Raw genomic sequence first — 55,183 nt, forward strand, 5'->3', positions numbered from 1 at the left:
ATCGACGCGCGGCCCCAGGCGCAATAGCCTGCCAGCCACACCACGCTGGCCGAACACCAGCGTCAGTGGCTACACGAAATTTATGATCCAGACCGGCTGCGGACGGCGGATGTCATCGATTGCTATACTGATAGCGCAGGCGCGCCCAGCGCGATCGACACGGTGGCGAGCATGTTGAGCAACGTCGGGAACATGGCTGTCATGGCCCGACGTCGATCGGCTCGGCTTTTGCTTTCATATGCGTGCCCTCGCCAAAGCCGAGCGCGGTCGCCACCGCGGGGTTCCAGTCATACGGATCGGTGCGGAAGGCGAGGCCGCCGTGCTGATCGACAAAAACATTGTGATACAGCAGCCGCACGGGAATCTCGTGCGGCAGGGGCACGAAACGGTGCTGGCCCGATGCCTGCGCCGCGCGCCAGCGCTCGCCAATCCCTTCGTCGTCGGCAAGGCGCTCGGCGAAGGCAGGCGCGTCCTCGACGCGGACGCACCCATGGCTTAGATGACGATGGCTGCGCGCGAACAGGGCGTGGTTCGAAGTGTCGTGAAGATAGATCGCCTGGTCGTCCTTCATGTCGAACTTGACCACACCCAGCGCGTTGTGCGGGCCCGGCTGCTGAACGATCCAGCCATTGCGGAGCACCATGTCATGCTGTCGGAGGTATGCTGCGCCGACATGCGCCATCTCACCATTCTGAATCGATTTCGGGATCGTCCAGGTCGGATTGGCCACCAGCCGATAGATCGGCGCGAGGAGCGGCGGCGTTTCCTTGCCCGGTTGCCCCGCGATCACCCTGCGCTCGTCGACGAGCGTTCCATTGCGATAATAAGAGAGCCGTGCCGCCGCCACATTGACATCGATCCTGGTCGGGGGAGGCGTGCGCGACAGCCAGCGACGGCGTTCCATCGCAACCGCAAGCGACCGGGCGCGGTCGCCCGGGCGGAGATTGAGGATTGCGAGCGTTTTCTCCCCGATGATGCCGTCTTCGACGATGCCGTAGTCACGTTGAAGCGCTTTCACCGCAGCCACGAGCGGCTCGCCGTACACTGTCGGGTCGCTGGGCAATGCGCCGTTCGTCGACGGGTCACCGAGATACTCTCCGGCAGTCAGTTGCTGGACGATCGTGTCCATGCGGTCATCATGATCGCCCGGTCGCAGCGCCCCGGACACGGTGATGGCGGGTGTCGCGCGATACTGCGCGTCCTGCCGGAACGTCAGATAGGCCTTCGAGAGCTGGCGGTATTCTTCGTCCTGTGGCGCTAGTCCGGCGAACCATTCTCGCAGTTGACCCTGGCGTAGCGCTGCCGCGAGGCCAGCCGCAAGATCCGCCTGCGGCCTTGGAATATCGTATAAGGCATGCAGACTTTTCGGGTCGACCGCGCCCGATGCCAGTGCGGTGGCGTAGCGCAGCGCGCTTCGGGTGAGCGCGGCATCGCGCCCGGCGGTCGCAGAGTCATCAATCGACGGCGGGAGGAACGCGATATGGTCGAGCCCGTGCGCCGCCCGGTCGCCGAGCACATCGCGGAATGCCGCCAGGTCCGCGTCCGACCACGCCAGCCGTTGCGCGCGGTGCCCGGACGCAGCGCGTCTGCGCGAGTCCGTCTCGGTCGCATCAAACGATTCTGCTGGCTTAGCAACGGGATGCGCCGACTTTCGAACGAGTCGCAATGCAGCTGGGCTTGATGTGCAGGTCGTCAGAAGCAGCACCGCCAATGAAGTGCGCAGCGCGAAACGCGTTTTGGTCAGGGTCATACCAATCGAACGAGTGACACACGTCTTGGCTCCGCTTCGAGCGCGGATCCTGGCCCGATATCCAGCGGAAAAGCTTACGTTAAAAATTATTCATGTGCGCCACAGGCTGATGTTCGGTGTCGTGCATAGACCCTAACACTGTTCTTCAATTTACGGGGTAGGCGATGCCACTTTCGAACCTCTTCGCGCGGCCGGCATTGGCTGCAATTCTGCTTGCCGGTGGGGCAGGCGTCGGCGCGACGGGCGCGCTGGCCTTGACCGAGGCGGCGACGCCCACCCGCGGCGTGGTAGCGCCGGCGGTCGCTCCCTTGCGTGATGGCCAGCCGCACGGTCTGGCCGACATGGTGGCAGCTGTCGGGCCAAGCGTTGTGCAGATCAAGGTCATGAAACATGCCGAGATGCAGCAGATGGCGTATGGCGGCGAAGGGGACGATCAGGATGGTCTGGGAGAACAGCTGCGGCGCTTCTTCGGACCGCAATTCGCGCCCGGTGGTCGGGGTGGTGCACAGCAGGCGCCTTTGCAGGGCGCGCTGGGGTCGGGCTTCATCATCGACAAATCGGGAATCGTGCTGACCAACAACCATGTCGTCGACGGTGCGACGCAGGTGAAGGTCCAGCTCAGCGACGGCAAGGAATATGACGGCCGAGTGCTTGGCAAGGATCCCAAGACCGACGTCGCGGTGGTCAAGATCGAGGGCAGGGGCGACTTTCGTCCAATCGAGTGGGGCGACAGCGACCGAATCCGCGTTGGCGACAGCGTGTTCGCGGTCGGCAGCCCGTTCGGTCTCGGCAACACCGTTACGGCGGGCATCGTCTCTGCGCGAAGCCGCGACATCGGCAATGGCCCGTATGACGATTACCTACAGGTCGATGCCGCCATCAACTCGGGCAATTCCGGCGGACCGCTGTTCGACGGCTATGGCCGGGTGGTGGGCATGAACACCGCGATCTTCTCGCCGTCAGGCGGTAACGTCGGGATCGGCTTTGCCATTCCGGAAATGATGGCCCGGAGGGTGGCCGATCAGATCGTCGCGCACGGCAGCGTCGCGCGGGGCCATATTGGTGTCACCTTGCAGAACGTGACCCCCGACATCGCCGACACGATGCAGATGAAGGGCACCGATGGTGCGCTGGTCGCCGATGTCGGTATCGACAGCCCGGCCGCCCTGTCCGGCATCAAGCAGGGCGATGTCGTGCGCTCGTTCGATGGCAGGTCGGTCAAGGACACGCGCGCATTCTCGCGCATGGTTGCCGATGCCAGGGTCGGCGCGCGCGTGCCGATCACCGTCGTGCGCGACGGACGTCAGGTCGCGCTCGACTTGCGGATCGGCGGCGAGCACAATAGCTGACCGGTTCGTACTCGAGCGGGCCTAGCGGGGGACGGTCGGCGTCCTCCGCATCTCGTTCCCCGGAGGCCTTGCGTGAAGCTGCTGCTCGTCGAAGACGATCGTCAGACCGCTGACTACGTTCGTCGCGGACTGAGCGAACTCGGGCATAGCTGCGACGTCGCCTCGGATGGCGTCGAAGGGCTGACGGCCGCGCTCACACACGACTATGACGCGATCGTTCTAGACCGCAATTTGCCGCAACTCGACGGTATGGCCGTGCTCAAGGCGCTCCGGTCGCAAGGCAACCGTACCCCGGTGCTGCTCTTGTCGGCGCTCGGCGAGGTGAGTGACCGCGTTGCCGGGCTTCGCGCGGGCGGAGACGATTATCTTCCCAAGCCGTTTTCTTTTCAGGAACTCATCGCGAGGCTTGAGGCCATTGTGCGGCGGCGTGATGATCGGCCGGGCGCCGACACCCGGCGTAGGGTCGGCAGCCTGAGCCTAGACCTGCTCGCCCGCAGTGCGCAACGCGGCGACCGTTCGATCGAGCTGCTGAATAAGGAATTCCAGCTGCTCGACTATCTCATGCGACATGCAGGCCAGGTCGTTACGCGGACGATGCTGACCGAGGCCATCTGGGACTATGATTTCAATCCAGGGACGAATGTGATCGACGTGCATATGAGCCGCTTGCGCGCGAAGATCGACGGTGTCGGCGAAGCGCCGATGCTGCGCACCGTGCGCGGCGCGGGATATCGGCTCGATGCGGCCTGACCCGTCTCCGGCGCGCAGTGCCGCATGGCGCGGTGCGTTGTGGATCACGCTGATCGCGCTGGTTACGACCAGCGTCGCGTTGACGCTGCAATATGTCCAGACGACGCAGACCATCGACGCCCGCCGGGCAGCAGTCGTCGATGACGAAGCCAGCGGCTTGGTCGAGCGCTACCGCAGTGATGGCGTTCCCGGCGTCGCGCAAGCGATCCAGCGCCAGGTGTCCGTTCCCCGCATCCACGAATTCTTCTACCTGCTCACCTTGTCCGATGGGACGCCGATTGTCGGCAATCTGCTCGGCTGGCCGGCGGCGATTCAGCAGGGCGGCTTCTATCGGTTCGAAACCGCGGTGACCAACACCCGCGGCATCAGTAGCCGACGTTGGGTGGAAGCGCGCGCGATCGTACTCGACGACGGTGAGCGCCTGCTTGTCGGCGATTTCGCCGACGAGCGAGGTGTGTTGCGCGAACGCTATCTCTCGGGACTGTTGTGGAGTCTGGTCGCCACGGGTGCCCTCGGACTGCTTTTTGGCTGGTGGTACGCAAGGCGCGGCCTTGCGTTCGTCAAGCTCGTGTCTGACGTCGGGCAGCGGTTCCTCGGCGGTTCGATGGGCGAGCGCGTTCCGGTCTCGCAACGCGGTGACGAATATGATCGCCTTGCCGAGACGATCAATCGCACATTCGGCGAGGTTGAACGATTGGTCGATTCCCTTCGCGCGGCAACGGACGGAATGGCGCACGATCTCAAGACACCGCTCACACGAATCCGTGCGCGGCTCGAACTGGCCGAAATGGAAGAGGGCAAAGACGTTACCCTGCGCGACGCCGTCGCCGAAACGCGCTCGGACCTCGACGCGATGCTGCAACTGATCGAAGATATGCTCAGTCTGGCGCGTGCCGAAGCGGCTGGCAGCGCCTCATTCGTGTCTGTACCGCTCGACGCGATCATTACCGAAGCGCTCGAACTCTATGCGCCGGTCGCCGAGGAGAAAGGGCTGAGCGTCACAGCCGCACTTGCCCCCGCGACGGTTTCCGGGTCGCGGCTGCTACTTGGGCGTCTGGTGGCGAATCTGCTCGACAATGCGGTCAAGTTTACGCCCACGGGGGGGCGTATCGAAGTTCGCCTGGACAGCGATGCGGACGGCGTGCGGTTCCAGATCGCCGACAGCGGCAGCGGCATTCCCGTCGAACGGGTTCGGGAGGCGCTAGGACGCTTTCGGCGGCTCGACGAGAGCCGGTCGACGGTTGGCAGCGGACTCGGTCTCAGCATTGTCGCTGCGGTCGCACGTGTCCACCGTGCCGACCTTAGGTTTGCCGATAATCTACCTGGCTTGAGGGTCGAACTTTGCTTCCCACTCGAAGGCGCGGGCATCGCCACCCGCGATCGAGCGGAAAAGCCGCTTATTCGGAAGCGCCCAACCCACACCGGATCATGAAAGGTTGATCTCTAACGTTTCTGGTCGAGCCATCGGGTCATCAGCGCTTCGACCAAACGGCGCTCATCTGGCGCGAATGGCCGAAAGGGGTGGATTACAGCCTGACCGCTTTCGGGCGGTAAATCGGTGTAAGTGGCCCTTCGTTCATGTCCATGCTCTCGATGGCGGCGGGCTCGTTGTGGCGCGTGCTACCGATAGCGCAGTAATCGAATTCTGTAAGAGTGATTGCCTGGAAACAGCGCCATCCAGATCCGCTATGTATGCAAAATGCGGTTCAAAGGTCTCGATCTTAATCTTCTCGCGGCTTTTGCAGTGCTGATCGAGGAGCGTGGCGTCTCGCGGTCGGCCGAACGGCTCAACCTGAGCCAATTAGCGGTCAGCGCTGCACTTGCCCGGCTGAGAATCTATTTCGGCGACGCATTGCTGGTGGCGGAGGGAAAACGGATGTTCCCGACCGCGCTTGCAGGAGCACTCGCACCACAAGTTGCTGCGGTGCTCGACGGGGTCTGGGCGATCGTCGATACGGCGGGAACGTTCGATCCGGCGCGCTCCCCGCGAATTTTCCGGATCGCTGCGTCGGACTATATCGCGCTGGTGGTATTTCCGCGGCTCGTTCAGCGGCTGGAGCACATCGCGCCGGGGGGCCGCATCATGCTCGAACTGCCCGACGAACGGACGCGGGCGCGGCTGGACGAGGGACGGATTGACCTGTTCGTAAGGCCGCACGAATTCGCCTCGCCGCCTCATCCAATCGCGCTGTTATTCACCGAGCGGCACGTCGTCGGGGGGGGGGCGCGGACAATCCCGCGCTTGCCGCGGGGCGCATCAGCGTATCCGATTTCCTGGCGCTCGACCATGTCGCGGTTCTGCTCGGGACCAATGTTCCGGCGGTGTTTGCGGACCGTCAACTCGAGCAGATCGGCAAGGTTCGGCAGATCGGCGTGACGGTCCCGAGTTTCGCCGCGGTCCCGTGGATGGTGGTCGGCACGCGGCGGATCACGTTGATGCATGAGCGGCTGGCGCGCTTGATGCGCACGCGGTTGCCGATCGTGACCGCACCCGTGCCCTTCGCTTTTCCCGAAATGTCCGAAGTGATCCAGCATCACCGTATGCGGGATGCCGATCCGGGCCTGCGGTGGCTGCGCAACCAAGTGCGGGCCGAGGTTGGAGCGGATTAGCCCTCGGGCGCGAAGATCGCGCTGGGGAGCAAGCGGGCGAGCAATGCTACTCCGGCGAGCAGCACGATGGCGAGCACCACGGCGCCAAAGAAGGCGCGCTGCGCGCTGCCATGATCGAGGATCGCGAAGAACAGCGTGCCGACCACCGCTGCGCCGAGCGCACCGCCGATCTGCTGCGCGCCATTGTGCATTCCGCCGGCGACCCCGGCATGCCCGCGGTCGACGCGCGCCAGCGTGACCGGTCCGAGCGGGCCGGTGATGCAGCCCATGCCGATACCGCTGAGCGCGAGCGCTGCGGCGATCAGGCCCGGCACCGGCGCGAATGCCACCGCCGCCGCGGTTCCTGCGAGCCCGAGCGCCATCGTCAGCGCGCCGAAGATCAGCAGCCGGGCGCCGACCCGCGGGAGGACGCGCGGTCCGATCAGCGCGATGCCCGCCATCACGCCCAGTCCGAACGGCAAATGGAGCAAGGCGGTGTCGAGCGGGCTCATGCCGAGGCCGCGTTGCAGCACCATGCTCAGCACCAGCAGGAAGCCGTTGGTCGCGGTGGCGAACAGCACGGTCATCGACAGGCCGAGGCGGAAGGTCGGTGCGGCGAACAGTTCGGGCGGGCTTTGTTGCAAAACTGATGGCGGGGATTCACGCAGGGAATCGAGCGGTATAGATAGGCGTAATGCCCAAACCTGCCGCACCTGTGTATCGTACGACGAACTGGCCTGAGTATAATGCGGCGCTGAAGCGGCGTGGGTCGCTGGAAATATGGTTTGATCCGGAGATGCACTGGCTTTCGAAGCCGTGTGGTCGCCCTGGTCGCCCGATGCGGTTTTCAGACAGCGCGATAGAGCTGTGCCTGACGCTGAAGACGCTGTTCAACCTGCCTTTGCGGCAAGTGACGGGGTTGGTTTCGAGCCTGATCAAAATGGCGGGGCTGGATTGGTCGGTGCCGGATTATACGACGCTGTGCCGACGGCAGAAGACGTTGAAGGTCAACCTCGGCGGGCGGATCAGCTCGGGCGGACTGCACCTGCTGGTCGACAGCACCGGGATCAAAATGACGGGAGAAGGCGAGTGGAAGACGCGCAAACACGGACCGTCCTACCGTCGCCAGTGGCGCAAGGTGCATCTCGGGATTGATGCTGGGACGCTGGATATCCGGGCCATTGAGGTCACGACGAATGCCATTGGTGACGCACCGACGCTGCCCGTTCTCCTGGCGCAAATTCCCGGAGACGAGCGGATACTCAGCGTCGGCGGAGATGGCGCTTATGATACCAGGGACTGCCATGCCGCTATTGCCGGGCGCGGTGCCGATGCGGTCATCCCGGTCCGCCGCAACGGGCAACCATGGGCAGAAGGCGGTCCCGGCGTCGATGCACGCAATGGAGCGCTACGCGCGACAAACCGGCTTGGTCGCGCAATCTGGAAAAAGTGGAGCGGCTATCATCGCCGCAGTCTGGTCGAGACCAAAATGCACTGCTTCAAACTCCTGGGCCAGCGCGTTGTCGCCCGCACCTTCGATCGTCAGATTACCGAGCTCAAAGTCCGTGCTGCAATTCTCAATCGGTTCTCCGAAATAGGAACGCCGGTGACCGTCCGCATCCAATAACATCTTCAAGTAAAACGTCGGTCATGCTCTCGCGTAATTATGCAACAAAGCCATTTGGAGACGAGGTGTCTCAAACATGCCGTCTTATGCTGATATTTGAAACGTCTATCTTGTATCCAGCGACGACAGCGGTCGTCTCGGCGATCAAGGAGATACGACATGACGATCTTGGTAACGGGCAGCACGCGCACGATCGGAACGCAGGTGCTGACCTTTCTCAACGGGCAGGGGGCCGAGGTCAACGCGCTGACGAGGACGCCGGAAAAGGCGCAGTTCCCGGCCGGGGTCACCGCCGTGCAAGGCGACCTTTCCGATATCGACAGCGTTCGCGCCGCGCTTCGCGGCGTAAGCACACTGTTCCTGCTCGCGCCGAACGCGCCCGATGAGCTGACGCAGGCGATGCTGACGTTGGATGCGGCGCGCGCCGTGGGCGTGACGGGCGTCGTCTATCTGTCGGTATTCAAGAGCGAGGCCTATGCCGACGTGCCGCACTTCGCGAGCAAGGTGACGGTCGAGCGCATGATCCATGCCGCAGCGCTGCCCGTCACCATCTTGCGCCCCGCCTATTTCATCCAGAACGACTTGCGGCAGAAGGCCGCGCTGCTCGGCGGCGGCGTGTACGGAATGCCGATCGGCGACAAGGGCATTTCGATGGTCGACATCCGCGACATTGGCGAGGCTGCGGCCAAGGAATTGCTGCGCCGCGAGCAAGCCGACGCAACATTGCCGCGTGAGATCTATGAACTGGTCGGGCCCGACGTGCTCACCGGCGAGACGATCTCAGCGCTGTGGAGCGATGTGCTGGGGCGGCCGATCGGCTATGCTGAAAACAACCTGGAAACGCTGGAGAATCGGCTGAAAGCGTTCGGACCGGCGTGGCTCGCCTATGACATGCGGCTGATGATGCAGCGCTATCAGCAAGATGGTGCGATCGCCACCGATGCCGAGATCGCGCGCCTCACCGCTCTGCTCGGCCATGCGCCTCGCTCGTATCGCGCTTTCGCCGAGAGTGCGGCAGCTGCATGGGCGACAGCCTGAGCTATGAAACAGTCCCTCCGAGGAGATCTCTCATGACCAGCATCCTGTTTGTCGGCCAGAAGCCGGAAACCGTCGACTTTACGGACCCATCGCTGCCACCCGGCCTCAACGCCGACCAGATCAATGCGGGCATCACCATCGCGCTTGAAAGAATCCGAGAGCGCGGGTGGCAGGGGGACACCTGTATGATTACGCCGGACGCCGCGGGCAGCACGATGCTGGCAACCGCGCTGCGCGGTGCCGCTTAGATCGGTGGCGGTCTGCGGCTTCCACCGAAGGGGCTCGGCCTGTTCGAGACCGTGGTGAACCTCGTCCACAAAGCGGCACCCAATGCCGCGATCGCCTTCAATACGCGGCCCGAAGACACGGCCGAGGCCGTCGCCCGCCAACTCTCGACGGACTGACCTCAATCGCTGCGTTCGGTTGGCGTGGGCTAGCCGAACGCGGACGATATTCGACACGGCCCGATATTCGAACCTGAACGAGTGGCGGGTTCTCGGAACCAGGAATGGCGACCGGAGTGTCGGTTATTGTGAAGGAAATCGGATGCCGTGAGGCGTACGATATCCTCCAAAGCAGGAAGCCGCGGGCCACGTGTACTGGCTATGGGGATTTCGAGTTTGGCCCGGCTGTGCGGCGCGTGTGACGGCTGTCGAGGCGCGTATCGGCGGCCGAGATCATGGTCCCGAGGGGCAGTGTCCGGGGTGCATCTTGCCCATGATCGCAGGTTGAAGGTGCCGCTGATGCAGTCGGTGATGTTGCCAGCACGAGCGGCAGCATCGCCGGAACCGCAAGACCTGCGTGGCGGGATGAAGCTGAGCCATGCGGGGTCATGGCGTGGTCGTCCCGGTCGATGCGGTGCTCTGCGGCGGTGCGCGCGGCTGCCGCCAGCGTTCGAAGGTCTCTATGACGACCATGTGCCCGCCGCAGCATGGACATGGCGGTCGAACGTCTTCCGGCCCGGTCGGCGCATCGGTGATGGCCGGCGGTGCAACGCCAAGTAGCTCACGGATCCGCTCGAGCTGCCCCTTGCGGGTGGCACCGGCGAGCAGGCCGTAGTGACGGATGCGGTGGAAGCCTTTTGGCAGGACATGGAGCAGGAAGCGGCGGATGAACTCATCGGCCGCGAGCGTCATGGTCTGCTGGCGGTCGGCTCCGTCTCGGCGGTAATCCTTGTAGCGGAACGTCACGCCGGTCTCGTCGAAGCGCAGCAGCCGGCCGTTCGAGATCGCCACCCGGTGGGTGTAGCGCGACAGATAGGCGAGCACCGCCTCTGGTCCCGCGAACGGTGCTTTGGCGTAGACGACCCAGTTCTTCTTCCGGACCGGCGACAGGTGGCGCAGGAACGCACGCCGGTCGGCGAGATGGCCCATGCTTCCGAAGAAGCCGAGCCGCCCGGTGTCGCGCAGCGCCATCAGTCGGGTGAGGAACAGGCGGCGGAACAGCTTGCCGAGCACGCGCACCGGCAAGAGGAACGCCGGGCGCGACGACACCCAGCGGCTGCCGTCGGGCGACAGCCCGCCGCCCGGCACAATCATGTGGATGTGCGGGTGATGGGTCATCGCCGATCCCCACGTATGAAGGACAGCGGTGATGCCGATGCGTGCGCCAAGATGCTTGGGGTCGGCGGCGATGGTGGTCATCGTCTCGGACGCCGCCTGGAACAGCAGGCCGTATAGCGCGGCCTTGTTCTGGAGGGCGATATCGGCGACCTCGGCCGGCAGCGTGAACACGACATGGAAGTAACCGACCGGGAGCAGGTCGGCCTCACGCTCGGCCAGCCAGGCGCGCGCGGCGGCACCCTGGCACCGCGGGCAGTGTCGGTTGCGGCAGCTGTTATAGGCCACCCGCCAATGCCCGCAGTCGGTGCAGGCTTCGACGTGACCGCCCATGACGGCGGTACGGCAATGTTCGATCGCCGACATGACCTTCAGCTGGTGCAGGCTCAGGTGCCCCGCATGCGCCGTTCGATATGCGGGACCAGCGCCGCGAAAGATGTTGGCGACCTCGAGGGAGGTCCGCACGAGGGCGTCAACCGGGCGGCGTCTTGCCCTCCATGAGCGCCATCAGCCGGTCGAGCGGGCTGGTCACGGCGCGGATCGTGCGCGTTGCGACCTTGGTGTAGAGCGCGGTCGTCTCGAGCTTGCTGTGCCCGAGCAGCACCTGGATCACGCGGATATCGACGTCCTGTTCGAGCAGGTGAGTGGCGAAGCTGTGCCGCAGCGTGTGCGGGCTGACGCGCTTTCGAATCCCCGCCGCCTCGGCCGCCTCGCAGACCGCGCGGTGCAGTTGCCGGGTCGAGATCGGGTCGGTGTAGCTGCGCCCTGGAAAGAGCCAGCCGTGCGGCAGAAGGACACTGCGCCGCTTGCCTTCGCGCCACCACAGCCGCAGCAGCTCGAGCAGCTGCGGCGACAGCATGGCGTTACGATCCTTGCGGCCCTTGCCCTCCTCGATCCGGATCAGCATCCGCTTGCTGTCGATATCGTCGGCCTTGAGGTGCGCGACCTCCGACACGCGCAGGCCAGCGCCATAGGCCACGCCCAGCGCCGCCCGGTACTTGATGCCCGGTGCCGCCTCGAGCAGCCGTCCCACCTCATCGACGCTCAGCACGTCGGGCAGCTTCCTGGGACGACGCGCCAGCACCAGCCGCCGCGACAGGTCGGGTCGCTCGAGCGTCACGTCGAACAGGAAGCGCAGTGCCGATACCGAGCCGTTGATCGTGGACTCTCCGACACCCTGCTCGCGTTGGTGAAGCTGGAAGCGGCGCACATCCTCGGCGGTCGCGGTATCGGGCGAGCGCCCGAGGAAAGCCGCGAAGGCGCGGACGTGGCGGATATAATCATGCTGGGTCCGCGACCGCATCGCGCGCATCGCCATGTCGTCGAGCATCCGCTGACGCAGCGGGGTGACGGGTCGTTCGATCGGTACAATCGCCATGATCAAGTTCCTTTGGTTGAAGGAACTCCATCGTCTGCCGCCGCTGCCGCCGGGCCAAACCTCACCGCAAAGGCGCTACCTCACCACCAACACCAATGCCGCGCAGCGGCTTCGTGCTTTGCAGGCTTGCGGACGTAGCGAAGGCTTAGTCTTCCCAGCTTAACGAAGCTGTGCGCGCTGATCGCCCGTGATGACAATCGCTTGGCGCGCGACTCAACATTTGCTAGCCTCCACGACGCGTTGCGCAAAGGGCAGCGCCGGGACTGGTAATCCCGCACGTGAACTAACTCGGTGACCAGTGGTTTCCGGGGTGCTGCCGCGTATGTCCAGACCTTCGGGTTAAAGGCGGCGGCGCATGTCACGTGTCGACCTTGAGCCGCTTGGTGTTCGATCGCGAAGTTCGGCGCATATCATGCGGGGTCCATCGCTCGATCGGGCGTCCAGCATATTCCGACATCCTCGCGAGGACACGGTTGCGCGATTTGTACCAGCCGCACGACGTCTGCGGACCGTCGGTCCGGGCAGAAGGAAAAACCCAGACGCCGCTTGAGCGGAACAGGGAGAGACCCCAAGGCCCGAGTGCTATGCGATGGGCTCGCGAGTTTTTCACCCTGTTTTCAGGGATTGCCCACACATCTCCGTCCAGCTCGGCTGATCTGGCATGAATGACCTCTTTGAGCCGTGCTGCAGACAGCAGCAAAAGTAACAACCCCCGCTGATACTTCTTCGGTTCCAGCGCCACGGCGCGCAGAAACCATCCTATTTCCTCCATACTCAGTTTGCGGCTTCGCGGCGCCTCCGCGAACTTGAGATCCGTTAATCGAGCAGCTGGATTGGACGTTAGTCCAATTTCGGTGCCGCGTAACGAAGAGGCCCATCCGAAAAAGACCTTGAGTTCCGCCGCTAGCCGGTTCGCGCGAACGGGGGAACGTTTGCCTTTCGCCAGAACCAGCTTGGTCAAATCGGATTCGACGATGTCATAGATAATCTTCTTAGCCAGCTTGGGCGCGATGTCGCACCCATAGATCGCAAGCTTTTCTGTGATCGTGCTGGGTTTGTTAATCCGCTTCGCTCGTGAGGCGCGACCCTCACGAACCGCCGTCATGTACAGCGCGTGCGCGAACTCAACGGTCATCTTTGCGCGTTCGTTCGCGGCTGCCTCGAGAGCGCGTGGATCGATCCCGGCTTCAACTTGCCCATTCAGCTCGGTCGCCCATTGCCTGGCGGCAGCGATGCTGAAAGTGGGGAATGGGCCAAGCGTCATTTTCACGATTGCCCCATCGCCGGCGATCCTACGGCGGAATTGCCACACTTTCTTGCCAGCCGATCGCACCTCGATGGACAGACCCGCGACCGACGGATCGGCGTGTTTGCCGTCCTTCAACGCCTCGATGGCGGCAGGGGTGAATGCTTTCCTTCTTTCCATTTTCCGACTCCAAGTCGGTCCGACGAATCAAAAATCCAGGTCACAAATCGGGACACAAACAGGGCAAAACAGGTCACAAATCGGGACACAAGACCTGGCTAAGTGAGTCTAGCCTGGTCTAAATCAGGCGAAACCAGTGGCCGACTTTAAATTTTCTGGATCAATGAGTTACGGTCCGAATCTCGAGGATTCGAAGTGGTGCCGGCTGCAGGAATCGAACCCGCGACATCCAGTTTACAAAACTGGCGCTCTACCAACTGAGCTAAGCCGGCACTCGCACGCTAAATGCGTCAGGATATGCCGAAGGTCCAGCCCTCGGTGCGGGCAATTTCGGGGGTGAGCGCATTTGGCTGCCACAAATCGGTGCGCGCGGCGTTCGCGCGGAGCCAGGCGGCGGTGAGGATCGCGTCGGTCGCGTGGTCGCTATAGCGCGCCAGCGGACGATGCGCCCGGCTGCCGAGCGCGGTGAGCGCGGCATCGAGCGCGGCGGCGTCGCGAAGCTTGCTGCGCCCCTTGCGCACGCCGGCGGCGCGCGCGGCGATTGTCGTATAGATCTCGACGACGCACGCGCCGCTGTGCGGGGCGGGGTCGATCGGCCAGACGGGGAGGGCGTGGCCGAGATGATGGAGCAGCCGCATCCCGGCAAAGCTCGCTTTGGCGACCTGCGCCGCGCCGATCGCATCGTAGACGGTCGAGGGTTTGCTGAAGCCGGCGGCGGTGTGGTGCGCCTCGCAAGCGCGGAAGTGAAGAAAGTCGGCCTTGATGCCGTCGGCCGCGCCCAGGTAAAAATGCGTGCCGCGGCGTGCTTCCAGGAAAGAAGCGGCACCGAGATCGCCATCGCCGCTCTGCGCATCGACATACGCCCAGAAGGCGCGCGCCGTCGTCGGCGTGGGCTCGCCGGGAAGATAGGCGCCGCGCGCGACGTGCGGTGGCGCGAAGCTGAAGTCGAAACCGACCAGCAGCGGGGTATCCGCCTGATCGCGCAGCCATTCCAAGATTTCGGCGCGTGACCACAGTCCGCGTGGCGGCGGGACCAACACCGGGGCCGCCGTGCCCGTTTCGCACAGCGCCAGCGCGATGCCGGGGTGGCGCGCGCCTTTCGCTCCGGACCAGTCGATCGCGGCGAAGCGGGAGAAATGGGTCGGGATCACGCCTTTTTGCGCGGCTTGCTCGGATTGCGCACGGCTGCCTGGTCGCGCGCGCGCGCGATCGTCTGGGCGACGCGCGTCGGATCTTCGCTGTCGTAGCGAACCAGCAGAGCGGGCCAGCCCTCGTAATGCGGCGTTTGCCAGAAGGTGGCGGGGTCGGTCTCGAGCAGCAGGTTCTTGGTATCGGTGTCGATCGACAGGACGAACGATCCCGCCTCACGACCAGGCGAGACGAACGTCCGGCCGTTCGACGCGACGCTGACCGCCGGGCCGCCATAATAGGTCGCGGCGATCGTGTCGGGTAACGTCAACGCGAAGGCGACGAGCGAGTCCCAATCCTTCATTGCCCGTCCTTCAAGCTCGCCCACCAGGCCATCCGTTCGGCGATGCGCTTTTCGACGCCGCGGTCGGTCGGCACGTAGAAGGTCTGCGGCTCCATCTCGGCGGGCCAATAGTTCGACCCCGAAAAGCCCTCTGCCGTATCATGATCATAGGCATAGCCCTTGCCGTAGCCGATGTCCTTCATCAGCTTGGTCGGCGCGTTGAGGATGTTTTCGGGCGGCATCAGCGAACCGGTTTCGCGCGCCGATTTCCAGGCGGCCTTCTGTGCCTTATAAGCGGCGTTCGATTTGGGGGCGGTCGCGAGATACAGGCAGGCCTGTGCGATCGCCAGCTCGCCCTCGGGGCTGCCGAGGAAATCATAGGCATCCTTGGCGGCGAGGCACTGCGTCAGCGCGCCCGGATCGGCGAGGCCGATATCCTCGACCGCCATCCGGACCATCCGCCGCAGCAGATAGAGCGGTTCCTCGCCCGCGGTGAGCATCCGCGCGAGATAATAGAGCGCCGCCTGCGGGTCCGACCCGCGCACGGCTTTGTGGAGTGCCGAGATGAGGTTGTAATGCCCCTCGCGATCCTTGTCGTAGACCGCGACGCGGCGCTGCAGGAAAGCCGAGAGCCCGGCTGGGTCGAGTGGCTCGGGCAGGTTCACCGCGAACAGCGTCTCGGCCTGGTTGAGCAGGAAGCGGCCGTCGCCATCGGCGCTGGCGATCATCGCATCGCGCGCTTGCGGGGTGAGCGGGAGCGGCTGCTCCTCGATCTGCTCGGCGCGGTCGAGCAATTTGCCGAGGGCTGCAGGATCGAGCCGGTGGAGGATCAGCACCTGCGCGCGGCTGAGCACGGCGGCGTTGAGCTCGAACGACGGGTTTTCGGTGGTCGCGCCGACGAGCGTGACGGTTCCGTCCTCGACATAGGGCAGGAAGCCGTCCTGCTGCGCGCGATTGAAGCGGTGGATCTCGTCGACGAAGAGCAAGGTACGCTTGCCGATCCGGGCATGGTCGCGCGCTTCGGCGAACGCCTTTTTCAGATCGGCCACCCCTGAGAAGACCGCCGAGATCGCCAGGAAGCGCAGGCCCACCGCATCGGCGAGCAGCCGCGCGATCGTCGTCTTGCCGGTGCCGGGCGGGCCCCACAGGATCATCGACGACAGCCGCCCGGCGGCGACCATCCGCCCGATCGCGCCTTCGGGCCCGGTGATGTGCTCTTGACCGACCACTTCGGCGAGGGTGGTGGGGCGGAGGCGGTCGGCAAGTGGCGCCGTGGCGCTCACCGCCTCGGCGGCGGGTGGATCGAAGGCGGCAAAGAGATCGGGCATGTCGGGAAGATAGGGTGTGCGGGGCGGAAGTCACGCGTTGCCCCGACGCCGCTGCGGTTTGAGACGTTGGCAGCTAAGGGGAGCGCGCGGCCCCGGCCTGCGCCGGGGCGACGGATTTTTTTCCAAGATATATCTTGAACGATCAGAACGAAGATATATCTTAGCGCTATCGAATCACTAGAAAGGAACGATATGTTTGAAATGCACAAACGCGCCGGCCACCGGATGGACGGGCATCATCACATGGGCATGCGCGGCGGCTTCGGCGGCGGGCGTGGCCATGGTCGAGGCGAGGGCGAGGGCCGCGGTGGTCCACGTGGCCGGCGCATGTTCGACGGCGGCGAGCTCCGGCTCGTCTTGCTCAAGCTGATCGCCGACGAGCCGCGGCACGGCTATGACCTGATCCGCTCGATCGAGGAACTGACCGGCGGCGCCTATGCGCCGAGCCCGGGGGTGGTCTATCCCACGCTCACCCTGCTCGACGAAATGGAGCTGATCGAGGTCGGCCAGGCCGAGGGCGCCAAGAAGCGCTTCGCGATTACCGCCACCGGCACCGCGCATCTCGCGGACAATGCCGAACTGATCGAGGCGCTGTTCGCCCGGCTTGCCGAGGTCGGCGCCGAGCGGGCGCGCACCGACAGCGCTTCGGTCCGTCGCGCGATGGGCAATCTGCGCGAGGTGCTGATGCACAAGCTGCGCGCCGAGGAGCTCGACAAGGAAACGCTCCACCAGCTCGTCGCGCTGATCGACGACGCCGCGCAGAAGATCGAGCGCCTGTGATGGCGTATGTGGCGACAGCGCGCGTGCCGACCGCGTCGGCGAGCAAATACCTCCAGCAGACGTGCAAGCATTGGGAGCATAATCTGGCGGTGACGTTCACCCCCGACCACGGGACGATCGTCTTCCCCAAGGACGCGCGCGGGGCGGATCATCCCGGCGACGCCACCGTCACCTTCGATGCGCATCCCGCTACGCTCGAGGTGCGGATCGATGCGACTTCGGAGGCGCAGCTCGAGGGGCTGAAGGGCGCGGTCGCGCGCCATGTCGACCGCTTCGCGTTCCGCGAGGCGCCATTGACGTACGACTGGGGCTGATTGCGCCGATCACCAGCGGGTACTGGATGGAGGGAGGCCTGTATCGCCTCCCTCTCTTCATTTCGGGATGAGCAGCCGGGAGCGACCCGGCGAGGTCGTAGACTCTTAAAGCGGTCATTCCGCTTCCGACCAATAGCCGTCATCGCGAGAAACAGCTACGCTCCAGCGATGAGCATCAACGCCCCCTACATCGAACAGATGCGTGCGAAGATCATCGACACCGCACGAAGAATGCTTGCAGGTCAGCTGCCCTACATAGAAGGAGTTCGTGCGATTTGTGAAATGTTGAGCGACGCGCGGCTGTCCAATCTGGAAGAACCGTTTGTTGGCTTCACAGCTGTTGATAGCGAGACTGACGCTGTGCCCATCGGCGATGTTCGTGAGCGTTGGCATCCAGAAGCAAAGATCAAGCTGGCAGCCGAGTGGGAACGGGCAGAACTATACGCCAAGTCGATCTGCGAGCCCGCTTGTAGAGCGGCCATTGAATGGCTTGAGGCCCATCCGACCTTTGTCCGCTAACCACCAATTTGCGCCGTTCAGCCCGGTGCGTCGTGGGCCGCTGTTAAAAGCGCCACCGACCCCCTTCCGTCATCCCCGCGTAGGCGGGGATCCATACTGGCTCACGGCGCAGGACTGGACGGACGGGACTAATGGATTCCCGCCTACGCGGGAATGACGGGCAGGTTGCACGAAATTTCGTGTCCGACCTTCGTTCCGCAACGTCGGCTTCCCCCACTTTTCGCCGTTAAGCCCATGCGTAAGTAGAACGCGTTCTATGGGGTGACGCCCTACGCGGCTTGCGCAACACTGGTCGGCAGCGTCCCAGCGCGCCGCTCGAGCACCTTGAGATAGGTGTCGAGCACGACCTGGTTGATCCGCTCCCACTGGTAGGTCGCCGCTTCGGCATGACCTGCCGCGCCCGCGCTGCGGCGGAAGGCGTCATCCTGGCAGAAGCGCTGCAGCGCGTCGGCATAGCCTTCGATATCGGTCGGCGGTACGATCAGCCCGGTCACGCCATCGGCGATCAGCCCGACCGCGCCCGAGGCGCGCGCCGCGACCACCGGAACCCCCGCCGCCATTGCTTCCAACGTGACGTTGCCGAAGGTCTCGGTCAGACTCGGATTGAAGAACACGTCCATCGACGCGACCGCGCGGCCGAGATCGTCGCCGGTGAGATAGCCCGCGAACACCGCATTGGGCGCCTGCTGCGCGAACCAGTCGCGCGCGGGGCCTTCACCGACGACGAAGGTGCGATACTTGACGCCACGCTGGTCGAGCACGCGCAGCGCCTGCGCGAACACGTCGAGGCCCTTTTCCTTGACCAGCCGGCCGAGGAACCCGACCGCGATCTCGTCATCGGCGATGCCGAGGCTGCGCCGCCAGGCGAGGTCGCGCCGTGCCGGGTTGAAGCGCTCGTGATTGACCCCGCGCGACCAGCGCGTGACCGGCGTCGGCACCCCCCAGTCCTGGAGGATCTCGCCCATCATCTGGCTCGGCGCGAGCACTTCGTCGACGCGGCTGTAGAAGCGCGCCTGCGCGCGGATCATGATGGGGACGAGGAAGCCGAGCCCATAATAGCTCATATAGGTCTCGAACCGCGTATGGTACGAGGCGACGCACGCGATATTGTGCTTCTCGGCATAGTCGAGCGCCTTGTGGCCGAGCCGGTCGGGCGCCGAGAGATGGATCAGATTGGGTGCGAACGCCGCGAGATCGCGTCGGACACGATTGCCCATGCCGCGCGTCAGCTTGTATTCGCCGCGCAGCGGGATCTTGATCGACGGCGCGCTGACCAGATCGCCGGTCGGCGGGAAAGCGGGCTTGCGGCTGGTCGGCGCATAGATGCGCACCTTCACCCCGCGGCTGAGCAGATGGCCGACGAGCAGGTTGAGCGTCTGGTTGGCACCATCACGCGTATAATTATAGTTGCCGCTGAACAGCGCCACACGGAGATCGGAAGCTTGCATCGGATGGCGCCATAGCGAAGCGCGGGGCTCGTGACTATCTCCCGTACCGCATCGCGCCGCGCTCAAGGATTTCCGTATGTCCGATCTCTCCGCCTTCCCGATCACCCAGCGCTGGCTCGCGCAGCATCCCGAGCGGCTGCAACTCTATTCGTTGCCAACGCCGAACGGCGTGAAGGTTTCGATCCTGCTCGAAGAAATTGGGCTGCCCTATGAAGCGCATCTGGTCGATTTCGCGAAGGACGATCAGAAAAGTCCCGAGTTCGAATCGCTCAACCCCAATGGCAAGATCCCGGCGATCCTCGATCCGAACGGCCCCGACGGTCAGCCGCAGGCCTTGTTCGAATCGGGCGCGATCCTGCTGTATCTCGCCGAGAAGACCGGGCAGTTCCTGCCGAGCGATCCGGTCGCGCGGTTGCAGGCGATCCAGTGGGTGATGTTCCAGATGGGCGGGGTCGGCCCGATGTTCGGGCAGGTCGGCTTCTTCGTGAAGTTCGCCGGCAAGGACTTCGAGGACAAGCGCCCGCGCGATCGCTATGTCGCCGAGGCCAAGCGGCTGCTGGGGGTGATGGACGCCGCGCTTGCCGGCAAGACCTGGTTCCTGGGCGACGCTTATACGATCGCCGACATCTCGATGCTCGGCTGGGTCAACGGGCTGGTCAATTTCTACGGCGCGGGGGAGCTTGTCGGGTTCGACGCGTTCGCCAACGTCAAGGCGTGGCTCGCGCGCGGGCTCGCGCGGCCGGCGGTGCAGCGCGGGCTGCATAGTCCCGCGCGGCCATAGCCATCACGCCGCGGCGTGGACCTGCGCGAAGCCCTCGAAATAGCCGCGCAAGCTCGGGTCGATGACCGGCGCGAGCAGTTGCGCGACGGTTTCGGGGAGCGTCGCTTCGCCGCGCACCGACCCGCCGCGCGCATAGCCCATCGACCATTCGCCAAAGCTTGGCGCCGCGATCTCGGTCCGCGACAAGACCACGACGGCGTGATGGCGGGGGTCCTGTTTGATCCGCTGGAATACAGCGTCGATCGCGTCCTCGGCGCCCTCGAGCACCTGGAGGAAGCGTCGGCCGCCGGCGACGAGCAAGCCCGTCACGCCGACCGCGGCATTGTTGCGCCGCGAAACGCGAAGGATCTCTTCCAGGTCACCGGCGGTGAAGGTGGTTCGGGTGCTGCTGATGTAGATGAGGCGACGCATAAGGGAACTCCGGGGAACGTCCCTTCTTCCCGCGCGAATTGCGAAGGGCGGGTTAATATTGCTGTGTGATTGATCTGGATCATCTAAATCGTGGGTCAGCGCGTGCCGCAGCGCCGAGCCAGCGAAAATCTGTTCCCCTCTCGTTCCGAATTGGCTATGGGGTGACGCATGGCCAAACCTCAGAAACGCTATGTCTGCCAGGCGTGCGGATCGGTCTCGCACCGCTGGCAGGGGCAGTGCGCCGATTGCGCCGAATGGAACACGCTGGTCGAGGAAGCCGGCGGCGGCACTGTCACGCCGTTCCAGGCCAAGCATAACCTCCAGTCAGGCGGGCGGACGATGACGCTGGTCGGGCTCGATGCCGACATCGCGCTGCCCGAGCGGATGACGTCGGGGATCGCCGAGCTCGACCGCGCGCTCGGCGGCGGGTTCGTCGAGGGGTCGGCGACGCTGATCGGGGGCGATCCGGGCATCGGCAAGTCGACGCTGCTGCTCCAGGCGGCGGCGAAGATGGCGCTGGCGGGCCTCCGCGTCGCCTATGTCTCGGGCGAGGAAGCGGCCGACCAGGTGCGGCTGCGTGCGCGACGGTTGGGGCTGGGGCACGCGCCGGTGCAGCTCGCCGCGGCGACCTCGACGCGCGATATCCTGACGACGCTGGGGCAGGGGCAGCCGCCCGCTCTGCTCGTGATCGATTCGATCCAGACGATGCATAGCGACCTGATCGAGGGTGCGCCGGGCACCGTCAGCCAGGTGCGTGCCTCGGCGCAGGAGTTGATCCGCTTCGCCAAGGAACGCGGGACGGCGGTGGTGCTGGTCGGCCATGTCACCAAGGACGGCTCGATCGCCGGCCCGCGCGTGCTCGAACATATGGTCGACACCGTGCTGAGCTTCGAGGGCGAGCGCAGCCACCAATATCGGATTCTGCGTGCAATCAAGAACCGCTTCGGCGGCACCGACGAGATCGGCGTGTTCGCGATGGTGGCGGAAGGCTTGTCCGAAGTTGGCAATCCCTCGGCCTTGTTCCTGACGCAGCGCGACGAGGGCGTGACGGGGACGACGGTCTTCCCCGCGCTCGAGGGAACGCGGCCGGTGCTGATCGAAATTCAGGCACTGGTCGTGCGGCTGGCCAGCGGCGCGACACCGCGGCGTGCGGTGGTCGGCTGGGATAGCGGCCGGCTGGCGATGGTGCTCGCGGTGCTCGAGGCGCGCTGCGGGCTCAGTTTCTCGACCAGCGAAGTTTATCTCAACATCGCCGGCGGCTACCGCGTGCAGGATCCCGCGGCCGATCTCGCGGTCGCGGCGGCGTTGATCTCGGCCTTGTCCGAGCGGCCGGTGCCGGCCGATGCGGTGGTGTTCGGCGAGCTTGCGCTGTCGGGAGAGGTGCGGCCGGTCGCGCATGGTGCGCTGCGCTTGAAGGAAGCGGGCAAGCTCGGTTTCGAGCGCGCGTTGCTGCCCGCCGCGGTGCAGGACGACAAGAGCGGGTTGAAGCTGACCGGCTTCCGCACGCTCGGCAGTTTCGTCGAGCATATGCTCGGGCGCTAACAGCCCCTCGACTTCTGCCACCGCTCGCGGATAAGGCGCGAAGATGCATCTTACCGCGCTCGATATCCTTGTCCTGCTTACCGTCGGCGGATCGGCCACGCTCGGGCTCGTGCGCGGGTTCGTGACCGAAGTGCTGTCGCTGTTCGCGTGGGTGGCGATCGTCTTCGCGGTCAAGCTGTTCCATGTGCCGCTGACGCACGCGCTGACGGGCATGGTCGGCACCACGACCGGCGCCGCGGTGCTCGCCTTCGCGATCCTTGGCGGGGTGACCTATTTCGGCGGGCGGATGGTGGCCAATGCGATCGGCGCGCGCACGCGCGATTCGATCCTCGGCCCGGTCGATCGTGCGCTCGGCTTCGGCTTCGGCGCGCTGAAGGGGCTGATCCTGGCGAGCCTCGCTTTCCTGCTCGTCGTGCTGATGACCGACACGATGAGCGGCGGTCCGACGCACCGGCCCGAATGGCTGACCCAGGCCAAGGTCTATCCACTGCTCAACACGACCAGCGCGAGCATCGCCGATTTCGTCGATCGCCGCCGCCGGGGTGAGCCCGTGTTCGGCCCGAACTATGCGGTGCCAAAGCGCGGCGCCGAAACGAACTCCGCCTCCGAGTGAGCGCGGCGGGGTGACGCGCGGGGCGGTCTTGCCTACATAGGCGCCATGACCGCGCCGCTCTACACCACCGAGATCCTCCGCCTCTCGACGACGATCCCGCATCACGTGCGCCTGACCGATCCGATGGGCACGTCCGAGAAGCGTTCGCCGATCTGCGGCAGCCGGGTGACGGTCGACGTCAATATGGATCGCGACGGCCGCATCGCCGAACTCGGGATGCTCGTGCGCGCGTGTGCGCTAGGACAGGCATCGGCGTCGCTGATGGGCGCCGAGGTGATCGGCAAGACCCCCGCCGAGATCGCCGCAGCGCGCGACGCGCTCGCGGCCTGGCTCGCGGGTGACGGCGCGCTCCCGGACTGGCCGGGGTTCGAGCTGTTCACGCCGGCCTTGCCGCACAGTGCGCGGCACGCCTCGATCCGGCTCGCTTTCGAGGCCGCCGCCGAAGCTGCGCAAAGCGCCGCCGCCAAGGCACCGGCATGAACGAGTCGCTGCTGCTCGACGGGGTGATCCTCGGCGGCTTCGCGCTCGTCTTCGTCCTGATCTTTCGCCGCTTCGGGCTCGGTGCAACGCTTGGCTATCTCGTCGCGGGCGCGGTGGTCGGGCCGCAGGTGCTGCATCTCGTCGGCAATGCCGAATCGAAGATGGGCATCGCCGAGCTCGGCATCACCTTGCTGCTGTTCATCGTCGGGCTCGAGCTCAACCCGACGCGGTTGTGGGCGCTCAAGAAGGAGATCTTCGGGCTTGGCCTGATGCAGGTCGTGCTGTGCGGGCTCGCGGTAACGGGCGTGGTGTGGCTCTCGACGCGGCTCGGCGGATCGGCGGCGCACTTTACCTGGGCGGCGGCGCTCGTGCTCGGCCTGCCGCTCGCGCTGTCGTCGACCGCGCAGGTGTTGCCGATGCTGCAATCGGCGGGGCGGCTGCGCACCCCGTTCGGGGAGCGCGCCTTCTCGATCCTGCTGTTCCAGGATCTGTCGATCGTACCGTTGATCACGCTCGTCACCGTCCTGTCGCGCAATCCGGCCGATGCCGGTGGGCCGCCGGGATGGCTGCTGTTCCTCTACACCGTCGGTGCGGTGGCGGGGCTGGTCGCTGCCGGGCGCTTCCTGCTGCGGCCGCTGTTCCGCATCATCGGCAACATGGGCGAGCGCGAGATGTTCGTGTTCGCGGCGCTCTTCACCGTGATCGGCGCGGCGGCGATCATGGAATCGCTCGGCCTGTCGACCGCGCTCGGCGCGTTCGTCGCGGGCGTGATGCTTGCCGACAGCCCGTATCGGCACGAGCTCGAGGCCGATGTCGAGCCGTTCCGCTCGATCCTGCTCGGGCTGTTTTTCCTCGCGGTCGGGATGATGCTCGATCTCCATGCGATCGCCGAGCGGCCGTTCTTCGTGATCGGGATGGCGCTCGCGCTGATCGCGACCAAGGCGCTGATCATCTTCGGCATCGGCATCCTGTTCAAGATGAAGTGGCGTGCGGCGCTCGCGCTCGGCCTGTTGCTGAGCCAGGGCGGCGAGTTCGGCTTCGTGCTGTTCGCGCAGGCGCAGCACGCCTTCCTGATCGCGCCCGAAGCCGCCAGCCTGTTCGGGGCGATCGTCACGCTGTCGATGGCGACGACGCCGTTCCTGATGATGATCACGCAGCGCATCCGCGAGGAGCCGATCATCGCCGGCGAGCGCGACGGGCCCCAGGCGGACGGCGCCAACGCACTGATCGTCGGCTATGGGCGCTTCGGCCAGACGGTTGCGCAGATGCTGATCGCGCAGGGCGTGCCGGTGACGCTGATCGACACCGATATCGAGATGATCGATATCGCCTCCGAGTTCGGCGCGAAGGTCTATTATGGCGACGGGACGCGGATGGACATGCTGCGTCAGGCAGGGGCAGGCGAGGCCGAGCTCATCATGTTCTGCATGGATGGCGACCAGATCTCGGCCGATCTGGTCAAGGGCGTGAAGGAGGCGTTCCCGCACGCCTCGATCTATGTCCGCGCCTATGATCGCCGCGCGGTGATCAAGCTCAAAGGCGCGCCGCTCGACGGGGTGGTGCGCGAGGTGCTCGAATCGGCAGTAAAGATGGGGCGGATGGCGCTGAAGAGCATCGGCGTCGACCAGGCCGAGATCGATCGCACCGAGGAAACCTATCGCCGCAAGGACAAGGAGCGGCTGCGCGCGCAGGTCGCCGCGGGCGACATTCGCGCCGCGCGCGACACGATCATCACACAGGACGAGCGCGAATCGGCGCTGCCCGAGGATGAAGCGTCGGTGGAGGAACCGCGATGAACTGGATTGCGATCATCGCTGCGCTGTCCGGAGCGCTGGCGATCGGTGCCGGGGCGTTCGGCGCGCATGGCGCGGGCAAGGAAGCGGCCGAGTGGCTCAAGACCGGCGCGCATTACCAGTTGATCCATGCGGTCGCGGCGCTAGTCGCACTGCGGATGGAAGCGCGCGGGCCGGCGTGGCTGTTCCTCGTCGGCGGGGCGATCTTCGCGGTGTCGCTCTATCTGATGGCGCTCGGCGCGCCGCGCTGGTTCGGCGCGATCACGCCGATCGGCGGTGCGGCGCTGATTGCCGGCTGGCTGTGGCTGGCATGGGTGGCACGGAGCTGAGCTAAGCGGCGTGCGGGTGATTGACCCGGCCGATCCTCCCGACGTGCGATCGATCCGGAGCGCCTGTTGCCGTTTGTGTAACGATGCCGGACCTTAGGGGGCGGCGATTTCAAGGCGGCGTGATGTCGTTTCGCCGATAGGAATGCGGCCGACATTGACGGTCTGCGGCGAGCCGAGGTCCTTGATGTGGAATCGCCGCGCGTGCCAACGAGCCGCTTTGTAATTTTACGTAGTATCCTCTCAGCAAAGTCTTGAGGCTTTATTGGCCATTGGTTGTCGTTCGCCCAGTGACCCTTCCCTTTGCCAGAGTTGTATCCTGATGCTGCGCACGGTCGGACTCCTGTTCAAGCTCGATACACCTGACCATGAAATTGCGCGCGCCCAGTTCCGTTCGCTCGCCAAGCAAGTTCCGCTACTGTATCTCATTCTGATCTGCAATACCGCGGCGATAACGTCGGAGTTCTTTCGCGCAGAAATGCCGTTTCGCACCTTGGTCATACCGACGATCCTTTGCGTTATCGCATCGGCGCGTGCGATATGGTGGCTGCGGCAGAACGCGGAAAGGGATATTTCGGACGAGGATCTTGTGCGTCTGATCAGACGAACCTGCAACCTCGCCTTAGTGCTGACGATGGCGTTCGAGATATGGAGCGCGTCTATTTATGGTCTTGGCCAATCGAAGTCGCGCGGACAGCTGATATTCTTTCTATCGTTGACCGAAGTCAGTACGATCTTCTGCCTGATGAGTATTCGTGCGGCCGCCATGCGAGTGGCCGCCGTCTCTATGGTTTGGTCGATCGGATATTTCGCGTGGATCGGGGCTGGGGAGAACATGGTCGAATCGATCGTCATGTTTTTCGTCAGCGGCGGGCTGATGGTCATCGCCTTCCGGTACAATTTCGAATTTACCCAGATGATCTACTCGCGACGCGATCTGCGCCTTCGCCAGATGGAATCGGAAATCCTCAGCCGGGAGAACGCGCGCATTGCAGTGACGGACGCGCTGAGCGGACTTCCGAACCGCCGGCATCTGGTTGCGCGCCTGGATACACTGGAAAGCGATCCAGACCGGCCGCTTGACAGCGTGGCCATCGTGTTCGTCGATCTCGATGGATTCAAGGAAATCAACGATGCACACGGGCATCATGCCGGAGATCTGCTGATCGGAAGCCTGAGCGAGCGGCTGCGCGAAACCTGTCCGGCGTATGCGACTCTCGCGCGCATAGGGGGCGACGAGTTCGCCGTTCTGGTCGAGACGTCGGGAGCAACCGCGAAGGCGGTCGCGATAGCGAAGCGCTACCGCGCGGAGATCAACCTCCCGGTGCTGGTCGAACAGCACGTCCTCCAGGTCGGTTCCAGCATCGGGATCGCCGGCAATACGTCTGCCCCGCTGAAGGCGAACGAACTGCTTCGCCGCGCCGATACCGCGATGTATCATGTCAAGACGCACGCGAAGGGCGAGATCGCGGTCTATCAAGAGACGTTCGACGAAGGCAGGCTCCACCGCATCGCCGTACAGGCCCAGATCGGCGCGGGCCTCGCAAAGAATGAGTTCGATGTCGTCTATCAACCGATCGTTGACGCCCAAACCGGTGCGATTGTAGCGGCGGAGGCGCTGATCCGGTGGCCTGGCCGGTCCGAAGGGCCGCTCAGTCCCGATCAATTCATTGGGATCGCCGAAGCGACGAGACAGATCCTCTCGATCGGCGTGTTCGTGCTGGAACGCGCATGCCGCGATTTCCAGAGGCTCACCTCCATCAAGCTCAGCGTGAACGTGTCGCCTGCGCAGTTCCGCGATCCCACCTTCCAGCGGCAGGTCGCGCATATCCTCGAACAGACCCGTTTTCCGGCAAAGCGGCTGCAGTTTGAAATCACCGAGGGCTATCTGCTCGCCGACGCCTACCGCGCGATCGACGGGGTCAAGGCGTTCAGAGCGATGGGAATCTCGGTCGCGCTGGATGATTTTGGAACCGGGTTCACCAGCATCCACTATCTGCAATCCTATGGCTTCAGCCACATCAAGATCGACAAGTCCCTGCTCGAGGATCTGCACCGCGGGAGCAAAGCCTCGATGTTGATCGAGGCGGCCGTCCTGTTGGCGAAGGGACTCGACATGCGAGTCGTTGCAGAAGGCGTCGAGACCGATGAGCAGGCGGGACTGCTGCGCGCCGCGGGGTGCCATGAGCTCCAGGGATATCTGTTCGGGAGACCGATGTCCCTGGAGGCTTTTCGTGCGCTGTGCACGGCGCAAATCCAGGCGTGCGGAAAACCGGGGTCGGCTGAGAAGCGTTTCGCTTGAAGCCGTTCGTGTGACGCGACGGGATGGCCTCCCGGCTTCGTCGATCCCGATATGAATGGATCGTATCTGCCGATCACCCGCTCTTGCCGGCGCGGCGGCAGCGGTCCGAGCAATAGACGACATTGTCCCAGTCGCGCGCCCATTTCTTGCGCCACGCAAAGGGGCGTTGGCAGACCGGGCAGATCTTCTCGGGCAGGTTTGCCTTGGCGATGCCTTGGGGCATGGGGACGCCTCCTTTTCACTTCCCCGGCGGAGCGCTTAGGCGTCGAGGAACGCCCGTACGTCGGCCAGATCCACTGATTTGTCGAGGAAGGTCGCGCCGATTCCGCGCGCGAGCAGGAAGGGGAGGGTGCCGGCGTCCATCTTCTTGTCGTGGAGCATGTGCGCCACCAGCGTTTCACCGTCCGCCGCGAGCCCCGCGGCCGCGACGTCAGCTGGCAGGCCGATCGCGCGCAGATGTGCCGCGACCCGCTCGGCGTCGATCGCCGGCGCGAGGCCGTGCGCGGCCGAATAGCCGAACGCCAGCGCCATCCCGGCAGCGACGCCTTCGCCGTGGAGCAGCCGGTCGGAGAAACCGGCCTCGGCCTCCAGCGCGTGACCAAAGGTGTGGCCCAGATTGAGCAGCGCGCGCTTGCCGGTCGTCTCGCGCTCGTCCTCGGCGACGATCCGCGCCTTGGCGGCGACCGAATGCGCGATGGCATAGGCACGCGCGGCAGGATCGCCGGCGAGCAGTGCCGGCGCGTTGGCCTCGCACCAGTCGAAGAAGGCGGGATCGTCGATCAGCCCGTATTTGACGACCTCGGCATAGCCCGCGCGGACGTGGCGCAGGGGCAGCGTGTCGAGCACTTGCGGGTCGATCAGCACCAAAGCGGGCTGGTGGAACGCGCCGACGAGGTTCTTGCCGGCCTTCGAATTGATCGCGGTCTTGCCGCCGACCGATGAATCGACCTGCGCGAGCAAGGTCGTCGGGATCTGCACGAAGCCGCAGCCGCGCTTGAGGATGCTGCACGCGAAGCCGACGAGATCGCCGATCACGCCACCGCCCAGCGCCACGACATGATCGCCGCGCTCGATCCCGAGGTCGAGCAGCCGGTCGGTGAGCTGTTCGAGCATCGCCCAGCTCTTGGTGCCCTCGCCCGGCGGGAGCACGATCGCCTCGCTTTCGACGCCCGCCGCGCTGAGCGATGCCTGCAGCGTCGCCAGATGGGGGAGCACGTTCTCGTCGGTGACGATCGCCATTCGGCGCCCGCGCGACAGCGGTTTCAGCCACTCGGCGGCGCGTGCCAGCACGCCGGCTTCGATCACTACGTCATAGCTGCGCGAACCGAGCGCCACGGGAATGGTCGTCATATCTTGCCGAGCGCTTTCAGAATGGTGTTGACCGTCGCGTCGTGCGACGCGCGGTGGCTGGAGACGCGTAAATGCGCGGTCGCGTAGAACGGGTTGCGCACGCGCGCCAGTTCTTCGAGCACCGCAAGCGGATCGCGGTTGCGCAGCAGCGGGCGCGTGTCGCGGCGCGAAACACGCTCGACCAGCACCGCGGGCTTGGCATCGAGCCAGATCGCAAAGCCGTTCGACAGGATCGCGGCGCGCGTTTCAGGATCGACAAAGGCGCCGCCGCCGGTGGCGATCACGCGGCGTTCGCCATCCATCAACCGCGCGATGACGCGGCGTTCGCCGTCCCGGAAATGCGCTTCGCCGAATCGCTCGAAAATCTCCGCGACCGCCATCCCAGCAGCGATCTCGATCTCGGTGTCGGCATCGACGAAGGGCAGGCCCAGACGGGTCGCGAGCCTGCGGCCGACGGTCGATTTGCCAGCCCCCATCAATCCGACCAGCACGATCGGCTGGCCGTTCCAGCGGGGCGGTTCGGGCGGGGTGGGGGCGGGGCTTTGCAACATCGAAGCGAGCGCTATACAGCGCACCTGCGTCTCGGGCAAAAGCTTGGTCGTTGCCCATTTTCAGTTTGTTGCAGGTTGTGAGCCCATGCCCCGTTCGATCGTCGCTCTCATCGTCGTCCTCGTGGTGGTGGTCGCTTTGCTGTTCGGCCTGTCGCGCCTGTCGCACGAAAAGCCGCTGAAGCATGTCGAGAAGGCCGTCCCGCTTGCGAATCTCCAGAAGTAAGGTCGCGCTGGCTGCGCTCGCCGCAGCGCTGGCGATCCCGGCCTCAGGCCAGGACAAGCCCGAATCGATTCTCCCGCCCGGCTTCGGTGATCCGACGCCGGCGCCGAGCGCACCGCGTCCGCGCGCCGTCCAGCCGATTCGACCCGACGCGTCCGCCTCGCCGGCGACGCGTCCGGTGGGGCCGCTCGTCGCGCCGCCGCTCCCTGACGCGCCCGATGTCGATCCGACGCCGCTCGAAACACCGACGCCCACCGCAACCCCGCCGGCCGCGACCGATTTCGCCGCATTCGTCCGCGCCGACATGCCGGCCTATGCCCGGCGATCGCTCGCGCAGGTCGGCGTCGTCGGCCCCGCGCAGGGCGCGATGGCGGCCGATGCGTTCGGTCGCGCCGATGGTCGCTATCTCGAGACGCTGATGCGCCGGTTGAACCCGCCGGTCGCGTCGCGCTGGGTCTCGATCGCGCTGCGCCGCGCGCTGCTCGCGCGCGTCGATACCCCGCGCGGCGTCAACGGTGCCGATTTCGCTGCCGAGCGTGCCTGGCTGCTGGTGCGGATGGGCGAGTCCGTCGCTGCCCGCGCGATGGTCCAGGCGGTCGATACCGAAGATTATACGCCCAAGATGTTCGTCGCGGCGATGCAGGCAGCGCTTGCGGCGGGCGATCCCGCGGCGTTGTGCCCGGCGGTCGAAGTCGGTGCGAATCTCGGGGCCGAGCGCGGCTGGATCCTCGCGCGGGCGATGTGCGCGGGGCTGTCGGGGATGCCCGCCAAGGTGCAGCCGCTGCTCGCCCAGGCGCGACGGTCGCGGTTGGCCGGCGGCGTCGACCTGCTGCTTGCCCAGAAGGTCGCGGGTGCGGGGCAGAGCGGTCGCCAGGCGGTGACGATCGAATGGGACGATGTCTCGCAGCTGACGTCGTGGCGCTATGGTCTTGCGATGGCGTCGGGGGTTGAAATCCCCACGACGCTGCTCGCGACGGGGACGCCTGCGGTCGATGGCTGGCGTGCGCTGGCGCCGACGCTCGCGCCCAACGTCCGCGCCGCGGCGGCCGAACTCGCGGCGGCGCGCGGCATCTTGTCGAGCGCGGCACTGATCGATCTGTACAGCGCGATCGACGCAGGCGACGACCAGTCGATCGCCGAGGCGGGCATCGCGCGCGACCTGCGCGCCGGTTACGATGCGAGCGATGTCGCGGCGCGCGCCGATGCGCTCAAGCGGCTGTGGGACGAACCCAAGACCTATGAAGGCCGCTACGCGCGGCTCGTGCTGACCGCGGGTGCGGCGGCGCGGTTGCCGCAGACGCTCGAAAAGCCCGATGTCGACCGGATCGTCGCCTCGATCCTGAGCGCCGGGCTCGACCCGCGCGCGATGCGCTGGCGCGAGAAGGCCGAGCGCGGCAGCAACGCCTGGGCGCTGCTGACGTTGGTCGACCCGTCCGAGCCGGTGACGAGCTATGACGAGGTCAGCGCCTATGCCGGCGCGAACGATTCGGACGGGCTCAAGCGGCGGATGTTCTTTGCCGGGCTTGCGGGGCTCGGCCGGATGTCGGCGAGCGAAGTCGAGCGCGGCGCGCGGACGCTCGGCGTGCGCGTCGGGCGGGAGTACAGCTGGACGCGTGCGCTCAACACGGCAGCGCTCGATCGCGAGCCCGGGACGGTCGCCTTGCTGTCGGCGGTCGGGATGCAGACGCGGCTGTGGCGGGGCGTTTCGCCCGAAGCGCTGTATCACATCGTGCGGGCGCTGCGCGCGGTAGGTTTGCCGGGCGAGGCCAAGATGGTCGCCGTCGAGGCGATGAGCCGGCTTTGACCGACGTCGCCACAGCGGGCGGGGATCGCGCGCTGATCGGGCGGTTTCTCGAGATGATGGCTGCCGAATCGGGCGCGGCGAAGAATACCGTGCTCGCCTATCGCAGCGATCTCGAGCTCGCCTCGCGCTTTCTCGAGGGGCGGTTGTGCGATGCCGGCGCCGACGATCTTGCGCGGCTCGGTGCGGAATGGCTCGCGCTGTCGAAGGCGAGCGTCGCGCGCAAGTCGGCGGCGTTGCGGCGCTTCTTCGCCTTCCTGGCGGACGAGGGGTTTCGCAGCGACGATCCCGGCGCCGCGCTGCCGCGCCCCGGCGCGTCGCGCGGTCTGCCCAAAGTGCTCGACCATGCCGATATCGACCGGCTGTTCGCCGCGATCGCCGCGCGAATCGCGCGCGATCCGCCCGATCCCAACGACCTGCGGCTCGCGGCGCTGGTCGAGCTGCTCTACGGCTCGGGGCTTCGCGCCACCGAGCTGATGTCACTGCCGCGCCGCGCGGTGGCGCCCGACCGGCCATACCTCATCCTGCGCGGCAAGGGCGGCAAGGAGCGGCTCGTCCCGCTGTCCGATCGCGCGCGGGCGGCGGTGGCGGTATGGCGGCTGCATGTTCCCGAGGAAAGCCCGTGGCTCTTCCCCTCGGGCAGAAGCCATCTCAGCCGGATCAGGCTCTATCAACTGCTCAAGGGCCTCGCGGGCGAAGCGGGGATCCCGCCGGACCGGGTCAGCCCGCACGTCCTCCGGCACGCCTTTGCGACCCATCTGCTGGCAGGCGGCGCCGATTTGCGCGCGCTGCAATCGATGCTCGGCCATGCCGATATCGCCACCACCGAAATCTATACCCATGTCGATGCCAGCCGGCTGGTCGAGCTCGTCAATGCGCGGCACCCGCTGGGCGAGGCGCAAGATCGTTTGGCGGCACGCGTTGACGCCAAGCGACGCGGGGCTTAACCGCCGCTGGCTATGGCAAGTTTCCTCGATTTCGAAAAACCGATCGCCGAGCTTCAGGGGCGAATCGACGAGCTGCGCGAGACCGCGTCCGAAGGCACCGTCGATATCGCAGCCGAAGTCGGCAAGCTTCAGGCAAAGTCCGACAAGCTGCTGCGCGACACCTATTCCAAGCTGACCCCGTGGCAGAAGGCGCAAGTCGCGCGTCACGGCGACCGGCCGCATTTCAAGAACTATGTCGCCGGGCTGTTCGAGGACTTCATGCCGCTGGCCGGCGACCGTGCGTTCGGCGACGACCAGGCGATCCTCGGCGGCTTCGCGACGTTCAGAGGGCGCCGCATCCTCGTGATCGGTCACGAGCGCGGCGACGATACCGCCAGCCGGCTCAAGCACAATTTCGGGATGGGCAAGCCCGAAGGCTATCGCAAGGCGATTCGCCTGATGCAGCTCGCCGATCGCTTCGGCCTGCCCGTCGTGACGCTGGTCGACACCAACGGCGCCTTTCCCGGTATCCAGGCCGAGGAGCGCGGCCAGGCCGAGGCGATCGCGCGCTCGACCGAGGCGTGCCTTGCGCTCGGCGTGCCGATGGTCGCGGCCGTGGTCGGAGAGGGCGGTTCCGGGGGCGCGATCGCGCTCGCTGCCGGCAATATCGTGATGATGTTCGAACACGCCATCTATGCCGTGATCACGCCCGAGGGCTGCGCGTCGATCCTGTGGCGCACCGCCGACAAGGCGCCAGAGGCGGCCGAGGCGATGAAGATCACCGCGCAGGACCTCAAGGGTCTCGGCGTGATCGACACGATCGTGCCAGAGCCGCTTGGCGGTGCGCAGCGCGATCCGGCCACGGCGATCGCTGCGCTCGGCGACGCGATCGAGGCGGCGTTGGTCAAGCTCGACGGCAAGACGCCGGCCGAATTGCGCCGCGGCCGGCGCGACAAGTTTCTGGCGATGGGGCGGCTCTAGGCGGCGCGCACGCGACCGCGGCGATGGATTGCATAGCGCCCGATACCTTGGCGAAGGTCAGGGGAAGCCGATTGCCGACGCCCTGCATCGCGGCGATGGCGATCAGCGCGGCGCTAAGACCATTTCCAATTGCGGTCGCGTCTCTTCGTATCATACCCAGGTCCTGCCGCATTCGCATCGAACCCTTCCTGCCCGATCCGAGCCGATCGGACGAGGCGCGAAGCGGCGGCAGCCGTGAACAGGGTCTGCAGCGAACAGCAGCGCGAGACGCACGCGAAAACGGGCGGCAAGACCATCGTCTTGCCGCCCGCCGGTATTCGCATAAGCGATAAAGCTTACGTAGCGCTCGACTTCAGCGTGCCCGACACGTTGTTGAACGTGGTCTTGAGCTGGTTGCCCAGGCCCTGCATCGCGGCAATGGCGGCGACGGCGATCAGCGCTGCGATCAGGCCGTATTCGATGGCGGTCGCGCCCTTCGAGTTCTTGATGAAATTGCGGATGGTCTTCATGATTCCGGTCTCCAAGGATAATGCTTCAGTACCCGGTCGGACCGGCACCCCGGACCAACGCTGACCTTGTAGAAGACCAGAGTTGATAAAAGTTTAAGGCCGGCGAAGGGGACCGCGGCTCATTTTGCAGCGGTCGCGGTGCTGACCTTGGCATTGACGTTGCCCCACATGGCGATGGTGATATTGGCAAGCCCCGAGAGCGACACGATCATCGCAATGACGATGAGCGCGACGATCAGCCCATATTCGATGGCGGTGGCACCCCGTTTGTCGCCAAGCAGAGACTTCAGCAGTCTGACGATCATGGCGATATCCCCCGGGCCTGATACAGACGCAGCGATACCAGAGGATCGTTAACGAATGGCTAAGCTTGTCGAGGCGGATGTCGTAAAGCCGCTGATGCCGGTCGTGGCGGCCGCGTTGTTCGATCGCGACGGGCGTGTGCTGGTACAAATGCGCCCACCGGGGAAGGCGATGGCGGGATTGTGGGAGTTCCCCGGCGGTAAGATCGAGCCGGGCGAGACGCCCGAGGCGGCGCTGGTGCGCGAACTTGCGGAGGAACTCGGCATATTGGTCACCGAAGAGGCGCTGTCGCCGCTGACCTTCGCCAGCGCGGGCTTGCCCGGGCGCCATCTGCTGCTGTTGCTCTATGTCTGTCGCCAATGGGCGGGGGTGCCGCAGGCGCTCGACGCGACCGCGCTCGCCTGGCACGCGCCGACAGAATTGCGCGGTCTGGCGATGCCTCCAGCCGATCTGCCGTTCATCGCCGCGCTCGAGCAGATCATGCTCGAGCGCTGAACGCGCCGCTTCTTTCAAGAAGGTTGTCGATGAGCAACAATACCCGTCGACGTAAGTGCCTCAATAGCCCCGGTTTGTGCAAAAACAACAACTGAGTGGTTGGCAAACGAAAATACTCAGGTCTGCCTTTTGGGCAACAACGAGTGCTCATCGCCCGCGGGGGCGCGCATGACTCGTCGATCGAGATCGCCTGCATCAGCGCAGTAAGCATCTGGTTTAGAGAATTTGGTCGGTTGTCAGCGGTATATACTTGGAAAATAGCGTTCAACCTGCTGTCGGTTCCAGAGACCATCGGCTACGACCTCGATGTTCTCTGCTATGACCAGGTGGTAGGTGGAGGCGGCCTGTTGTCCGGTCCTTGTCGCGATCTCAAGAATCGATACACCCTTATTACCAAGGCTCGTCACAGCGTCGAGCGAGTAGGTTATGGGGTTTCTGCCGGCAGACGCGAGTCCATCAAGTGCTCGGCTTGCGACCTTGGCATTGAGTATCTCCAGCGGGCTTTGTTGCAAAACTGATGGCGGGGATTCACGCAGGGAATCGAGCGGTATAGATAGGCGTAATGCCCAAACCTGCCGCACCTGTGTATCGTACGACGAACTGGCCTGAGTATAATGCGGCGCTGAAGCGGCGTGGGTCGCTGGAAATATGGTTTGATCCGGAGATGCACTGGCTTTCGAAGCCGTGTGGTCGCCCTGGTCGCCCGATGCGGTTTTCAGACAGCGCGATAGAGCTGTGCCTGACGCTGAAGACGCTGTTCAACCTGCCTTTGCGGCAAGTGACGGGGTTGGTTTCGAGCCTGATCAAAATGGCGGGGCTGGATTGGTCGGTGCCGGATTATACGACGCTGTGCCGACGGCAGAAGACGTTGAAGGTCAACCTCGGCGGGCGGATCAGCTCGGGCGGACTGCACCTGCTGGTCGACAGCACCGGGATCAAAATGACGGGAGAAGGCGAGTGGAAGACGCGCAAACACGGACCGTCCTACCGTCGCCAGTGGCGCAAGGTGCATCTCGGGATTGATGCTGGGACGCTGGATATCCGGGCCATTGAGGTCACGACGAATGCCATTGGTGACGCACCGACGCTGCCCGTTCTCCTGGCGCAAATTCCCGGAGACGAGCGGATACTCAGCGTCGGCGGAGATGGCGCTTATGATACCAGGGACTGCCATGCCGCTATTGCCGGGCGCGGTGCCGATGCGGTCATCCCGGTCCGCCGCAACGGGCAACCATGGGCAGAAGGCGGTCCCGGCGTCGATGCACGCAATGGAGCGCTACGCGCGACAAAGCGGCTTGGTCGCGCAATCTGGAAAAAGTGGAGCGGCTATCATCGCCGCAGTCTGGTCGAGACCAAAATGCACTGCTTCAAACTCCTGGGCCAGCGCGTTGTCGCCCGCACCTTCGATCGTCAGATTACCGAGCTCAAAGTCCGTGCTGCAATTCTCAATCGGTTCTCCGAAATAGGAACGCCGGTGACCGTCCGCATCCAATAACATCTTCAAGTAAAACGTCGGTCATGCTCTCGCGTAATTATGCAACAAAGCCCTTTACATCCTCGAACGTCGCCGACGAGCAACACGAACTTCTCCTCCGCGTGCTGACGGGGATTTATGCCGGATGGTCCTCGCCGTCCGAGGACCGGCAGGATCTGTTCCTAGGAAATACGCCGGCTTGGCGCTTCTATATGTGCTGGCTCGCCTCCGTCGGTCTGACCTATGCCTTGGGTCACTTGGGCGCGTTGGACGCGCCGCTCTCCACAAAAGGCCGATCCGTCATGTTGATGCTCCAGGCGACCCGCGACCCCGCCTGGGAGGCACTGCCGATGTCCGAGGTGATCGAGGCGATCGCGCGGGCCGACCGGGGCCCGGAGGGCACCGGTCGGGAGGAGGCGTTGAAGGCGTTCGAGCGCGGCGTCGGCCTTCGCCGATTCGTCTTCGCCCGCGAGCGGGTCGGGAGGGCGTTTCTCATCACGCTCACCGGGATCGCTGCGGACGCCCGCATGCCCACGCGGCGGGTGATTTGGTCGCAACCGTTCACCGACGCCCAAATACGCGACGACCTGTTCGCATGGTTGGCGGCCCGAGTTCACAGGTGGGACGATTGGGGTCAGCTTGCATATCGTACTGGCGGCGAGGCGCTCACCCGCCACATCCTCGCGCTCGTCCTTCACAGCAATGGCTCGCCCTAGGGTTTCCAGCCGTCGGAAGTTGACGATCGAGTTAATCGTCGGCAACGACAATAGTAACCGGCTTATTCGCCAGATAGGCGAGGCCTGCACGACAGATGTAATTCCAATTTTCGTCCGAAGTAGCCACCTGACGTTGTTCAGCCGCTTTTTGTAATCCGTGCGAATCATTCTGACGTCGATCGGCTTTGAAGAACGGGAGAGGCGACGCTCAATTGCGGTGCCGTCGACTACGGCGGCATCAGCCGCACCCACCGCCGGCAAATTTGCATGGCCACGGCTCGATCTTCGGAAATCAACCGCACGCATACGAAACCGCCAGTCCGGCGAGTGCGTACCTACGCGGTGATTCGCGTTGCGAGCCCGTTATTCCTTAACATCATATCCTTGGAACCGGCTAAGCCGGATCCAGTGTTGGTTTGCCATTCATATGCAAACCACTCATTTGCTCACGTCGAGTAGCTCTTGTTGCTAATCGACAAAGGTTTGGAGGCCCGACCGGGAATCGAACCCGGGTGCGAGGATTTGCAGTCCTCTACGTCACCACTCCGCCATCGGGCCACGAGGCACTCGAGAGCGCATCGGGGAGGCGCGCTGATGCAAGGGTGGGGGCGCGCTGTCAACCGCGCGCATGCAAAAATGCCGATACGCGTCGCTTGGCGTAGGCATTCCATCACGATAGAAGCAAGCGCAGCAAACAAGTGTATTGCACAGCTACAACAGCTGTGCAAAGCTGGTGTCCGACAAGGGTGTGGCTCGATGACAGTGATGACGCATGAATCCGAAATGGTGGCGATGCGCCACGCAATGGTCGCCAGCCAGCTGCGCACCAATGCGGTGAGCGACGCGCGCGTGGTGGCGGCGATGGACAGCGTTCCGCGCGAGGCCTTCGTGCCCGCCGATGCAAAGGCGATCGCGTACCGCGACACCGCGGTGCCGCTCGGCCATGGCCGCGCGCAGAACGTGCCGATCGCGACCGGGCGCCTGCTGACCCAGGCCGAACTGCGCGCCACTGACCGCGTGCTGCTCGTCGGGGCCGCAGGCGGATACACCGCGGCGGTCCTGTCGCATCTCGTTGCCTCGGTCGTCGCGCTCGAATCCGAGCCGGCGCTCGCCGCCGCGGCGCGGACCGCTCTCGCCGACATGCCCACCGTCACCGTGGTCGAGGGGCCGCTCGAGGCCGGTCACGCCGCGGGCGCACCGTACGACGTCCTCGTCATCGATGGTGCCGTCGAGGCAGTGTCGGACGCGCTGATCGCGCAACTCGCGATCGGCGGGCGGGTCGTCACCGGGATCGCGGATCGCGGCGTCACGCGGCTGACCTCGGGCCGCAAGACCGCGGGCGGGTTCGCCTTGCTCGACTTTGCCGACATCGATTGCGTTCCGCTGCCGGGCTTCGCGCGGCCGCGCAGCTTCACGTTCTGACCAGAAAGAAACGCCGATCCATGCGTGCACACGTTTTCGTCACCGGTACAGCGCTGCTCGCTTTGGTCGCAACGCCGCTGTCGGCCGAGACGCTGCGCGAGGCACTGGTCAAGGCGTACAATACCAATCCCACGCTTGCGGCGCAGCGTGCCAGCCTGCGCGGGATCGACGAGACCGTGCCGATCGCACGGTCGCAGGGACTCCCGAGCGTCCAGCTGCAAAGCAGTTACACTGAAAATACGGTAAAGGCAGCGAACAGCTTCGTCTCGCCCGACCGTCAGGCGGTAGCGAGCGTGTCGCTCGCGGTGCCGATCTACAGCGGCGGCGCGGTGCGCAACAACGTCCGTGCGGCGCAAACCCGCGTCGAGAGCGGGCAGCTCAGCTTGCGCGGCACCGAAGCGAGCCTGTTCACCACCGTGGTCGGCGCCTATATGGACGTGATCCGCGACGAGGCGATCGTCGGGCTCAATACGCAGAACGTGCGCGTGCTCGAGGTCAACCTGCAGGCCAGCCGCGATCGGTTCCAGGTCGGCGACCTGACGCGCACCGACGTTGCGCAATCCGAGGCGCGGCTCGCGGTTGCGCGCAGCCAGCTGCAATCGTCGCAGGCGCAGCTGATCACCAGCCGTGAGAGCTACATCCGCTATGTCGGCACCGAGCCCGGCCGGCTCGACACGCCACCCGAACTGCCCAATCTGCCCGCCGAACCCGATGCAGCGGTCGATGTCGCGCTCAAGAACAATCCGACCTTGCTCGCCGCGGCGAAGGCGCGCGATGCTGCGGGATACGACATCGGTGTGGCGCGCGCGAACCGCTTGCCGCAGCTCGCCGTCAATGTCGGCGGCAATTATTACAATTATCTCGGCTCGCTCGGCTCGGGAACCGGGGTCGCGGTCGGCCAGAGCGGCAAGTCGGCGACGGTCGGGCTCGGGCTGACGCTACCGCTATACCAGGGCGGGCGTCCCGCCGCGCAAATCCGCCGCGCACAGGACGCGCGGGCTCAGGCGATCGAGCAGGTGACCGAGACCGAACGCGGCGTCATCGCGCAGGCGCGCTCGGCCTATGCGGTGTGGAAATCCTCGCTTGAGACGATCGCGTCGAGTGAGGTCGCGGTCAACGCCAACAAGCTCTCGCTCGAGGGCGTCCGCGCCGAGAACAGCGTCGGCAACCGCACGATTCTCGACATCCTCAATGCCGAGCAGGAATTGCTCAATTCGCAGGTCACGCTCGTGAGTGCGCAGCGCGACGCCTATGTCGCGGGCTTCGCCTTGCTCGCTGCGATGGGCGAGGCGGAGGCGCGCAATCTCGGGCTCGACGGCGGCGCGCTCTACGATCCGGTCGCGCATTACACCAGCGTGCGGCACCGGATCTGGGACTGGTCGTCGGACCCCGACCCCGCGATCACCGGCACGCGTACCAACGCCACGCGCCCACAAAATGCGAAGATGACGCAGCCACTCGACCCAATTCTCGATGCACCAGTTGACAGAAGCGCGCCGATCACTGCAGGTAATGCGACGAAGAACCGTTAACCATCGGATCGACGCACAACTTAGGAAGCGGCAATGGGTGATCTGAGCGCGGAGCCATCGATGGAAGACATCCTTTCGTCGATTAAGCGCATCATCGCCGAGGAAAATGATGCAACCCCGGGTCGCAGCAAGCGCCCGCCGCGTCAGCTTCCGCCGCGCTCCGAATCGGAACCCTTCGACCACGACATCCTCGAGCTGAGCGAGCCCGTCCATGAGCCGGAATATGCACGCGAGCCTGCCTCCCGTCCTGCGCCTCCACCTGAGCCGGAGCCTGTAGCGGTGGCCGCCAAGACTGCGTCGGCGCCTGCCGCGCCCGAACCGAGCCCCGAATCGCTGCTCTCGGCGCGTACTGCCGAAGCCTCGCGCAGCCCGCTCGACGCGCTGTCGCGGCTCGTCGTCAAGCCCGAGGTGACCGGATCGGACACGCTCGAGGGCGTGGTGCGCGAGATGCTGCGGCCGATGCTGCGCGATTGGCTCGACGCCAATCTGCCGACGATGGTCGAGGCGATGGTGGCGCGCGAGATCGATCGGATCACCGGCAAGTAACATCGCCGGCAAGACCGATTGCGGCAGCTTGCGGCTTCTGCTGTAACCTGCGGCCATGAAGATGCTTCTTGCCGCGACCGCCTTGAGCGCCGCTTTCGTCGCTGTTCCCGCAGCTGCCCGCCAACTCACCATCGACGACGTCGTCGCGCTGTCGCGCGTTTCGGCGCCTGCGGTCTCGCCCGACGGGCGCTGGCTCGTGTGGCAGCAGCGCGAGACGGATCTCACGATCGACGGCGGGCGTTTCGACCTGTGGCGGCTCGACCTCGCGCGCAAGGGCGCCGCGCCCGAGCGGCTCGCCGCCGAGGCCGCGGTCAACGAGACCGCGCCGCAATTCTCGAGCGACGGCAAGATGGTGTATTTCCAGTCGGACAAGGGCGGCGACGATGCGGTCTGGTCGATCGGCATCGCGGGCGGCGCAGCGACGCGGCTGACGCAGTTCAAGGGCGGGATGGGCGGCTTCAAGGTCTCGCCGCAGGACGACAAATTGCTCATCTGGGCCGATCGTCGGCCGGGCGCGCCGAGCCTCGAGCCGGCGATGATCAAGAAGGACGCCAATGCCGGCAACGGCCGCACCTTCGACCAGATGTTCGTGCGGCATTGGGCGAGCTGGTCCGACGGGACACGCTCGCAGCTGTTCGTCCTGCCGCTGAGCGCGACGGGCGCGACGGGGAACGGCGTTCCGATCGAAGGCGCGCTCGTCGGCGACGCGCCATCCAAGCCATTTGGCGGTGGCGAGGAAGTGTCGTGGAGCGCCGACGGCAAGACGGTGTTCTTCGCACTGCGCGAGGCGGGGCGAATCGAGCCGCTGTCGACCAATCTCGATATCTTCTCGGCGCCCGCGGATGGTTCGGCCGCGCCGACCAATTTGACCGCGGCGAACAAGGGCACCGACACCTTCCCGACCGTCTCGCCCGACGGGAAGTCGCTCGCCTGGGTCGCGATGAAGCGCGCGGGCTACGAGGCCGATCGGCAAGTGCTGATGTTGCGCGATCTGGCGAGCGGGCAGGTGCGGGCGCTGACCGAGGATTGGGATCGCTCGATCGGCTCGATCGCGTGGGCGCCCGATGGCAAGACGATCCTCGTCACCGCCGAGGACACGCAGGAGAATCCGATCTGGTCGGTTTCCCCGGTCACCGGCAAGGTCACGCGGCTGACGCAGGCGGGCAACGTCACGGCGGTGCTGCCGACCGCCAGCGGCGTGGTGTTCGCGATGAATTCACTGACCGCGCCCGACGACTTCTACCGGCTGAGCGGCACGAAAACGACGCGGCTGACCGCGGTCAACGCGGCCAAGCTTGCCGGGATCGACATGCCGAGCGTGACCAAGTTCAGCTTCACCGGGGCGAACGCCGACACCGTGTGGGGCTATGCGGTGAAACCCGCGGGCAGCACCGGCAAGGTCCCCGTCGCGTTCATGGTGCATGGCGGGCCGCAGGGGTCGAGCAACAACAGCTGGTCGTACCGCTGGAACCCGGCGGTCTTCGCGGGCGCAGGCTACGGCCTCGTCGCGGTCGATTTCCACGGGTCGACGGGCTACGGCCAGGGCTTCACCGATGCGATCCGCAGCAATTGGGGCGGGTGGCCGCTCGACGATCTGAAGGCGGGGCTCAAGGCCGCGACCGATAAATTCGCCTGGCTCGACGCCGACAATGCCTGCGCGCTCGGCGCGTCGTACGGCGGCTATATGATGAACTGGATCGAGGGCAATTGGCGCGATCGCTTCAAGTGCATCGTTCAGCATGACGGCGTGTTCGACGCGCGCGCGATGGCGTACGAGACCGAGGAGCTCTGGTTCGACGAATGGGAGCATGGCGGCAAGGCCTATTTCGAGGACCCCGCCGCGTTCGAGAAATGGAACCCGGTCAATCATGTGACCGCGTGGAAGACGCCGCAGCTCGTCATCACCTCGGAGGGGGATTACCGCATTCCCTACACGCAGGGGATCGCTGCGTTCACCGCGCTGCAGCGGCGCGATATTCCGTCGCGGCTGGTGGTCTATCCGGGCGGCAGCCATTGGGTGCAGAAACCCAATGAAAGCCGCCAATGGTATCGCGAAGTGCTGGGCTGGATGGGGAAATGGACCGGGCGTGACGTGGCGGGGCCGATCGTTGGCGGTTCGGGCCGCAAGGGCGGCTGACCTGGTATCCCCTCTCCCCGCGGGAGAGGGGTGTGGCGCGTAGCTTTCATCTGCCGTCCAGCTTGCCTGCGTAGATTTGTCCGCCTCATCCACTGCCACGAGGAGGAAACCCATGCGTTTGATGTCCAAGATCGCGCTGGCCGGTGTCGCGGCCTGTACGCTTGCCGGGACCGCTTATGCCGCGGATCGCGAATTTCACCGGATGAACGTCGCGCTCCCCGACGGCTCGGTCGCGCACGTGATCTATCAGGGCGATGTCGCGCCCAGGCTCGAGCTCGTGCCGGTCGAGCGCGCGATCCCCGTCGCACTGGTCGATTCGCCGTTCATCGGGTTCGACCAGATATTTGCCGACATGGATCGCCAGGCCGCCGCGATGATGCAGCAGGCCGCCGTGTTGCAGGCGTCGGCGCCTGCAGGCGGCAAGATCGACCAGGCGGCGCTCAAATCGATGCCGGCGGGCAGCAGCTATTCGTACACCTCGTACAGCTCGAGCAACGGCGGCTGCACGCAGAGCTACCAGATGACGGCGTACGGGACTGCCGAACCCAAGGTCGTCTCGCAGACCAGCGGCGATTGCAGCAAGGCGGGGCAGCTTCAGGCCGCGCCGAAGCCGGCCAAGGCGGTCGAAGCCCCCAAGACCGTGCCGCACGACGCGGTCTAACGCGCGCCATCCTGAAGTGGAGAGGGCGGTCCTGCGGGGCTGCCCTTTTCTTTTGCGGCATCGCGGCTAAAGCCTGAAGGCTATGACCGAGCTCTCCAAAACCTTCGACCCCGCCGAACTCGAGCAGCGCTGGTACGCGCATTGGGAAACCAACGGCCTGTTCCGCCCCGACCGCCCCGGCGCCGAGCCGTGGACGATCGTCAACCCGCCGCCCAACGTCACGGGTTCGCTCCATATCGGCCATGCGCTCGACAACACGCTGCAGGACATCCTCGCGCGGCATGCGCGGCTGCAGGGCAAGGATGCCTTGTGGGTGGTCGGCACCGATCATGCCGGCATCGCGACGCAGATGGTGGTCGAGCGCCAGATGGCCGCCTCCCAGCAGAAACGCACCGACTTCACCCGCGAAGCGTTCATCGCGAAGGTGTGGGAGTGGAAGGAAGAGAGCGGCGGCGAGATCACGCAGCAGCTCCGCCGGCTCGGCTGCTCGATGGACTGGGCGAACGAGCGCTTCACGATGGACGAGGGCTTTTCCAAGGCCGTGCTCAAGGTGTTCGTCGACCTGCACAAGGAAGGCCTGCTCTATCGCGACAAGCGGCTGGTGAACTGGGATCCGGGCCTCGGCACCGCGATCAGCGACCTCGAGGTCGAGACGCGCGAGATCAAGGGCAGCTTCTGGCATCTGCGCTATCCGCTGGCGGACGGGTCGGGCTTCATCGAGGTCGCGACGACGCGGCCCGAGACGATGCTCGCCGACATGGCGGTCGCGGTGAACGCGTCGGACGAGCGCTACACGCATCTCGTCGGCAAGCAGATCAAACTGCCGATCACCGGCCGGTTGATCCCGATCGTGACCGACGACCATGCCGATCCCGAGCTGGGGTCGGGCGCGGTCAAGATCACGCCGGGGCATGACTTCAACGATTTCGAGGTCGGCAAGCGCGCCGGGATCGCGGCGAACGCGATGCTCAACATGCTCGATGCCAAGGCGCAGGTCGTCCAGGTGTCGGACGGGCTGATCCCGGCCGAGCTGCTCGGTCTCAGCACGGCGGAGGCGCGCAAGGCGGTCGTCGCGCGGCTGAAGGCCGAGGGCTTCCTCATCGCGCATACCGACAAGGACGGCGTCGAGCATGACGCCGAGCCGCGCACGATCCAGACGCCGTATGGCGATCGCTCGGGCGTGGTGATCGAGCCGTGGCTGACCGACCAATGGTATGTCGATGCGGCGACGCTCGCCAAGCCGGCGATCGAGGCGGTGCGCTCGGGCGCGATTCAGATCGTGCCCAAGACGTGGGAGAAGACCTTCTTCAACTGGATGGAGAATATCCAGCCGTGGTGCGTCTCGCGGCAGCTGTGGTGGGGGCACCGGATCCCGGCATGGTTTGGGCCGAAGAAAGTTACTGAAGACAAGCTAGTCGAAAACCCGAACGACCCTGCTGGACAGGAGATCTTCGTCGCGCCGACCGAGGACGACGCAATCGCGTTGGCTCGGATCTACTATGGTGATAGTTGGACAGTTACGACATCCGAAGCCCTGCCTTGGAAAGCACCTGAGGGTATGACCCATGAGTCCACCTATCATGAGGGTGCGCTCAAGGTTGTAACGCTTAATCGTGATCCCGACGTGCTCGACACCTGGTTCTCCTCCGCGCTGTGGCCGTTCGCGACGATGGGGTGGCCGGATGATCAATCCCCCTCCCCTTCAGGGGAGGGGCTAGGGGTGGGGGACGCCTCGCAGAGCACCGCGCTCGCGGGACGGCCCCACCCCAACCCCTCCCCTGAAGGGGAGGGGCTTAATACGCTGCACGGCCGCTACCCGAACGACGTGCTCATTTCGGGCTTCGACATCCTGTTCTTCTGGGACGCCCGCATGATGATGCAGGGCATCCACTTCATGGGCGATGTGCCCTTCAAGAAGCTCTACCTCCACGGCTTGGTCCGCGCCGCCGATGGCGCGAAGATGTCCAAGTCGAAGGGCAATGTCGTCAACCCGCTCGGGCTGATCGACCAGTACGGCGCCGACGCTTTGCGCTTCTTCATGGCGGCGATGGAGAGCCAGGGCCGCGACATCAAGATGGATGAGAAGCGCGTCGAGGGCTATCGCAACTTCGCCACCAAGCTGTGGAATGCGTGCCGCTTCGCGCAGTCGAACGGCATCGTCGCGAGCACGACGCTCGAGGCGCCGGCGGCCGAGCGCGCGGTCAACAAGTGGATCATCGCCGAGACGATCGCGTGCGTTCAGGCGGTCGACCTGGCGCTTGCCGACCTGCGCTTCGATGGCGCGGCGAATGCGGTCTATCAGTTCGTGTGGAGCCGGTTCTGCGACTGGTATCTCGAGCTGATCAAGCCGGTGTTCGACGGCGACGAAAAGGGCAGCATCGATCCCGAGAGCAAGCGCGTCGCGGGCTGGGTGATCGACCAGATCCTCGTGCTGCTTCACCCGTTCATGCCATTCATCACCGAGGAATTGTGGCACGCGATGGGGCCGCGCGAGACCGATCTGATCGTTGCGAAATGGCCGATGGCCGATGCGCGCTCGCTCGATCCGGCGGCGAGCAAGGAGATCGACTGGCTGATCCGATTGGTGTCGGAAATCCGCGCCGCGCGGACCGAGGTCAATATCGCGCCGGGCACGCGGATGCAGATGCACGTGCGCGATGCCGATGCGGAGACGCTCGCGCGGCTCGATCGGCAGGCGCCGGCGATCGCGCGGCTTGCGCGGGCGAGCGTGGTGCAGGATGCGCCCGGCGGCGGCGCGCTGCAGGTGGTGGTCGATGGCGCGACCTTCGTGCTGCCGCTCGAGGGGATCATCGACCTCGGGGTCGAGCGCGAGCGGCTGACCAAGGGCATTGCCGCCGCCGCCAAGGAGCGCGATGCGCTTGCCGGGCGGCTGGGCAATGCGAGCTTCGTGGAACGCGCCAAGCCCGAGGCGGTTGAGAAGGCGCGAGCCGATCACGCCGAGAAGTCCGCCGAGGCCGAGCGGTTGACGGCGGCGCTGCATCGGCTGGGCTGAGATCGGATAGTCGTCACCCCGGCCTTGTGCCGGGGTCTACCGTGACACACGAGCGGGCAGCGTTGCTCTCGCGGCACGGTGGACCCCGGCACCAGGCCGGGGTGACGAAGGGGAGTAGAGACGACGATGGCAAGCTCCCCGACGCGCCGCGGTCAGCGCGACCTGACCACCGGGCCGATCGCGATGACGCTGCTCGCCTTCGCGCTCCCCACGCTCGGATCGAACATCCTCCAGTCGCTCAACGGGTCGATCAACACGATCTGGGTCGGGCGCTTCCTCGGCGAGGGCGCGGTGGCGGCGACGGCCAACGCCAACACGATCATGTTCCTGATGTTCGCGCTCGTGTTCGGCTTCGGCATGGCCTCGACCATTCTGATCGGCCAGAGCATGGGCCGGCGCGACGTCGAGGCGGCCCGCCGTGCGTTCGGCGCTTCGATCGGGCTGGTGATGGCGGGCGCGGTGGTCGTCGCGGCGCTCGGCTGGGTCTTTTCGCCGGACATCTTGCGCGTGCTCGCCACGCCGCCGACCGCGATGCCGCTCGCGCTGGCCTATCTGCGCGTGATCTTCCTCGGGCTGCCCGCCTCGATGCTGCTTGTCCTGCTCAGCATGGCGCTGCGCGGGATCGGCGATTCGATCACGCCGCTCTGGTTCACCTTGCTCAGCGTATTGCTCGACAGCGGGTTGAACCCGGTGTTCATCCGCGGCTGGTTCGGCATGCCGGCTTTGGGGATCGCCGGTTCGGCGACCGCGACGCTGATCTCGGCACATGTCGCCGCGTTCGGATTGCTCGCCTATGTCTATCTGCGCGACTTGCCGATCCGGCTGCGCGGCAGTGAGCTCAGCTACCTGATGCCGAGCCTCGCGCTGACGCGGACGATCCTGTCGAAGGGCCTGCCGATGGGCGCGCAGATGCTGGTCATGTCGGTCGCTGCGCTGACGATGACCGGGCTCGTCAATCGCTACGGGATCGAGACGACCGCGGCCTATGCCGTGTCGCTTCAGCTCTGGGCCTATATCCAGATGCCTGCGCTCGCGGTCGGCGCGGCGGTGAGCAGCATGGCGGCGCAGAATATCGGCGCAGGCTTCTGGGATCGGGTCGATCGGATCACGCGCGCGGGGCTGATCTTCAGTGCGGTGCTGACCTCGACGATGGTGCTTGCGATCATCGCGTTCGACCGGCCGGTGATGGGGCTGTTTCTTGGCAGTGAAAGCCCGGCGATCCCGATTGCGCGGCATATCCAGGTGCTCGCGAGCTGGAACTTCATCGTCTTCGGCATGACGATGGTCTTGTTCTCGACCGTGCGCGCCAACGGTGCCGTTTGGGCGCCACTGATCATGCTGTTCGTCGCGATGTATCCGGTGCGGATCGGCTTTGCCTTGCTGTTCCAGCCGACATGGGGTGCTGACGCGCTGTGGTGGAGCTTCCCGCTCGGCTCGTGCGCCAATTTCGTGATGGCGCTGTGCTATTATCGCTATGGCGGGTGGCGCAACCAGCGGCTCGTCGTGCCGGCCGAGCGCGCGCAGGAACAGGTGCCGAGCTCGGCCGAACCGGCGGGGCGGCTGCACCCGTCGAGCTAGGGCAGCAACGCGAAGCTCACCACGATTTGCGCGCGCGTCTCGACCGGGGTCGGCGCGATGTCGAGCACGACCGGCGCCTGCGCGATAGCTGCCGGCGCCATGTTGTAAGCATTCGCGGTATCGAACAGCGTGCGCCCGTTGGGATCGGCCCGCATGATCGAAACGACCGGACCGAGTCGCATCCCGCTCGCCGCCGCCAGCGCAGTGGCCTGAGCGCGCGCATTCGCCATCGCATCGGACACTGCGCGCTGCGCTGGCGCACTATCGTCGCGCAAAGCGAAGGCTTCGATCCGCGCACTGCTTGCGCCGAGTCGCCCCGCGAGGCCGACCGCGGTGCCGGCCTGCGCCACCGCTGCCAGCCGCACGCTCGTATCGGTCGTCGCGACATGCCCGACTACCCGGCATGGCCCCTTTTGTGTCCCCGGCGCGCCACCGCTGGCAGACTGTTCGAGCGTGTCGAGCGCGTCGTCCATCATCTCGGCAGCGCTGCCGCCACCGCCGCGATCGGAACAATCCCCGCCCTTCACTTCGCGCATCGCGATCGCGCCGGTGCGGATATCGAGTTTGGGGTCGAGACTGCGCAGGCCGCCGAAGACAGCGCGCTGCTTGGCGGCGAGCGCGGTGGTGGCCGCGTCAGGGGTCTTGCCTTCCCCGCGAATGGACAGCTCCAGGGTCGCGAGATCGGGTGGAGTTTCGATCTTGCCCGACGCGGTGACCAGGATCGTGTTGGGTCGCGCCAGATCCGGGAGCGTCTGCGCGAACGCGGGCGCGGACCACAGTGTGATGAGCGCAAGCGGCATGAGCTTCGACACGGCGCGTCTCCCGGTGCGTGTTATGTTGTAACATCAGCATCGCAGCGATCGAGCAGTCATGCAAGACCGCTTGCGCCCGCCCGCGCGAGGTCGCAGAACGCGCAGCATGACCGCGCAATATCCAGCACTTCGCCTTCGTCGCACTCGTGCATCGGCCTGGAGCCGGCGGCTTTATGCCGAAACGGTGCTCACCCCCGCCGATCTGATCTGGCCGCTGTTCATCGCCGAAGGCTCGGGCGTCGAGGAGCCGATCGCCTCGCTGCCCGGCGTGTCGCGCTGGTCGGTCGACGGGATCGTTGCGCGGGGGCGTGAAGCGCGCGATCTGGGGATTCCGTGCATCGCTTTGTTCCCCAACACGCCGGGGCATCTGCGCAGCGAGACGGGCGCGGAAGCGCTCAATCCCGACAATCTGATGTGCCGCGCGGTGCGCGCGCTCAAGGACGCCGTGCCCGAAGTGGGCGTGCTGACCGACGTCGCGCTCGATCCCTATACCAGCCACGGCCATGACGGGCTGCTCGATGCGGCGGGCTATGTGCTCAACGATGCGACTTCGGATGCCCTGGTCGGGCAGGCACTCAACCAGGCGGCGGCGGGATCGGACATCATCGCGCCGTCGGACATGATGGACGGCCGCATCGGCGCGATCCGCGAGGCGCTTGAGGGGGACTCGCACCACAATGTCCAGATCATGTCCTACGCCGCCAAGTACGCGAGCGCCTTCTACGGCCCGTTCCGCGATGCGGTCGGCTCGCGCGGCCTGCTCAAGAGCGACAAGAAGACGTACCAGATGGACTCGGCCAATGCCGAGGAAGCGCTGCGCGAGGTCGCGCTCGACCTTGCAGAGGGCGCCGACAGCGTGATGGTCAAGCCCGGGCTGCCCTATCTCGACATCGTCGCGCGGGTGAAGGCGGCGTTCGAAGTGCCGGTGTTCGCGTATCAGGTGAGCGGCGAATATGCGATGATCGAGGCGGCGGTTGCAGCGGGCGCCGCCGAGCGCGACCCGATGGTGCTCGAGACGCTGATGGCGTTCAAGCGCGCGGGCTGCTCAGGCGTGCTGACCTATCATGCCGCGCATGCGGCGCGCTTGCTCAACGCGTGATCGAGACGGCGCGCTTGCGGTTGCGACCCTGGCGCGAGGCCGACAAGCCTGCGTTCGCGCGCATCATCAACACGCCGGCCATGATGGCGCATTTCGGCGGCGTCCGCCCCCGCGCCGAGATCGACACGCTGATCGACTCGCAAACGGCGAAACAGGCCGCCGAAGGGCATTGTATTTGGGCGGTCGAGACCCGGTGTGATGCCGAACTCGCCGGGATTTGCGGCCTGCGGATCGGGGGGCATCCGGACACGCCGGTCGACGGGATGTACGAACTCGGCTGGCGAATCGCCGAGCGGCATTGGGGTCGGGGCGTCGCGCGCGAGGCGGCCGAGGCGAGCCGCGACTGGGGTTGGGCGAACACGCCGGCGCGCACGATCGCGGCGTGGACCAACCCCGATAATGCGCCGTCCTGGGGGCTGATGCTGCGGATCGGCATGACGCGCCGGCCCGAGCTCGATTTCCGCCACCCGCGCTTTCTCGACACCGATGATCCCATTGGCGACATGATCGTCTATGCGGTCGATCGTCCATGATCGAGACGCCGCGGCTGATCCTGCGCGGCTGGCGCGAGCGCGACATCGCGCCGTTCCATGCGATGGGACAGGATGCCGAGGTGATGCGCTATCTCAAGCCGCCGCTGAGCCTGGACGCCGCGCGCGCCGCGCATGACCTGATGGTCAGGTGTCTGGCGCAGCACGGCCATTGCTTCTGGGCGCTCGATCGGCGCAGCAACGGCGCCTTTCTCGGATTCTGCGGGCTCAAGCCGGGCGACCGTTTCCTCGAAGGCGAGACCGAGATTGCCTGGCGGCTCGCGCGCGACGCGTGGGGGCAGGGCTATGCGCGGGAGGCGGCCGAGGCGAGCCTTGCCTGGGGCTGGGCAAATCTCGATGTCCCCCGCATCACCGCGATCACCGTGCCCGCCAACACGCGCAGCTGGGGGCTGATGGAGCGCATCGGCATGACGCGTGTGTCCGACGGCGATTTCGACCATCCCGACCTTGCCGCGGGCCACCCGCTGCGGCGCCACATCCTCTATCGTATCGATCGGCCGACTGCATGACGACCCTCCGATCTCCCGCGCGCCTTGCGCGGCCGCTGTTCGTGCTGACCATCCTGGCGAGTTCGTTCTTGCTCTTCCTCGTCCAGCCGATGGTTGCGCGCATGGCGCTGCCGCGGCTCGGCGGTGCGCCGGCGGTGTGGAACTCGGCGATGCTCGTCTATCAGGCGCTGCTCCTCGCCGGTTATGGCTATGCCCATTGGCTCGGCCGGCTGACGCCGCGGGGGCAGGCCATGACACATCTCGGTGTCTTGCTGGTGGCCGGTCTGTGGCTGCCGATCGGCCTGACGTCGCTTCAGCCGAGCCCCACCGCGCAGCCCGCGATCTGGGTGCCGTGGCTGCTCGGCCTGTCGATCGGGCCGCTGTTCTTCGCGATCTCGGCGCAGGCGCCGCTGCTGCAGCGCTGGTTCAGCCTGACGCGCCACGGCGACAACCCGTATGGGCTTTATGCCGCGTCGAACCTCGGGAGCTTTGCCGGGCTGATCGCTTACCCCTTGTTCGTCGAGCCCGGCCTCGCCCTGTACGGCCAACGCGCGCTGTGGAGCAGCGGCTATATCCTGGTCGGCCTGCTGGTGGCGTTGTGCGCGGCGACCCTGCCGCAGCGCGGGCCGAGCGTCGAGGCCGAGCCGCGCGCCACCTCGCCCGCGCCGGGGCGGCGGCGCATCGTGCATTGGATCGCGCTGGCGATGGTGCCGTCGGGGCTGATGCTCGCGACCTCGACGTTGATCACCACCGATATCGTTGCGATGCCGCTGTTGTGGGTCCTCCCGCTCGGGCTGTACCTCCTGAGCTTCACGATCGCCTTCGCCAGCGACCGCACCACCGCCGATCTCCAGACGCGCATCGCGCCCGTTGCGATCCTGCTGTTCGGCGGGTTGCTCGTCGGCGGGATGGCGGGGATGCCCATGCTCGGCGCGATCATGGCGCTGGCGCTGTTGTTCCTCGTCTCGGTCGCGCTCCACACCGCGATGTATCGGCTGCGGCCCGAACCCGACCAGTTGACGGGTTTCTATCTCGCGATGTCGGTCGGCGGGGTGCTTGGCGGCGTGTTCTCGGGCCTGCTGGCGCCGTTGCTGTTCGACTGGACGTATGAATATCCGATCCTGCTGCTCGCGGCCGGGTTGCTCATGCCGCAACGCGCCTTGCTGGGGCTGATCGCCCGGCTGTGGGGCGGCAGCGCGCAGCGGCAGCGGCTGCTGCTCTATGGCGTTGCGATCGTCGTGCTCGGCCTCGCGGCGCTCGTGCTCGCGTATCCCGGGGCGGTCGATGGGCCCGGCCCGATGCAGCAGGTCGCGCTGCTCGTCATGGTCGGGATCGGGATCCTCGCGATCGGATCGCGCCGCGCTTTCGGCATCGCCCTGCTCGGATCGCTCATCGCATTCGGGGGGTATCGCGCGGTCGTGATCTCGCTCGAGCCAGGCGCGCGGACGAGAAGCTATTTTGGCATCTATACCGTTCGCGGCAATCCGCATGAGCGGCAACTCGCACACGGAACGACGGTGCACGGCACGCAGGTGCTGGGTTCCGCCGGGCTCGAGCGGACGCCGACGACCTATTATGTGCCGGGTTCGGGGATCGGCCAGGCGATGCAGGCGGCGCCGGCGCTCTATGGCCCCGGCGCGCGAATCGGCGTGGTCGGGCTGGGGGCGGGGACGCTGGCCTGTTACGCCAAGCGTGGCCAAGACTGGCGCTTCTACGAGATCGACCCGGCAATCGTCCGGCTCGCCCGAACGCGCTTCAGCTTTCTGTCGCGGTGCTTGCCCGACGCGAAGGTCGTCCTGGGCGATGCGCGGCTCAACCTTGCCCGCGCGCCAGAGGGATCGCTCGATCTGCTCGCGCTCGACGCTTTCTCGTCCGACTCGGTGCCGATGCACCTCATGACGCGCGAAGCCTTCGCCAGCTACGCGCGCGTGCTTGCGCCGCGGGGGCTGCTGCTGGTGCACATCTCGAATCGCTTCCTCGACCTCGAGCCGGAGGTTGCAGGGGCCGCGAAAGCCGGCGGGTGGCATGCGGTGCAGCTCTTTTATCACCCGGTCCACAATGACACGCCCGCCGCTACGATGTCGCAATGGGTCGCGCTGTCGCACGATCCGAAAATCATTGCGGCTTTGCAGCGCGGCAATGCGGCGTGGGCGCCCGTCCCGCTACGTGCCGGCTTCATGCCCTGGACCGACGATTATTCGACGATCCTGCCGCTGCTCAAAGGGCTGCGCTAGTTCAGCGGGCTAGGCGCCAGGCAGCGTTGCGGAGATCGCGGTGATGCGCGCGCTCTGCGCTTCGAAGGCCGCCTGTGCCGCGCTCTGCAGCGTCGTGATCGCCGGATAGTCGGGCTGGCCGCCAGTGATGCGGTCCGAGGCCATCGTATCGATCGCGGAAAGCGTCGCCGACGTCGTTGCGCGATAGCCGTCGAGTTCGGCGAGCGCGGTCTGCGCTGCGATCCAGCGCTCGGCGCCGGGCGCGTCGCCCCTGGCGGCGGCGGCGAGCCGCTCGGCGCGTGCCGCGGCAGGCGTGAAATCGGCGGCGGTGCGGTCGAGGGTCTTGTGGAGCTCGGCCAGCGCCGAATCGGTCGATGGTTCGGGATCGGCGAGCGCGACCGGCGTTTCGGGCTCGGCATCGCTGCGCGTTTCGATCGCGCGTGGCAGCAGCGAGGGGTAGCGCATCGAGGTCTGCGCGGCGCACCCGCCGAGGATCATGGTCAGGGCCAGCGCTAAAGCGGCGGGGCGGGCGGGCAAAAGCGGCTGGGTCATCAAGAAATCCTCTATGTCGGCAAGAAAGGTGACGCAACGCCCTTGCGTCCTCCGAAAGACGCCGCTAACAGCGCCACTCCACTGCACCCATAGCTCAGCTGGATAGAGCATCAGACTACGAATCTGAGGGTCGGGCGTTCGAATCGCTCTGGGTGCACCAACCTTTTCCGCCGAATGGCGGGCGACGAGCCGGGACAGAAATGTCCCGGCTTTTCTGCGTTATGGCGGTGTCGGTGGTGCGCGCCGACGAGACGGTGGACGGTGGACGGTGCCGGCCCCGTGCCGCGCCAACGTCCGGCACTCCGCCCTTGTGCCGGAGCGTGTGGTGCCGCGCGAGCCGCGCGGGCGCCTGGTGCGTCCGGTGGATCCCGGGACGAGCTCGGGGTGACGTATGGGGGTTAGGGCAGCAAGGGCGTTGCCGCAGCGACAGCCGCCAGCACCTGCTCGGCATATTCGCGGCGGCAGATCAGCAGATCGGGGAGCAGCGGGTCGCGGCAATTGTACACCAGCGTGCTGCCATCGATTCGCGACGCGAACAGGCCGGCCGCCAATGCGACCGCGACCGGCGCGCAATTGTCCCATTCATATTGCCCGCCGGCGTGGAGGTAGATCTCGGCTTCGCCTTGCACCACCGCCATCGCCTTGGCGCCGGCCGAGCCCATCGGCACCAGATCGGCGCCGATCGCCGCGGCGACCGCGAGCACGATCGGATGCGCGCGCGAGCGGCTGACGACCATGCGCGGGCGGTGTGGGGCAGGGGCGAACGCCCGCGGCGTATCGTCGGTTGCAAAGACGCGGTGCGCCGCGGGCAGCGCCACTGCTCCCGTTACGGGCACCCCGTCGATCGCCAGGCCGATATGCACCGCCCAATCCTCGCGCCGCTCGCGAAACTCGCGGGTGCCGTCGAGCGGATCGACCACCCAGACGCGCCGCGCGGCGCAGCGCAGGCCGTCGTCGGCGGCTTCTTCCGACAGGACGTAGTCGTCGGGCCGTGCCGCATGGAGCAGCCGCAGGATCAGCGCATTGGCATCCTGGTCGCCGCGGTCGCCCAGTTCGGCATCCGGGCAGGCGCCCGCCACGCACAGGTCGCGGAGCACCTCGGCCGCGGCGAGCGCCACCGAGCGGGCGAGTTGGGCGTCGGTCTGGTCGCTCACAGGTCGTGGGTCCAGACACCCATGATATGCTCGACGATGCGCTCGGCCGCTGCTTCGGGGCTTTCGCGGGTCGTCTCGACGCGGATATCGGGGTGTTCGGGCGCCTCATAGGGGCTCGAAATGCCGGTGAAGTTGGCGATCGTCCCGGCGCGCGCCTTGGCATACAGGCCCTTCACGTCGCGCGCCTCGGCCTCGGCGAGCGGCGTGTCGACGAAGATCTCGACGAACGCCGCCGGCAGCATCGCGCGCACCATGTCGCGCTCGGCGCGGAACGGCGAGATGAAGGCGGTGAGGACGATCAGCCCGGCGTCGGTCATCAATTTGGCGACCTCGCCGATCCGCCGGATGTTCTCGACGCGGTCGGCATCGGTAAAGCCCAAATCCTTGTTGAGCCCGTGCCGCACATTGTCGCCATCGAGCAGGAAGCTGTGCCGGCCGAGCGCGAACAGCTTCTTCTCGACGAGATTGGCAATCGTCGACTTGCCCGAGCCCGACAGGCCGGTGAACCAGAGCAGTCGCGGCACC

Annotated in this window: 58 protein-coding genes and 3 tRNA genes (2 of these 61 only partly in view); 39 read left to right on the plus strand and 22 right to left on the minus strand. The window is 65.8% G+C overall.

The window, feature by feature from the left end; translation table 11 throughout:
• Together ACVWYO_RS16715 and ACVWYO_RS16720 are read right to left on the minus strand one after the other, a co-directional pair.
• Window positions 1-44, minus strand: the 5' portion of a protein-coding gene (locus ACVWYO_RS16715) for a DUF4396 domain-containing protein (protein ID WP_457352676.1). Its footprint begins 277 nt before the window's first position; only the first 44 of its 321 coding nucleotides appear in the window; it begins with the start codon at window positions 42-44; the stop codon falls past the left edge of the window.
• Between the two features lie 155 nt (window positions 45-199).
• On the minus strand, window positions 200-1,750 hold the full coding sequence (locus ACVWYO_RS16720) for a L,D-transpeptidase family protein (RefSeq protein ID WP_457352678.1): 1,551 nt from the start codon (window positions 1,748-1,750) through the stop codon (window positions 200-202).
• Window positions 1,751-1,914: 164 nt separating this feature from the next.
• On the opposite strand from ACVWYO_RS16720, the gene ACVWYO_RS16725 reads away from it, so the two are divergent.
• The 5 genes from ACVWYO_RS16725 to ACVWYO_RS16745 all read left to right on the plus strand — a co-directional run bounded on the left by ACVWYO_RS16725 (window position 1,915) and on the right by ACVWYO_RS16745 (window position 6,459).
• Entirely contained in the window at window positions 1,915-3,099 is a 1,185-nt protein-coding gene (locus ACVWYO_RS16725) for a trypsin-like peptidase domain-containing protein (RefSeq protein ID WP_457352680.1), read from the plus strand.
• Window positions 3,100-3,171: 72 nt separating this feature from the next.
• A complete protein-coding gene (locus ACVWYO_RS16730; RefSeq protein ID WP_457352682.1) occupies window positions 3,172-3,849 on the plus strand; it encodes a response regulator transcription factor in 678 nt (225 codons plus the stop codon).
• Window positions 3,850-4,006: 157 nt separating this feature from the next.
• On the plus strand, window positions 4,007-5,281 hold the full coding sequence (locus ACVWYO_RS16735; RefSeq protein ID WP_457352684.1) for a sensor histidine kinase: 1,275 nt from the start codon (window positions 4,007-4,009) through the stop codon (window positions 5,279-5,281).
• Between the two features lie 225 nt (window positions 5,282-5,506).
• Entirely contained in the window at window positions 5,507-6,226 is a 720-nt protein-coding gene (locus ACVWYO_RS16740) for a LysR family transcriptional regulator (RefSeq protein WP_457352686.1), read from the plus strand.
• Window positions 6,223-6,459: a hypothetical protein gene (locus tag ACVWYO_RS16745; RefSeq protein ID WP_457352688.1), complete on the plus strand. Its 237-nt coding sequence runs from the start codon at window positions 6,223-6,225 to the stop codon at window positions 6,457-6,459. Before ACVWYO_RS16740 ends, ACVWYO_RS16745 begins: the two co-directional genes overlap by 4 nt.
• Here ACVWYO_RS16745 and ACVWYO_RS16750 read toward each other — a convergent pair.
• Window positions 6,456-7,082, minus strand: coding sequence for an MFS transporter (locus ACVWYO_RS16750; RefSeq protein ID WP_457352690.1), 627 nt, complete (start codon window positions 7,080-7,082; stop codon window positions 6,456-6,458). The genes ACVWYO_RS16745 and ACVWYO_RS16750 overlap by 4 nt on opposite strands.
• 50 nt (window positions 7,083-7,132) lie before the next feature.
• Between ACVWYO_RS16750 and ACVWYO_RS16755 the strand changes: the two genes are divergently transcribed.
• The 3 genes from ACVWYO_RS16755 to ACVWYO_RS16765 all read left to right on the plus strand — a co-directional run bounded on the left by ACVWYO_RS16755 (window position 7,133) and on the right by ACVWYO_RS16765 (window position 9,351).
• Window positions 7,133-8,065, plus strand: a complete 933-nt coding sequence (locus ACVWYO_RS16755; protein WP_457352692.1) for an IS5 family transposase — start codon at window positions 7,133-7,135, stop codon at window positions 8,063-8,065.
• A 159-nt stretch (window positions 8,066-8,224) separates the two neighbouring features.
• The gene (locus ACVWYO_RS16760) at window positions 8,225-9,103 is read left to right on the plus strand and encodes an NmrA family NAD(P)-binding protein (protein WP_457352694.1); all 879 of its coding nucleotides are present in this window, start codon (window positions 8,225-8,227) and stop codon (window positions 9,101-9,103) included.
• A gap of 32 nt (window positions 9,104-9,135) precedes the next feature.
• Window positions 9,136-9,351, plus strand: coding sequence for a hypothetical protein (locus ACVWYO_RS16765; protein WP_457352696.1), 216 nt, complete (start codon window positions 9,136-9,138; stop codon window positions 9,349-9,351).
• A gap of 582 nt (window positions 9,352-9,933) precedes the next feature.
• Here ACVWYO_RS16765 and ACVWYO_RS16770 read toward each other — a convergent pair.
• Entirely contained in the window at window positions 9,934-11,127 is a 1,194-nt protein-coding gene (locus ACVWYO_RS16770) for an IS91 family transposase (protein ID WP_457348794.1), read from the minus strand.
• A gap of 7 nt (window positions 11,128-11,134) precedes the next feature.
• Window positions 11,135-12,040, minus strand: a complete 906-nt coding sequence (locus tag ACVWYO_RS16775) for a tyrosine-type recombinase/integrase (protein ID WP_457348793.1) — start codon at window positions 12,038-12,040, stop codon at window positions 11,135-11,137.
• Between ACVWYO_RS16775 and ACVWYO_RS16780 the strand changes: the two genes are divergently transcribed.
• On the plus strand, window positions 12,039-12,203 hold the full coding sequence (locus tag ACVWYO_RS16780; RefSeq protein WP_457352698.1) for a hypothetical protein: 165 nt from the start codon (window positions 12,039-12,041) through the stop codon (window positions 12,201-12,203). The genes ACVWYO_RS16775 and ACVWYO_RS16780 overlap by 2 nt on opposite strands.
• A gap of 195 nt (window positions 12,204-12,398) precedes the next feature.
• Here ACVWYO_RS16780 and ACVWYO_RS16785 read toward each other — a convergent pair whose 3' ends face one another.
• From ACVWYO_RS16785 to ACVWYO_RS16805, 5 genes are all read right to left on the minus strand, one after another.
• On the minus strand, window positions 12,399-13,466 hold the full coding sequence (locus tag ACVWYO_RS16785) for a tyrosine-type recombinase/integrase (RefSeq protein WP_457352700.1): 1,068 nt from the start codon (window positions 13,464-13,466) through the stop codon (window positions 12,399-12,401).
• A 196-nt stretch (window positions 13,467-13,662) separates the two neighbouring features.
• Window positions 13,663-13,738 (minus strand) — tRNA-Thr (locus ACVWYO_RS16790).
• Window positions 13,739-13,756: 18 nt separating this feature from the next.
• A complete protein-coding gene (locus ACVWYO_RS16795) occupies window positions 13,757-14,617 on the minus strand; it encodes a hypothetical protein (protein WP_457352702.1) in 861 nt (286 codons plus the stop codon).
• The gene (locus tag ACVWYO_RS16800) at window positions 14,614-14,958 is read right to left on the minus strand and encodes a hypothetical protein (protein WP_457352704.1); all 345 of its coding nucleotides are present in this window, start codon (window positions 14,956-14,958) and stop codon (window positions 14,614-14,616) included. The genes ACVWYO_RS16795 and ACVWYO_RS16800 overlap by 4 nt, the downstream gene beginning before the upstream one ends.
• Window positions 14,955-16,265 (minus strand): replication-associated recombination protein A, encoded by a 1,311-nt coding sequence (locus tag ACVWYO_RS16805; protein ID WP_457352706.1) that lies wholly within the window; start codon window positions 16,263-16,265, stop codon window positions 14,955-14,957. The genes ACVWYO_RS16800 and ACVWYO_RS16805 overlap by 4 nt, the downstream gene beginning before the upstream one ends.
• Before the next feature lie 201 nt (window positions 16,266-16,466).
• Here ACVWYO_RS16805 and ACVWYO_RS16810 point away from each other — a divergent pair, with 201 nt between their 5' ends.
• The 3 genes from ACVWYO_RS16810 to ACVWYO_RS16820 all read left to right on the plus strand — a co-directional run bounded on the left by ACVWYO_RS16810 (window position 16,467) and on the right by ACVWYO_RS16820 (window position 17,878).
• A complete protein-coding gene (locus ACVWYO_RS16810; protein ID WP_457355028.1) occupies window positions 16,467-17,045 on the plus strand; it encodes a PadR family transcriptional regulator in 579 nt (192 codons plus the stop codon).
• Complete coding sequence (locus ACVWYO_RS16815; protein ID WP_457352708.1) at window positions 17,045-17,359, plus strand: DUF2218 domain-containing protein; 315 nt, start codon at window positions 17,045-17,047, stop codon at window positions 17,357-17,359. The genes ACVWYO_RS16810 and ACVWYO_RS16815 overlap by 1 nt, the downstream gene beginning before the upstream one ends.
• 168 nt (window positions 17,360-17,527) lie before the next feature.
• Window positions 17,528-17,878: a hypothetical protein gene (locus ACVWYO_RS16820; RefSeq protein ID WP_457352710.1), complete on the plus strand. Its 351-nt coding sequence runs from the start codon at window positions 17,528-17,530 to the stop codon at window positions 17,876-17,878.
• A 269-nt stretch (window positions 17,879-18,147) separates the two neighbouring features.
• On the opposite strand, the gene ACVWYO_RS16825 is transcribed toward ACVWYO_RS16820, so the two are convergent.
• On the minus strand, window positions 18,148-19,326 hold the full coding sequence (locus ACVWYO_RS16825) for a glycosyltransferase family 4 protein (RefSeq protein ID WP_457352712.1): 1,179 nt from the start codon (window positions 19,324-19,326) through the stop codon (window positions 18,148-18,150).
• Window positions 19,327-19,402: 76 nt separating this feature from the next.
• Here ACVWYO_RS16825 and ACVWYO_RS16830 point away from each other — a divergent pair, with 76 nt between their 5' ends.
• On the plus strand, window positions 19,403-20,107 hold the full coding sequence (locus ACVWYO_RS16830) for a glutathione binding-like protein (protein ID WP_457352714.1): 705 nt from the start codon (window positions 19,403-19,405) through the stop codon (window positions 20,105-20,107).
• 3 nt (window positions 20,108-20,110) lie between these two features.
• Here the strand turns inward: ACVWYO_RS16830 and ACVWYO_RS16835 are convergent, their stop codons facing one another.
• Window positions 20,111-20,518: a BLUF domain-containing protein gene (locus ACVWYO_RS16835; protein WP_457352716.1), complete on the minus strand. Its 408-nt coding sequence runs from the start codon at window positions 20,516-20,518 to the stop codon at window positions 20,111-20,113.
• Window positions 20,519-20,686: 168 nt separating this feature from the next.
• On the opposite strand from ACVWYO_RS16835, the gene radA reads away from it, so the two are divergent.
• From radA to ACVWYO_RS16865, 6 genes are all read left to right on the plus strand, one after another.
• Complete coding sequence (gene radA / locus ACVWYO_RS16840) at window positions 20,687-22,060, plus strand: DNA repair protein RadA (protein ID WP_140849718.1); 1,374 nt, start codon at window positions 20,687-20,689, stop codon at window positions 22,058-22,060.
• Window positions 22,061-22,103: 43 nt separating this feature from the next.
• Window positions 22,104-22,673: a CvpA family protein gene (locus tag ACVWYO_RS16845; RefSeq protein WP_457352718.1), complete on the plus strand. Its 570-nt coding sequence runs from the start codon at window positions 22,104-22,106 to the stop codon at window positions 22,671-22,673.
• A 45-nt stretch (window positions 22,674-22,718) separates the two neighbouring features.
• Window positions 22,719-23,153 (plus strand): iron-sulfur cluster assembly scaffold protein, encoded by a 435-nt coding sequence (locus tag ACVWYO_RS16850; RefSeq protein ID WP_457352720.1) that lies wholly within the window; start codon window positions 22,719-22,721, stop codon window positions 23,151-23,153.
• Window positions 23,150-24,949: a cation:proton antiporter domain-containing protein gene (locus tag ACVWYO_RS16855; protein WP_457352722.1), complete on the plus strand. Its 1,800-nt coding sequence runs from the start codon at window positions 23,150-23,152 to the stop codon at window positions 24,947-24,949. Before ACVWYO_RS16850 ends, ACVWYO_RS16855 begins: the two co-directional genes overlap by 4 nt.
• A complete protein-coding gene (locus tag ACVWYO_RS16860) occupies window positions 24,946-25,275 on the plus strand; it encodes a DUF423 domain-containing protein (protein WP_457352724.1) in 330 nt (109 codons plus the stop codon). The genes ACVWYO_RS16855 and ACVWYO_RS16860 overlap by 4 nt, the downstream gene beginning before the upstream one ends.
• A gap of 319 nt (window positions 25,276-25,594) precedes the next feature.
• Complete coding sequence (locus ACVWYO_RS16865; RefSeq protein ID WP_457352726.1) at window positions 25,595-27,574, plus strand: putative bifunctional diguanylate cyclase/phosphodiesterase; 1,980 nt, start codon at window positions 25,595-25,597, stop codon at window positions 27,572-27,574.
• Window positions 27,575-27,647: 73 nt separating this feature from the next.
• Here ACVWYO_RS16865 and ACVWYO_RS16870 read toward each other — a convergent pair whose 3' ends face one another.
• From ACVWYO_RS16870 to ACVWYO_RS16880, 3 genes are read right to left on the minus strand one after another with little or no spacing between them, the layout of a single operon-like run.
• A complete protein-coding gene (locus tag ACVWYO_RS16870) occupies window positions 27,648-27,797 on the minus strand; it encodes a DUF2256 domain-containing protein (protein WP_457352728.1) in 150 nt (49 codons plus the stop codon).
• Between the two features lie 35 nt (window positions 27,798-27,832).
• Window positions 27,833-28,924, minus strand: a complete 1,092-nt coding sequence (aroB, locus tag ACVWYO_RS16875) for a 3-dehydroquinate synthase (RefSeq protein WP_457352730.1) — start codon at window positions 28,922-28,924, stop codon at window positions 27,833-27,835.
• A complete protein-coding gene (locus tag ACVWYO_RS16880; RefSeq protein WP_457352732.1) occupies window positions 28,921-29,475 on the minus strand; it encodes a shikimate kinase in 555 nt (184 codons plus the stop codon). Before ACVWYO_RS16880 ends, aroB begins: the two co-directional genes overlap by 4 nt.
• 85 nt (window positions 29,476-29,560) lie before the next feature.
• Between ACVWYO_RS16880 and ACVWYO_RS16885 the strand changes: the two genes are divergently transcribed.
• The 4 genes from ACVWYO_RS16885 to ACVWYO_RS16900 are packed head-to-tail and all read left to right on the plus strand — an operon-like array spanning window position 29,561 to window position 33,403.
• Window positions 29,561-29,698, plus strand: coding sequence for a hypothetical protein (locus ACVWYO_RS16885; protein ID WP_165954491.1), 138 nt, complete (start codon window positions 29,561-29,563; stop codon window positions 29,696-29,698).
• On the plus strand, window positions 29,679-31,499 hold the full coding sequence (locus tag ACVWYO_RS16890) for a hypothetical protein (protein ID WP_457352734.1): 1,821 nt from the start codon (window positions 29,679-29,681) through the stop codon (window positions 31,497-31,499). The genes ACVWYO_RS16885 and ACVWYO_RS16890 overlap by 20 nt, the downstream gene beginning before the upstream one ends.
• The gene (locus tag ACVWYO_RS16895) at window positions 31,496-32,443 is read left to right on the plus strand and encodes a tyrosine-type recombinase/integrase (protein WP_457352736.1); all 948 of its coding nucleotides are present in this window, start codon (window positions 31,496-31,498) and stop codon (window positions 32,441-32,443) included. Before ACVWYO_RS16890 ends, ACVWYO_RS16895 begins: the two co-directional genes overlap by 4 nt.
• A gap of 12 nt (window positions 32,444-32,455) precedes the next feature.
• Window positions 32,456-33,403, plus strand: a complete 948-nt coding sequence (locus tag ACVWYO_RS16900; RefSeq protein ID WP_457352739.1) for an acetyl-CoA carboxylase carboxyltransferase subunit alpha — start codon at window positions 32,456-32,458, stop codon at window positions 33,401-33,403.
• Between the two features lie 335 nt (window positions 33,404-33,738).
• Here ACVWYO_RS16900 and ACVWYO_RS16905 read toward each other — a convergent pair whose 3' ends face one another.
• A complete protein-coding gene (locus ACVWYO_RS16905; protein ID WP_457352741.1) occupies window positions 33,739-33,912 on the minus strand; it encodes a Flp family type IVb pilin in 174 nt (57 codons plus the stop codon).
• A gap of 119 nt (window positions 33,913-34,031) precedes the next feature.
• Entirely contained in the window at window positions 34,032-34,217 is a 186-nt protein-coding gene (locus tag ACVWYO_RS16910; protein WP_457352743.1) for a Flp family type IVb pilin, read from the minus strand.
• Window positions 34,218-34,272: 55 nt separating this feature from the next.
• Here ACVWYO_RS16910 and ACVWYO_RS16915 point away from each other — a divergent pair, with 55 nt between their 5' ends.
• The 4 genes from ACVWYO_RS16915 (at window position 34,273) to ACVWYO_RS16930 (ending at window position 36,900) form a co-directional block, all read left to right on the plus strand.
• Window positions 34,273-34,710 carry a (deoxy)nucleoside triphosphate pyrophosphohydrolase gene (locus tag ACVWYO_RS16915; RefSeq protein ID WP_457352745.1) on the plus strand — a complete coding sequence of 146 codons (438 nt, stop codon included), beginning with the start codon at window positions 34,273-34,275 and terminating at the stop codon, window positions 34,708-34,710.
• A gap of 95 nt (window positions 34,711-34,805) precedes the next feature.
• Window positions 34,806-35,228 (plus strand): hypothetical protein, encoded by a 423-nt coding sequence (locus ACVWYO_RS16920; protein WP_457352747.1) that lies wholly within the window; start codon window positions 34,806-34,808, stop codon window positions 35,226-35,228.
• A gap of 44 nt (window positions 35,229-35,272) precedes the next feature.
• Window positions 35,273-36,205 (plus strand): IS5 family transposase, encoded by a 933-nt coding sequence (locus tag ACVWYO_RS16925; protein ID WP_457348219.1) that lies wholly within the window; start codon window positions 35,273-35,275, stop codon window positions 36,203-36,205.
• Between the two features lie 101 nt (window positions 36,206-36,306).
• The gene (locus ACVWYO_RS16930; RefSeq protein ID WP_457352749.1) at window positions 36,307-36,900 is read left to right on the plus strand and encodes a hypothetical protein; all 594 of its coding nucleotides are present in this window, start codon (window positions 36,307-36,309) and stop codon (window positions 36,898-36,900) included.
• A 484-nt stretch (window positions 36,901-37,384) separates the two neighbouring features.
• On the opposite strand, the gene ACVWYO_RS16935 is transcribed toward ACVWYO_RS16930, so the two are convergent.
• A tRNA-Cys gene (locus tag ACVWYO_RS16935) sits at window positions 37,385-37,458 on the minus strand.
• 198 nt (window positions 37,459-37,656) lie between these two features.
• Between ACVWYO_RS16935 and ACVWYO_RS16940 the strand changes: the two genes are divergently transcribed.
• The 7 genes from ACVWYO_RS16940 to ACVWYO_RS16970 all read left to right on the plus strand — a co-directional run bounded on the left by ACVWYO_RS16940 (window position 37,657) and on the right by ACVWYO_RS16970 (window position 47,789).
• Window positions 37,657-38,322: a protein-L-isoaspartate O-methyltransferase family protein gene (locus tag ACVWYO_RS16940; RefSeq protein WP_457352751.1), complete on the plus strand. Its 666-nt coding sequence runs from the start codon at window positions 37,657-37,659 to the stop codon at window positions 38,320-38,322.
• Between the two features lie 20 nt (window positions 38,323-38,342).
• Entirely contained in the window at window positions 38,343-39,854 is a 1,512-nt protein-coding gene (locus tag ACVWYO_RS16945) for a TolC family outer membrane protein (RefSeq protein ID WP_457352753.1), read from the plus strand.
• Between the two features lie 60 nt (window positions 39,855-39,914).
• Complete coding sequence (locus tag ACVWYO_RS16950) at window positions 39,915-40,400, plus strand: DUF2497 domain-containing protein (RefSeq protein ID WP_457352755.1); 486 nt, start codon at window positions 39,915-39,917, stop codon at window positions 40,398-40,400.
• 55 nt (window positions 40,401-40,455) lie between these two features.
• Window positions 40,456-42,537, plus strand: a complete 2,082-nt coding sequence (locus tag ACVWYO_RS16955) for a prolyl oligopeptidase family serine peptidase (protein WP_457352757.1) — start codon at window positions 40,456-40,458, stop codon at window positions 42,535-42,537.
• Window positions 42,538-42,649: 112 nt separating this feature from the next.
• Window positions 42,650-43,198, plus strand: coding sequence for a hypothetical protein (locus tag ACVWYO_RS16960; protein ID WP_457352759.1), 549 nt, complete (start codon window positions 42,650-42,652; stop codon window positions 43,196-43,198).
• Between the two features lie 82 nt (window positions 43,199-43,280).
• The gene (locus tag ACVWYO_RS16965; protein ID WP_457352761.1) at window positions 43,281-46,211 is read left to right on the plus strand and encodes a valine--tRNA ligase; all 2,931 of its coding nucleotides are present in this window, start codon (window positions 43,281-43,283) and stop codon (window positions 46,209-46,211) included.
• Between the two features lie 126 nt (window positions 46,212-46,337).
• The gene (locus ACVWYO_RS16970) at window positions 46,338-47,789 is read left to right on the plus strand and encodes an MATE family efflux transporter (protein ID WP_457352762.1); all 1,452 of its coding nucleotides are present in this window, start codon (window positions 46,338-46,340) and stop codon (window positions 47,787-47,789) included.
• Here ACVWYO_RS16970 and ACVWYO_RS16975 read toward each other — a convergent pair.
• Window positions 47,786-48,601, minus strand: coding sequence for an SIMPL domain-containing protein (locus ACVWYO_RS16975; RefSeq protein WP_457352764.1), 816 nt, complete (start codon window positions 48,599-48,601; stop codon window positions 47,786-47,788). The two genes, ACVWYO_RS16970 and ACVWYO_RS16975, sit on opposite strands and share 4 nt — an antisense overlap.
• 106 nt (window positions 48,602-48,707) lie before the next feature.
• Between ACVWYO_RS16975 and hemB the strand changes: the two genes are divergently transcribed.
• The 4 genes from hemB to ACVWYO_RS16995 are packed head-to-tail and all read left to right on the plus strand — an operon-like array spanning window position 48,708 to window position 52,973.
• Window positions 48,708-49,700: a porphobilinogen synthase gene (gene hemB, locus ACVWYO_RS16980; protein ID WP_457352766.1), complete on the plus strand. Its 993-nt coding sequence runs from the start codon at window positions 48,708-48,710 to the stop codon at window positions 49,698-49,700.
• A 14-nt stretch (window positions 49,701-49,714) separates the two neighbouring features.
• Window positions 49,715-50,233 (plus strand): GNAT family N-acetyltransferase, encoded by a 519-nt coding sequence (locus tag ACVWYO_RS16985; RefSeq protein WP_457352768.1) that lies wholly within the window; start codon window positions 49,715-49,717, stop codon window positions 50,231-50,233.
• Window positions 50,230-50,760: a GNAT family N-acetyltransferase gene (locus ACVWYO_RS16990; RefSeq protein WP_457352770.1), complete on the plus strand. Its 531-nt coding sequence runs from the start codon at window positions 50,230-50,232 to the stop codon at window positions 50,758-50,760. The genes ACVWYO_RS16985 and ACVWYO_RS16990 overlap by 4 nt, the downstream gene beginning before the upstream one ends.
• Window positions 50,757-52,973: a spermidine synthase gene (locus ACVWYO_RS16995; protein ID WP_457352773.1), complete on the plus strand. Its 2,217-nt coding sequence runs from the start codon at window positions 50,757-50,759 to the stop codon at window positions 52,971-52,973. Before ACVWYO_RS16990 ends, ACVWYO_RS16995 begins: the two co-directional genes overlap by 4 nt.
• 9 nt (window positions 52,974-52,982) lie before the next feature.
• Here the strand turns inward: ACVWYO_RS16995 and ACVWYO_RS17000 are convergent, their stop codons facing one another.
• Entirely contained in the window at window positions 52,983-53,504 is a 522-nt protein-coding gene (locus ACVWYO_RS17000) for a hypothetical protein (RefSeq protein ID WP_457352775.1), read from the minus strand.
• An 83-nt stretch (window positions 53,505-53,587) separates the two neighbouring features.
• Here ACVWYO_RS17000 and ACVWYO_RS17005 point away from each other — a divergent pair.
• Window positions 53,588-53,664 (plus strand) — tRNA-Arg (locus tag ACVWYO_RS17005).
• 238 nt (window positions 53,665-53,902) lie between these two features.
• On the opposite strand, the gene ACVWYO_RS17010 is transcribed toward ACVWYO_RS17005, so the two are convergent.
• Both ACVWYO_RS17010 and cysN read right to left on the minus strand, forming a co-directional pair.
• Window positions 53,903-54,658 (minus strand): 3'(2'),5'-bisphosphate nucleotidase CysQ, encoded by a 756-nt coding sequence (locus tag ACVWYO_RS17010; RefSeq protein ID WP_457352777.1) that lies wholly within the window; start codon window positions 54,656-54,658, stop codon window positions 53,903-53,905.
• Window positions 54,655-55,183 carry the final stretch of a sulfate adenylyltransferase subunit CysN gene (cysN, locus tag ACVWYO_RS17015; RefSeq protein ID WP_457355029.1) on the minus strand. The gene runs 1,355 nt beyond the window's last position, so only the last 529 of its 1,884 coding nucleotides appear in the window; its start codon lies off the right edge, out of view; the stop codon is at window positions 54,655-54,657. Before cysN ends, ACVWYO_RS17010 begins: the two co-directional genes overlap by 4 nt.

The sequence above is a fragment of the Sphingomonas sp. UYP23 genome (assembly GCF_054059235.1).

Coding starts and splice junctions, on each gene's coding strand:
- hemB (WP_457352766.1), top strand. CDS start 48,708: ATGACCGCGCAATATCCAGCACTTCGCCTTCGTCGCACTCGTGCATCG.
- ACVWYO_RS16990 (WP_457352770.1), top strand. CDS start 50,230: ATGATCGAGACGCCGCGGCTGATCCTGCGCGGCTGGCGCGAGCGCGAC.
- ACVWYO_RS16845 (WP_457352718.1), top strand. CDS start 22,104: ATGCATCTTACCGCGCTCGATATCCTTGTCCTGCTTACCGTCGGCGGA.
- ACVWYO_RS16970 (WP_457352762.1), top strand. CDS start 46,338: ATGGCAAGCTCCCCGACGCGCCGCGGTCAGCGCGACCTGACCACCGGG.
- ACVWYO_RS16725 (WP_457352680.1), top strand. CDS start 1,915: ATGCCACTTTCGAACCTCTTCGCGCGGCCGGCATTGGCTGCAATTCTG.
- ACVWYO_RS16945 (WP_457352753.1), top strand. CDS start 38,343: ATGCGTGCACACGTTTTCGTCACCGGTACAGCGCTGCTCGCTTTGGTC.
- ACVWYO_RS16755 (WP_457352692.1), top strand. CDS start 7,133: ATGCCCAAACCTGCCGCACCTGTGTATCGTACGACGAACTGGCCTGAG.
- ACVWYO_RS16760 (WP_457352694.1), top strand. CDS start 8,225: ATGACGATCTTGGTAACGGGCAGCACGCGCACGATCGGAACGCAGGTG.
- ACVWYO_RS16950 (WP_457352755.1), top strand. CDS start 39,915: ATGGAAGACATCCTTTCGTCGATTAAGCGCATCATCGCCGAGGAAAAT.
- ACVWYO_RS16860 (WP_457352724.1), top strand. CDS start 24,946: ATGAACTGGATTGCGATCATCGCTGCGCTGTCCGGAGCGCTGGCGATC.
- radA (WP_140849718.1), top strand. CDS start 20,687: ATGGCCAAACCTCAGAAACGCTATGTCTGCCAGGCGTGCGGATCGGTC.
- ACVWYO_RS16960 (WP_457352759.1), top strand. CDS start 42,650: ATGCGTTTGATGTCCAAGATCGCGCTGGCCGGTGTCGCGGCCTGTACG.
- ACVWYO_RS16810 (WP_457355028.1), top strand. CDS start 16,467: ATGCACAAACGCGCCGGCCACCGGATGGACGGGCATCATCACATGGGC.
- ACVWYO_RS16995 (WP_457352773.1), top strand. CDS start 50,757: ATGACGACCCTCCGATCTCCCGCGCGCCTTGCGCGGCCGCTGTTCGTG.
- ACVWYO_RS16835 (WP_457352716.1), bottom strand. CDS start 20,518: ATGCGTCGCCTCATCTACATCAGCAGCACCCGAACCACCTTCACCGCC.
- ACVWYO_RS16830 (WP_457352714.1), top strand. CDS start 19,403: ATGTCCGATCTCTCCGCCTTCCCGATCACCCAGCGCTGGCTCGCGCAG.
- ACVWYO_RS16955 (WP_457352757.1), top strand. CDS start 40,456: ATGAAGATGCTTCTTGCCGCGACCGCCTTGAGCGCCGCTTTCGTCGCT.
- ACVWYO_RS16870 (WP_457352728.1), bottom strand. CDS start 27,797: ATGCCCCAAGGCATCGCCAAGGCAAACCTGCCCGAGAAGATCTGCCCG.
- ACVWYO_RS16915 (WP_457352745.1), top strand. CDS start 34,273: ATGGCTAAGCTTGTCGAGGCGGATGTCGTAAAGCCGCTGATGCCGGTC.
- ACVWYO_RS16825 (WP_457352712.1), bottom strand. CDS start 19,326: ATGCAAGCTTCCGATCTCCGTGTGGCGCTGTTCAGCGGCAACTATAAT.
- ACVWYO_RS16805 (WP_457352706.1), bottom strand. CDS start 16,265: ATGCCCGATCTCTTTGCCGCCTTCGATCCACCCGCCGCCGAGGCGGTG.
- ACVWYO_RS16910 (WP_457352743.1), bottom strand. CDS start 34,217: ATGATCGTCAGACTGCTGAAGTCTCTGCTTGGCGACAAACGGGGTGCC.
- ACVWYO_RS16765 (WP_457352696.1), top strand. CDS start 9,136: ATGACCAGCATCCTGTTTGTCGGCCAGAAGCCGGAAACCGTCGACTTT.
- ACVWYO_RS16885 (WP_165954491.1), top strand. CDS start 29,561: ATGCCCCGTTCGATCGTCGCTCTCATCGTCGTCCTCGTGGTGGTGGTC.
- ACVWYO_RS16940 (WP_457352751.1), top strand. CDS start 37,657: ATGACAGTGATGACGCATGAATCCGAAATGGTGGCGATGCGCCACGCA.
- ACVWYO_RS16815 (WP_457352708.1), top strand. CDS start 17,045: ATGGCGTATGTGGCGACAGCGCGCGTGCCGACCGCGTCGGCGAGCAAA.
- ACVWYO_RS16775 (WP_457348793.1), bottom strand. CDS start 12,040: ATGGCGATTGTACCGATCGAACGACCCGTCACCCCGCTGCGTCAGCGG.
- ACVWYO_RS16850 (WP_457352720.1), top strand. CDS start 22,719: ATGACCGCGCCGCTCTACACCACCGAGATCCTCCGCCTCTCGACGACG.
- ACVWYO_RS16925 (WP_457348219.1), top strand. CDS start 35,273: ATGCCCAAACCTGCCGCACCTGTGTATCGTACGACGAACTGGCCTGAG.
- ACVWYO_RS16905 (WP_457352741.1), bottom strand. CDS start 33,912: ATGAAGACCATCCGCAATTTCATCAAGAACTCGAAGGGCGCGACCGCC.
- ACVWYO_RS16785 (WP_457352700.1), bottom strand. CDS start 13,466: ATGGAAAGAAGGAAAGCATTCACCCCTGCCGCCATCGAGGCGTTGAAG.
- ACVWYO_RS16900 (WP_457352739.1), top strand. CDS start 32,456: ATGGCAAGTTTCCTCGATTTCGAAAAACCGATCGCCGAGCTTCAGGGG.
- ACVWYO_RS16880 (WP_457352732.1), bottom strand. CDS start 29,475: ATGTTGCAAAGCCCCGCCCCCACCCCGCCCGAACCGCCCCGCTGGAAC.
- ACVWYO_RS16800 (WP_457352704.1), bottom strand. CDS start 14,958: ATGAAGGATTGGGACTCGCTCGTCGCCTTCGCGTTGACGTTACCCGAC.
- ACVWYO_RS16865 (WP_457352726.1), top strand. CDS start 25,595: ATGCTGCGCACGGTCGGACTCCTGTTCAAGCTCGATACACCTGACCAT.
- ACVWYO_RS16965 (WP_457352761.1), top strand. CDS start 43,281: ATGACCGAGCTCTCCAAAACCTTCGACCCCGCCGAACTCGAGCAGCGC.
- ACVWYO_RS17000 (WP_457352775.1), bottom strand. CDS start 53,504: ATGACCCAGCCGCTTTTGCCCGCCCGCCCCGCCGCTTTAGCGCTGGCC.
- ACVWYO_RS16720 (WP_457352678.1), bottom strand. CDS start 1,750: ATGACCCTGACCAAAACGCGTTTCGCGCTGCGCACTTCATTGGCGGTG.
- ACVWYO_RS16855 (WP_457352722.1), top strand. CDS start 23,150: ATGAACGAGTCGCTGCTGCTCGACGGGGTGATCCTCGGCGGCTTCGCG.
- aroB (WP_457352730.1), bottom strand. CDS start 28,924: ATGACGACCATTCCCGTGGCGCTCGGTTCGCGCAGCTATGACGTAGTG.
- ACVWYO_RS16780 (WP_457352698.1), top strand. CDS start 12,039: ATGATCAAGTTCCTTTGGTTGAAGGAACTCCATCGTCTGCCGCCGCTG.
- ACVWYO_RS16820 (WP_457352710.1), top strand. CDS start 17,528: ATGAGCATCAACGCCCCCTACATCGAACAGATGCGTGCGAAGATCATC.